Raw genomic sequence first — 54,553 nt, forward strand, 5'->3', positions numbered from 1 at the left:
CTCATGCGTGATCCTGAGGTGGTCGGCGTGGATGACGCCCTGGCGGACGCCGAGCGCGAGAAGCACTGAACCCGCCAAAGCCGACATCACCGTATCGAGCGGTCCGCCGGCGACGGTGTGGGCCGCGATGGCCAGCGCACAAAAGACCACGGGCACGAACGCCGCCACCACACCGATGACGGGCATCATCCGCCGGCCGAACCCCACGACGCTCACCCCGCCGGGCAGCCACGGCGCCACGGCGACGAGGAGCAGCCCGACCGCCGAACTTGCCGCGCCGAGGGGGATCCCCTCCCATGAGCCCGGCTCTGGCGGCAGGATCCGAAGCACGTCGCCCGCGCCCAGAGCAACGAGCGCCAGGACGGCCACGGTGGTCGCCGTGCGCTGGGCGTGCGGCAGGCAAAACCGCAAGGCGACCAGCAGCCCGAACACGAGGATGTCCGCCCCCACACGGGCGAGACCGAGGAATGAAGCCGATGCGTCATCGCCCCGGTCGGCGCGATGCAGCAGCAGGACCCAGCCCACCGTGAACAGGGACCCCGCAATCAGCCAGCCGTCCAGCAGCCGCCGTAACCGGATCAGGGTCGTACCGTCCTCCGTCGCCGCCATCACCAGCGCGGCAACAGCGCCCCCCAGGCATGCGGCGATCCCGACGCATGCCAGCACCCGGACGACGGGGCGAAAGACGCCCACAGCGGGGCTCGACGCACCCATCTGATCTACGAGGACATAATGCAGGCCGCCTGCGGCCACCGAGATAGCGGACAGCGTGAGACGAAGCCGGACTCGTCCCCCCACGGTCCGGGCACGAACCAGGAGAGAGGCCGCGGCTGTCCCATGCGCCACCGGCACTGCGATGCCTGTCGACACGACGACAGCCACCACCGCGCCCGCTACGACGGCGACGGCCACCACCGCGCCCTCAGACACTGCCTTGCCGGCTTTCGTGACACGCAGCCGGCCGAGGCGAGCAGTGCGGCCAGTCCGGTCACGACCAGCCGACGCCTGGACCATGCAAACCCCTGATGATGATCGAACCCGGAAGAGCAGAGCCCCCCGACGTCCGGAACTTCCCGGGCAGTTACGAGAGTAGGACGATCTTTTCGTGTGCCGCATAGGCAGCTTGAGGAGTTTCACCTGAAGTAGCGAGCACTCCGCCCGTTGAGCTGACGATGCCCGCACGGGTAACTGGTGTCCTGCGCCAAGTTGATCGTTAGTGCCTGTTCCTGAACCGGTTTGCTGGGTAGCCTCGGGATCTACGCTGGCGTGGTGTCCGAGGACGCCGGGCGGGCCGGAGAGCGGGTGTGCGGGAGCTGTGGTGAACGGCTGAGGCCGGGAGTGAGACCCGACGCGGTGTTCTGTTCGGCCGCGTGTCGTGCCAGGCAGTGGCGGCGGGCCCGCCGACTGCGCAAGCGGGTGGTCGCGGAGCTGGACGGCGACGGCCGGGTGAAGTGTCCCGTGTGTGGGGCGAGTTGGGTGGCAGGGGTGGACCGCCGCTCGAACGCCGTCTACTGCTCGCGGCGGTGCGTGACGAGGGCTTGGAGGGCCCGGACCGAAACGTACGGCGAACGGTCACGGTGACCGTAGCGCGAACGCATCCCAACTGCGCATCCGATCAGATACCGGTCACTTCCGGTCGTTCGTTGTGATCATAGGATTTTCGGTCTGACTCTCGAGTCTGAGAGGCGGGCCGTGTCTCGTCACGGCCAACTGCCGTGCCCGGCCCGCGGGTTGGTGGTGGATCCGTGCCCGAGGAGATCGAGGAGACCGGCGGCAAGGTCGGCAGTGTCAGTGCGAGCCGGTACGCGGAGATCGTTGCCGAGCTGCGGAAGCTGGTGGAGACGGCCAGCCGCATCCAGTTCACGATCGGCGACTACGCGCTGGAAGTCGAGCCGATGCGCGAGTACGGCGGCCAGGAGCGGAGCGATGACCTGTTCACGGTCAAGAACTCGCTGTTCGGCCTGGCCGAGGACATCGGGGTGTCGTACTCGATGGTGAAGCAGGCGAGGTGGACCGCGTCACGATGGCCGAAGGAACACCGGGTTGAGGGGGTGTCGTTCACCGTCCACCGGATTCTGGCGGGCATCGCCGACGACGAGGAACGGTTCGAGGTGCTGCGCACGCCTCCCAAGGGCAAGACCCGGTGGACCCCGGACGAGGCGAACCGGCGGGCCGGCCGTCAGGTCGTCAAGCCGGTCACCCCGCAGGAGAAGGTCAGTGCGATCCACTCGCTCGCCCAGGATGAGGAGGTCGCGGCGACGGTGACCGGCGACCTGCTGCGCCGCCCGGCAGTGGTCGCCCAGGTCAAGCCCGAGGACAAGGTCCGGGTGGTGGAGGAACTCTCTCGTGAAGACGAGGTCGCGGCCGCGATCGCCCCGGACATCCTGCGCCGTCCCGCGGTGGTCGCCCAGGTCAAGCCCGCCGACCGGGTCAAGGTCGTGGAGGAGCTGACGCGGGACGAGACCGTCGCCACCGAAGTGACCACCGGCCTGCTGCGCAGGCCAGACGTCGCCTTCAAGGCGATGAGCGACGACACAGCCCGCCACCAGGTCAACCACGCCCAGGTCGAACGCGGCCGACAGGCCCGTGAGGACTTCGACCGCACCAGCCCCATCGCCCCGGCGATCCGCGCGATCGACCGGTCGGTGGAGTTCCTGGACCTGGTCACCGCCTGCCACGCGTTCGTCGCCGCGGCTGGCCGGGTCGTCCCGGGCCTGCGTGAGGCGCCGCTCGGCGACGACGAACGCGTCTTCGTACACGAGAACGTCGCCCGGGTGCGGGCGACGCTGGACTGGATCGAGACGGCTGTCGACACCGGGAAGGTCGATGTCGACGGCGAGCTGGCCCGGCTCCTGCAAGGTGAGTAGGCGGTGCCCCGCGCCTCCGAGCGCAGATCGGCGGCGTCCCAGCGGCACGCCGACACCGTCCGGTTCGTGCTCTTCGAAGCCCGGCCGGCCGGGCTGACCTTCCCCCAGCTGATCAGGTCCAGTGAGCTGACACCGAGCCAGGCCCGCGCGGGCCTGGCCTGCCTGCGGGACATCATCGCCGAACGCGGCTGGCCGCCCCTGATCTGGACGAGGAAGGACGGCTACCGGTTCTGCTCCGACCCCGCCGAACTCCAGGCATACGAACTCGTGATCATCCGGGAAAAGCTCACCGAGATCCGCCGCTTCATCACCGGGGTCGTCGCCCCGCACGCGGCTCTCCAGCCGAAGGGACGGTGGATTAAGCACCTGAACACCCAGCTCAGCTCGGTCGAGTCCACTCTCGACGTGATCGCCGACTACATCGACGCCTGACCGGGTTGGGACGGCCGCCAAGAGGCCGTCCCAAGCCCGTCTGGGGAGGGGAGGTTTAATTGCCGAGGCACCGCTGCTACCCCTCCGACACCTGGGACGACGAATGGGCCCTGATCGAACCCCTGCTCCCGGCCCCGGCCTGCGAATCCCCCAAGGGAGGACGCCCGGAGAAGCACCCGCGCCGCGAGATCGTCGACGCGATCCGCTACGTCGTCGACACCGGCTGCAAATGGCGGGCCCTGCCCAGCGACTTCCCGCCCTGGCGGACCTGCTACAACTTCATGGCCCGCTGGGCAGCGGCCGGCGTCATCGGACAGATCCGCGACCAGCTGCGCAAACGCATCCGCCGCGAGATGGGCCGGGCGCCCGGCGCGGTCGCCACCGTTCTCGACTCCCAGTCGGTCAAGGCCGCAGAAACCGTCGGGAAGGACTCCCGCGGCTACGACGGCGCGAAGAAAATCAACGGACGCAAGCGGCACCTGGTCGTCGACACCAAGGGGCTACCGCTGTTCGTCATGGTCACTCCGGCCGACATGACCGACCGCGATGCGGCGAAGGAAGTTCTGTTCCGGCTGCGGCTGATGCACCCCGAGATCACCATCGTCTGGGCCGACTCCGGCTATGCCGGACAGCTCGTGATCTGGGCGAAGAAGCACCTCGGACTGACTCTGAAGACCGTCAGCCGCCCGAAGGAAGCCGTCGGGTTCGTGATCCTGCCCCGCCGTTGGGTCGTCGAACGCTCGCTCGCCTGGATCATGCACGCCCGCCGTCACGCCCGGGACTACGAACGGCTCATCCAGCATTCGGAATCACTGATCACCTGGGCGGCGATCACGCTTATGACCAGGCGCATCACTCGCCGCACATCCCGCAGAAGCGGACAGCCGGCCTCCCGCGAAGCCCAGCGGGACTGATCATTCTCAAGGGTACGGTCAGCCCCTCGCCCCGGACCGGCACGGAGTTCTATCGCCTCGCCCAGGCCGAACGCGCCGCGGCCAGATGACATCCAGGCAGGCTCCGGGAATGTCGGTGCGTGATGCCCGAAGCCGCCCAGACCGGCCAGCTCACCGGAGGGGAGGCAGCCCATGTCCGCGCGGGAGAGCAGGACACGGGGCCGCCGCCACAAGTGCACACCGTGGTGTCGCACTGGGCCAAGGACCCGGACACCGGCAAGGACACGCCTTCCGCACCCGTGGACCATCAACCACAGCCCCTGCCACCATGGTCAAGGAGGCTCTGCAGTGCGTTCTGTGGCCACCGTGCGCGGCGGCTCTCCCGCCTGTCAGCGCAATCTGCGACGACCGACCTGACGAAACCCACGATCCGTGGGAGCCGACGGGCCAGGTCATTCCGCAGGAGTTGTTGTTGCGGGATGCCCTTGGCCGACCATCGCTCAGGCCTCCACCGGGGCCAGCCGATCGAGTTCCGCCTTGGTCGAGTCCAGAAGTTCGTTCCAGGCCTCCGCGAACTTCTCGACGCCCTCGTCCTCCAGTACCTGGACGACATCGTCGTACGAGATGCCCAGCGCTGCGATAGCGTCCAGCTCCGCCCGCGCCTGCTCGTAGGTGCCGCGGATCGCGTCACCGCAGATCTGGCCGTGGTCCGCGACGGCGTTCAGGGTGGCCTCGGGCATGGTGTTCACCGTGTTCGGCGCGACCAGTTCGGTGACGTACATGGTGTCCGGGTAGGCGGGATCCTTGACACCGGTGGAGGCCCACAGCGGGCGCTGCTTGTTGGCGCCGGACTTCTCCAGGGCCAGCCAGCGGTCGGAGGAGAACACCTCCTCGTACGCCTGGTAGGCCAACCGGGCGTTGGCGATCGCGGCCTTGCCCTTGAGGGCCTTGGCCTCGTCGGTGCCCAGCTTCTCCAGCCGCTTGTCGATCTCGGCGTCCACGCGGGAGACGAAGAACGACGCGACGGAGTGGATCAGGGACAGGTCGAGACCGGCGGCCTTGGCCTTCTCCAGTCCGGAGAGGTAGGCGTCCATCACGCCGCGGTACCGGTCCAGGGAGAAGATCAGCGTGACGTTGACGCTGATGCCCTTGCCGGTGACCTCGGTGATCGCGGGCAGCCCCGCGGGCGTCGCCGGGATCTTGATCAGCGCGTTCGGCCGGTCGACCAGCCAGGCTAGCTGCTTGGCCTCGGCGACCGCGGCGGCCGTGTCGTGCGCAAGTCGCGGGTCGACCTCGATGGAGACCCGGCCGTCCTGGTGGGCTGAGGTCTCGTACACCGGGCGCAAGATGTCGGCGCCGTCACGGACGTCGGCGGTGGTGATCATCCGCAGAGCTTCCTCGGCTGTCAGCCGACGCGCGGCGAGGTCGGCGAGCTGGCCGTTGTAGCCGTCGCCCCGGGAGATGGCCTTCTGGAAGATCGACGGGTTGGTGGTCACGCCGACCACGTGCTGCTGGTCGATCAGTTCGGCCAGGTTGCCGGACGTGATCCGCTTACGCGAAAGGTCGTCCAGCCAGATCGCGACGCCTTCGTCGCAGAGGCGCTTGAGTGCGTCAGCCATGAAATTCCAACTCCTTGGGTCGTTGCACTGCTTCAGTAATCGGCGGCGGGAGAACTGGCGCGGCGGCCTTTGCCCGCACGGTGAAACCGAGCCCATGCCAAGGGCAAGTCGTGGTCAGCGTTGGTGCGGAAGTTCCTATGAGTGACGAAGCATCAGGTGCCACCGCAAAGCGAGGCCAGGCCAGTTGGTGCCTCGACCGCGACCCGCGCCCTGACGTCCTTGGCAGCATGCTGTCGCGGTAGACCTGGTCCGGCTCCGCTGAGCCCGACCGGTCCGTCGGCGTCGCGTCGCGAGCGCCGCCGTCACCATAGCCCCCGTATCTGGTTCATGTCCCCCGGCGGAGGCACCGTGTGTGCCCATAGGCGCGGCCGAGTTCGCCGCTGTCCGTGTCGGTCCGTGGGCTGCGCGTCGGTAACCAGGTAACGGACCGTGTCAGGCGTCCGATGTGCCGTCGGCGCGAGTGTCCGCCGGGCAGCCGCAGGAGCGGCGGTGCATCAGGCGTGGGCCGAGTCGCTCGGTGCGGGGCGCGGCGTCCGGGTCGGTCAGGCGTTGCAGCAGCATGGCTATGGCTCTCTCCCCGAGCTGGGCGCAGGGCTGGGCGAAGGCGGTGAGCGGAGGGGCGAGCAGGTCCGCCCCCGGCAGGTCGTCGTAGGACACCAGGGCGATGTCGTTGGGTACCAACAGTCCGGCTCCGCGCAGGGCGCGCATGCTGCCGACGATCATGGCGTTGTTGCCGACGATGAGAGCTGTGGGGGGCTCGGGGGTGGCAAGCAGCCGATGGGTCGCGGCGTGGGCGCCGACCGTGTTGGAGTGGCCTTCGGCGACCAGTGAGGCGTCATAGGGCAGCCGGGACCGTTTCAGTCCTTTGCGGTAACCGGCCAGACGCTCGGTAGTGGTGCCCAGACCGGACAGACCGCTGATCATGCCGATGCGGCGGTGACCGCGCGCGGCAAGGTGCTGGACCAGATGAGCGGTGCTCTCTTCATTCTCGGGGCCGACCTGGTCGAACCGGTCATCCACTAGCCGGTCTACCAGCACGGTGGGGACCTTGGAGGCCACCAGGTAGTCCAGGGTGCGGGCGGGATCGGTGGAGGGCGCCAGTACGATGCCGTCGACACGGCGTTGGCACAGGTCGCGCACCACCTCGAACTCGTACTTGGGCTCGTCGTGCGAGTCAGCGAGCAGCAGGATGCGCCCGGCGCGCACCGCTGCCCGGTCCACGCCTGCGAGCACCTCGGCGAAGTAGGGGTTGGTGATGGCGGAGATCACCACGCCGATCGATTCCGTACTGGAGGTTGCCAGGGACCGGGCGAGGGTGTTGGGGGTGTATCCCGTTTGCTCGATCGCCCGTTCGACCCTTCGCCGTGTCTCTTCGCGCACCTGACGAGTGCCGTTGACCACGTAGGAGACGGTGGCGATCGACACGCCCGCCAGACGCGCAACCTCCGCCATGGTGGGCAACGGTATCCCCTCTCCTGCCTTACGGTCGGCGCGACCCCTAGAGGTTAACCGCTTAGGCAGATGTTCGCCAGACTCTTGCTAAGCGCTTAAACGCAGGCTTAACGTGTCGGCCACGCCGCAGCGGTCCGCACGCGTCTGGCGTATACCCCTTCCCCTGTCATCCCCTAGAGAGGGGCCTTTTATGGCATCGCCCAGACAGATCCTCATCGCAGGCTCGGTTGCCGTAACACTTCTGACCACCGGCTGCGCGGGCGCCGGCGGCGGCGGTTCCTCGGCGGGAAGCGAGAGCATCAACGTGCTGATGGTCGGCAACCCGCAGATGGAGGACATCGCGAAGCTGACCAAGAGCACGTTCACGAAGGACACCAGCATCAAGGTGAACTTCACGGTCCTGCCCGAGAACGAGCTGCGCGACAAGGTCACCCAGGACATCGCCACCCAGGCCGGCCAGTACGACGTCGCCACCATCGGCGCCTATGAGGTACCGATCTGGACCAAGAACGGCTGGCTGCACGAACTGGGCTCCTACGCCGACAAGGACACGGCCTTCGACAAGGCCGACCTGCTCAAGCCCATGGTGCAGTCACTGTCCGGCGCCGACGGCAAGCTGTACGCCCTGCCGTTCTACGGCGAGTCGTCCATGCTCATGTACAACAAGGACGTCATGAAGGCGAAGGGCGTCACGGTGCCCGAGCATCCGACCTGGCAGCAGGTCGCCGACATCGCGGCCAAGGTCGACGGTGCCGAGCCCGGCATGCGGGGCATCTGCCTGCGCGGTCTGGCCGGTTGGGGCGAACTCGGCGCGCCGCTGACGTCCGTGGTCAACACCTTCGGCGGTACCTGGTTCACGAAGGACTGGAAGGCGCAGGTCGACAGCCCCGCGTTCAGGAAGGCCACCAACTTCTACGTGGACCTGGTCAAGAAGCACGGCGAGGCCGGTGCGGCGCAGTCCGGCTTCACCGAGTGCCTCAACGCCATGAGCCAGAAGAAGGTCGCCATGTGGTACGACGCGACCAGCGCCGCCGGTTCGCTGGAAGACCCCGCCTCCAGCAAGATCGCCGGTCACGTGGGTTACGCCTATGCTCCGACCGTTCAGACCAAGAGCAGTGGCTGGCTGTGGGCCTGGGCGTGGGCGATGCCCAAGACCACCAAGAACGCGGATGCCGCGGCGAAGTTCATGCTGTGGGCATCCAGCAAGAAGTACGAGAACCTGGTCGGCGACAAGCTCGGCTGGGCCCGGGTTCCGTCCGGCAAGCGGGCCAGCACGTACGCCATTCCGCAGTACCAGAAGGCCGCCGGGTCGTTCGGTGACATCACGCTGAAGTCGATCGAGGGTGCCGACCCGGCCAACCCGGGCACCCAGCCGCGCCCGACGGTCGGCGTCCAGTACGTGGCCATCCCGGAGTTCCAGGACCTGGGCACGAAGGTCACCCAGGAGATCTCCGCCGCCATCGCCGGCAAGACCAGCGTGGACAAGGCCCTGAACGACGGCCAGAAGCTCGCCGCGGACGTCGCCAAGAACTACCAGAAGTGACCTTCATCGCCCGGCCGGCCCTCGCGTCGGCCGGGCACCGCTTCCCCCACCCCGGCCGTCATCGGCGGAGGAACCATCCATGACCACGCTCACCGCCCCACCCAAGACAGCATCGCCACCCGTCCGCCCACGCACATCCCCGCGTGCCGGCGCGTGGAAGCGCCGCATCCCGCTGCTGCCGGCGCTGATCTTCACGATCATCGTGACCCAACTGCCCTTCGTGGCCACGCTGGTGATCTCCACCCTTCAGTGGAACATCCTCAAGCCGGGCGAGAGGCACTTCGTCGGCCTGTCCAACTTCAAGTTCGTCTTCACCGACGAGCGGCTGCGCACCGCGGTCCTCAACACCGTCGTCCTCACCGCGTCGGTGGTGCTCATCAGCGTCGTCCTGGGCCTCGGTCTGGCCATGCTGCTGGACCGGCGGTTCCTCGGCCGGGGCCTGGCACGGACGATGCTCATCGCTCCGTTCCTGGTCATGCCGGTCGCGGCGGCACTGCTGTGGAAGCACGCGATCTACAACCCCGACTACGGCCTGCTCAACGGCACCCTGAACGCCGTATGGCGACTGTTCGGAGCCGCCAACGGCCCCACGGTCGACTGGGTTTCGTCGTATCCCATGCCCGCCGTCGTCATCTCCCTGGTCTGGCAGTGGACACCGTTCATGATGCTGATCCTGCTGGCGGGTCTGCAGGCCCAACCCGGTGACGTGCTCGAAGCGGCCCGCATGGACGGGGCGTCGGCGCTGCAGACCTTCCGCCACATCACGCTGCCGCACCTGCGCCAGTACATCGAACTGGGCGTCCTGCTCGGCACCATCTACGTCGTGCAGACCTTCGACGCGGTCTACACGATCACCCAGGGCGGCCCCGGTTCCCAGACCACCAACCTGCCCTACGAGATCTACCTGACCATGTTCCGCAAGTACGAGTACGGCCAGGCGGCCGCCGCCGGCGTGGTCGTCGTCCTCGGCTCGATCGTGATCGCGACCTTCGCGCTGCGCACCATCGCGTCGCTGTTCCGCGAGGAGGTGTCCCGATGACCGCTCACACGGCAGTCGCCGCCCCCGGGGCGAGGTTCAAGAAGATCCTGCGCCGCAAGGACGACCATGGCGGCGCCCCCCGGCTCTCCCCGCTGTGGACGTTCGTCGCCTGGCTGGCCACGCTGGCGTTCTTCGCACCGGTGGCCTGGATGGTGCTCACCTCCTTCCACCGGGAGGCGGACGCGGCGACCAACCCGCCGACTCCGTTCGCGCCGCTCACCTTGGACCAGTACAAGCTGCTGTTCAGCCGGGACATCACGCCGTTCCTGCTCAACTCGGCCATGGCCAGCATCATCTCCACGATCCTGGTGCTCGCCCTGGCGGTGCCGACGGCCTACGCGCTGTCCATCAAGCCGGTGCGCAAGTGGACGGACGTGATGTTCTTCTTTCTGTCCACCAAGTTCCTGCCGGCCATCGCGGCCCTGCTGCCGGTGTACCTGATCGTCAAGGACGCCGGGATGCTCGACAACGTCTGGACACTGATCGTCCTCTACACCGCCATGAACCTCCCCATCGCGGTGTGGATGATGCGCTCCTTCCTCGCCGAGGTCCCCAAGGAGATCCTGGAGGCCGCCGAAGTCGACGGCGCCAACCTGCTCACCGTGCTGTGGCGGATCGTCGCCCCCGTCGCCATGCCCGGACTCGCCGCCACCGCGCTGATCTGCTTCATCTTCAGCTGGAACGAGTTCATGTTCGCGGTCAACCTCACCGCGACCAACGCCTCCACCGCACCGGTCTTCCTGGTCGGCTTCATCACCAACGAAGGCCTGTTCCTGGCCCGCCTGTGCGCGGCCGCCACACTGGTCTCCCTGCCGGTCCTGATCGCCGGCTTCGCCGCCCAGGACAAACTCGTCCGCGGCCTCTCCCTGGGAGCCGTCAAGTGAGCCGGACTACCCAATTCCCGGCCCGGGACACCCATTCGTTCTCCGCTCGCCATTCCACCGCACAGGTCCAGCCTGTGCCCGACATCCTGCGAGTCGCCCCGTGAAAGCCGCCATCATCACCGAACCCGGGAAGATCGAGATCGGCTCGCTGCCCGATCCGGCACCCGGTCCGCGTGAGGTCGTCGTCGCCGTCGCCGGTACCGGCATCTGCGGCACGGACCTGCATATCCTGGACGGCGAGATCGCCCGCTCCTTCCCAGTCGTCCCCGGCCACGAGTTCGCCGGAGAGGTCGTCGCCGTGGGCCGCGAGGTCACCGAGGTGCGCACGGGCGACCACGTGGCGGTCAACCCGTCCATCCACTGCGGCGAGTGCTACTACTGCGGCCGAGCTCGTGCCAATCTATGCGAGCGATGGGAGTCCATCGGCATCACCAAGCCGGGCGGTGCCGCGGAGTACGCACTCGCGCCAGTCAAGAACTGCTTCGTCCTTCCCGAAGGCGTCTCCACGGCCGACGCGGCCCTGATCGAGCCGCTCGGCTGCGCCGTACGTGGATTCGACGTACTGTCCCACCGGCTGGGCGACCACTACCTCATCTACGGGGCCGGCACCATGGGTCTGATGATGATGGAGCTGGCCAAGCGGGCCGGCGCCGCGAGCGTGACAGTCGTGGACCCCAACCCCAGCCGACTTGAGACAACTCGCCTGCTGGGCTGCACGGCAGCCGTCACCGCTGCCGGGGAAGCGAACCGTCCACGAGGCTGGGACATCGTCATCGACTGCACCGGGGTCGTCGCCGCGATCGAGGACGGCCTGTCCCGGGTGGAGCGCGGCGGCACCTTCCTCCAGTTTGGTGTCGCCTCCCCCGAGGCCAAGGCCGCCATCGAACCGTTCCGGATCTACAACCACGAGATCACCATCACCGGGTCCATGGCCCTGCTCAACAGCTTCGACCGCGCCGGTGCCCTGTTCGCCGCCGGACTCCTGCGTCCGGACGTCCTCATCAGCCACCGGTTCTCCCTGGACGAGTACAAGCAGGCGGTCGACCTCTTCAAGCAGGGCATGGGCCGCAAGATCCAGATCCAGCCGAACGGGCCGGCCCGGTGACGTCTTCTCCCGTCCCCCACGCTGGCACACCCACCCAAGGCCACTGGACGTTCACCACTCTGGTGGAACGCGCCCGCTCTCTCGCGCGCTCCGGGCGCCGGGTTGTCCTGGGCATCGCCGGGCCGCCCGGAGCCGGCAAATCCACCCTCGCCCACCGGCTGGCCGCCGAACTCGGCGCCGACACGGCCGTCGTCGTCCCCATGGACGGGTTCCATCTGGCCGACGCCGAACTGCGCCGACTCGGTCGCCGGCAGCGCAAGGGGGCACCCGACACCTTCGACACCACGGGATACCTCGCGCTGCTGCGCCGGCTCCGCGAGAGGCCCGGGCACTGTGTGTACGCTCCCCGGTTCTGCCGCAGCATCGAGGACCCCGTAGCCGGAGCGATCCCCGTCCAGCCCGAGGTGCCCCTGGTGATCACCGAAGGCAATTATCTCCTCCTGGAGGAAGGCCCCTGGCGCGCGGTCAGGCCCCTACTCGACGAGGCCTGGTACCTCACACCGGACCCCGAAACCCGGCTCGGCCGACTGATCGAGCGACACATCGCCCACGGCAAGCCTCCCGAGGAGGCCCGTCGCTGGTCACTCGGTAGCGATCAGCGCAACGCCGACCGCATCGACGCCACCCGGTCACGGGCCGACCTCGTCTTCGCACCACCGCTCCTGCCCGACTCGGTCACGGAAGGGGAGACGCTGACATAGCCGCAGCCCTGTGAAGCTTCGGCACAGCGGGCAGCCGATACGGGACGGCCGCGATTGAGAAGCCGTATCTCAACCGATCATGAAACGTGCAAGTCGAACTGGTTTCTCGCCGGGGTGATCTTCTGGCGGTCGGCGCATGAAGGCAGGGCCCCTTGGTAGCTCGGAGGTGCGAACCGAACCGAGCAGTACCAGGAGGCCCTGTTGTCGCAGTTGTACGCGCTCACGCCGGCTGTTCTCAACTCGGGCACCTGATCGTGTGATTGCCTCGCGCACGTGTACGGGAATGCGGCCGATCATCCGGACCGGGTGCGCCGGTATCCGTCGGACATGACGGACGCGGAGTGGGCGGCCACCCGGCCGTTCCTGTCAGTGCTGGCCTGGCTTCAGGGGCGGGGCGGACAGCTGGAATTTACCGACCTGCTTTCTGACTGTTCGTGATGTTCGTGGTCTTCGGTATGCGCTGTGGGAACAGGTGGGCACTGCCGGGCAACCCTGTCGTCGATGTCCTCCGCGGTTACCTCGGCGATCTTGACCACCGAAGAGACATCGCCGATCCGATACACGGGGTTCCACAAGGGTTTGTAGATCGTGGGACCGTGCTGCTTGATGGACGCCTTGGCAGCGTCAGGCTTCGACGTGGTGAGCGTGCGCGGTACCCGCACCGCACTTGCCCGCACCGGCCGCACTCGCGTCGATCAGGAGGTGCTGCGCTGGGTCTTCAGCTGCTTGGGCGCTTCACTGTAGGAGCGACTACCGGTGAGGCGCCCAGCGAGAAAGAGGCGCGCCAGTCAGCCAGTGGCTGGGGGTCGGTCGTCGAGGACGATGGTGGTCACGTCGCCGTTGGGGGAGTGCTGGGTGCTGGCGGTGGTGACGGCTTGATGGGTGCGGGTGTGGATGGCGTGGGCGAGGGCCCAGGCGGCGAGGTCGTCGTCGGGGGGCTGGTCGAGGATGTGCTGGGTGGTGACCAGCACGGCGAGCAGGGAGCGGCCGGAGAGGTGGGTGTCGATCTGGCCGTCGTCGGTGTCGCTGATCTTGTCTGGTAGCCGGAAGTGGGCGTGGGGGAGGGACTTTTCCACCAGGAACGCCCAGGTGTCCTTGTGGCATATCAGCCGGGCGGAGGAGACGGCGGCGGCCGCCAGCAGCCCGCGCCGGTATTCCGCTTGTTGCTTATCGGTGCCCGGGGTGTCGCTGCTCGGAGTACCGCCAGATCCGGCAGTTGAGGGCGACACCGCGGCCGGGTCGGGGCCAAGCGCGGCAGGCTCCGGATCATTTTCTCGGTCAGCAGGCACGGGTGCCAAGTCCCCTGCTTCGCCTGTCGCTTCGGCGGTAGCGGCGGGCGCGTGCGACATGCCGTCGAGGCTGCTCGGTGCGCGCTGCGCAGCATGCCCGTCCACTCGCTCGGCCTGGTTGGTGGGTTCGTGCGGATCGCGGAAGATGCGCTCGTCGGTGTCGGTGGGCGGGGTGTCGGCGGCATCCGGTGCGTGTTCATCGGGCACGGGTGTGTCGTCCTTCCGCTCGTCGTCGAGGCCGTCCCCGGCTTCCAGGGCTGCCGGCGCCTGCCGGACGGGAAGAACGTCCTCGTCCGGCCCCGCAGTACTGGGGATGTGGGGCAGGCCCAGGGTGTGGGCCCAGGCCTGGGCGATCTCGCGGCGCAGGTCGTCGACCGCCGTGCGGACCTGGCCGAGGTCACTGAGCATCCGTTCCTGCCGGCGGCGCAGTTCGCGGTTCTCCTCCCGCACCCCGGTCGTGCTGTAGGTGACGTGCTCCAGGACCTTGCTGTGCCGGCTCTCCTGAACCTGCTGCAGCGCCGTGATCCCGGTATGGGGGTCGGCGAGCATCCGGCGGATCTCGCCGAGCTCACCGACGATCTTCTCGATGTCCCGTCGTGCCACGCGCCCTCCCTTCGAGATGACCGGGACATCCTTTTCCGTCCATCCGTGAACTAACGCTGCACTTTTCAGCCGTTTCGCGCACGCCGCACGGATCTGCCCCAACGAGGGGACACCCCCTGCTGACGCGCCCGGTACGGCAAACAGCCGCAGCAGAACCGATTTCATCCCCTTGTGACAGGCTGCCAGATAGCAGTCACGGGCCTGTCAGGTCTGCAGCCGGCCCGGCAGGAGAGCTACGACGTCGCCGCCCAGGCCGCCTGAGGAGCACACGCACAGCACGGTCGTGCATGCCGTCGCCGACCGCCGCCCAGCCCCCGCTGCACGAACATGCAGCTGAGGGCGAAAGGCGGTCCGCCAGCAACGCCGGGATAGCTCCGTGTCTGCCTTTGGTTATCCAATCGCCCTTGGGGGCGATCGGCAGGGACCGTGCCTCATGAGCATCTCAGAGGCCTGTGCCGGGCAAGCTGCCGCCCGATCCGCGCCTAGGAGCGGAGAGGCCCGTACGGCCGGTAAAGCGCTTGCCGCCACCTTCCGTCAGAGGCTGAAACGACGCTTGATCAACGCGGTCACCCGATATCGTCAGCCTCTGCTCGGCTCCCTGGCCATCTGTCCACGTCACCGTCAGAGTTCGCGTCTCGTCCCGAGCCAGCCAGGCCCGGAAGCAGGCGACTGCAGCGGTCAGCGCCCCAGGCGAGCCCAAAATGAGCGTAACGGCTTCTGCAGGAACCGTTCCGGGTGACGGAAGGGCCCTACGCAGGACAGCCGCTCCCGCCTCCCGTCGCAGCTCGGCTTCCAGGCCCGCCACTTGATCCACCCAGCGCTGGTCCTCAGGGTCGAACCTCGTCGTGCCCGCCTGGACGGTCACCTCAATATCGGAGGCGTTTGTACTGGCGGCCTGGACGCTCACCGCAGCATCGGACGCACTCACAATGGCCTCGCGCCTCTGCACCCTTCTCGTGGGCTGATCAGTTCTGGGGTTTGGCTGGGTTGGTGGGGTGTGGGTGCGGGGCCGGCCGGTGGTGGCTGGGTTGTTGGGTGTGGTGTGGGCCTGAGCTGCGGTTGTCAGGTGTCTGGTTGGTTGATCAGTTGTGGCCGTCTTCTTGTGTGTGTGGGTCACTTCTTCTGATCGTTGGTATGCGTCGGGCCGCGTAGTCGGGTGTCGGTGAAATGTCCGGCAGGGCGGGGCGAGGGTCTCGCGCAGTCGGCGCTGTCAGTCGTTGCTCGGGGTGGTGCTGCGGTGTTCGCGCAGTGCTTGGAAGATGCGTGCGCGGTGTTCGTCCTGCGGGCTGTCGGGGTCTGCTGCAGGGGCGTCGAGGAGTGAGCCGAGGCGGCTGTACAGCGCGTCAAGGCCGATGAGTGCGTCGAGGCTTTGCAGGGTGGCGTCGTCGATGACCGGGAGCGGGGCCCGGTCGGGCGGTAGGAGCGTGGCGAGGAGGCCCAGCGGGTTCCATCCCTGGTCGAAGCGTTGGTTGATCCAAGTCCGGCAGACTTCGGACTTGGTGTGGCGCCACGCCCAGATGAGGGTGATCTCTTGCTCGGTGAGTGCGTGTACGGGTCGGCTTGCGGTCGGGGCGAGGTGGCGTGCGATCTCGTGGCTGATCAGTGAGCGGGCCTCACCAATCCAGTGGGGAACGGCCGCTGCTGCCTGTGTGTGGTCCGGGGTGTCGGAGTCGTTGTGGCTGGTGACGCGTTGGAGGGTGCGAGCAGCCAGGATGGCTCCGTCTGGCGTTTCGGCCATGGCTTTGAGGATTGAGGGCCGGTCGGTCTGCAAGGTCGGTCAGGAGGTCTTTCGCGAGGATGTCCATGGCTCGGTCCGCAGTGAACAGGCGCAGGGGCCCTTCAGGAGCGGCTGTGAGGCGGCCGTAGTACGGGGCTGCGGCTTTGAGGAGTGCGGCCGCAGGCAGGGGAGCGCCGCTTGCGCGTTTGTAACCGATGCGGCGGGTGATGCGCTGGGTGTCGTCGCGCAGACGCAGGAGGAATTCGTCTGCCTCGACACCCCAGGTACCGTTGGCGAGTTGCTCCAGGGCGAGGTCGAAGGCGTGCTCAGGGAGGTCGTCGTCGGGGACGCCGAAGACCATGTAGCGGTCGAAGTAGTCGATGCTGCCGATGCCGCGCCGGTGCGCGATGGCCTGGAAGTTGCTGCCGTGGCCGAGAGCCTGCCGGACTGGTGCGAAGAGCATGCCCATGAGGCCGATCACGCCGTCCAGGTGTTGTTCGGCGATGCCGGCGCTCTGCAGCCTGGTGCGCCAGCGGTCGATGCCCTGTTCGGGCCGTTCGTCGCGGTGCGAAAACAGGTCCGTGCTGGTGCCGGTGAGTTCGGCTCGGTGCTGCCATAGCAACTTGTAGGCGCGGGGCTCGCTGGTGCGTAGGAAGGTGACGAGAAGGAAGTCGACGATGTCGACGTTGCCGGTGAGTTGGCCGAGGGTGGCGTCCACCTGGCCGAAGAACCGTTTGATGGCGCGCGGGGTGCGCAGCCGGGCCTGCAGGTGCCGGTAGTAGGCCTCGGAGAGCCTTTGCTGCTCATCGGGAGTCAGGGTCAGGCTGTGCGCGGTGAGGACTGCGGCGAGGGAGCGGTCGACCAGGGTGTCGGCGTCGCGCTCGCGGAAGGCGGGAAGGTCTAGGCGGACCTGGATGATCTTTTCCAGGAAGTCGCGTGCGCGGGGTTCGCTGTTGCCGACCAACTCACTGCGTTGCAGGACGTCCAGCAGGGTCCGTTCGTCGAAGCTGATCAGGTAGTACACGTTGGGCAGATGCCCGACCAGGCGCACTAGCTTGAAGACGACGAGGAGTTCTTCGGGGGTGAGGCGGTCCAGGTCGTCCATGACGACGAGCACGGGGTGGCCCGCTTTGCGCAGGGCTTCTTCGGCTTTGTGTTTGGCTGCGGATGCGCTCGTGTCGCCGCTGATGCGGTTGCTGACCTCTTGGATCAGCCCCTCGGAGTCCAGGCCGAAGAGAGCGGTGACCTTTCCCAGTGGGCTGATGGCCTTGCCGAATCCGCCGATCTTCTCTCGGCCTCGGACCACCGTCCGTCCTTCGGGAGGGCTTCGCGGATCTCGCTGAACAGCGCGAGCGTGAGCGACTCCAGGTCGGAGTACAGCCATGGGTTGAGTTCCGCGACCCACCAGCCGTCACCGTTGGCGGTCTCCCGTAGACGGCGTGCCACCTTGCCCAGGACGCTGGATTTGCCCGAGCCCCAGGGGCCGATCAGCGCGAGGACTCCGGTTTCGGTCTGGGCTCGTACCCGGTCCAGCAGGCTGAGCACATGCTGGGCGTACTGCCCGTGTCCGAGTAGGTCAGGCCCTTCGTCGTGGTCGAGGAAGGGCTCGTCGTTGAAGAAGTGCGCGTCGGCCATTTGTTCATTGTCGGGACGGGGAGGGGGCCGGGTGCGGGTGTTGGTGTGTTCAGTCTGCGATGAGCCCGATGTCGGTGAGGAGCTGTTGCTGGTCGGGGTGGAGTTCGTTGTAGGTGGCGTGCTGGTGGCGTAGCCAGTCGGTGTCGGCGGGGTTGAGTTCGGTGAGGCTGTGGGCGCTGCGGATGCGGTGGTACACGCGCTGCCAGCGCAGGTTCCATGGCGGGTTCCACCAGGGGTCGATTGCGGTGAGGGCTTGGGCACGATTGGCGGGTGTGATTGAGAGGTTCGTAGTTGGTGTGGTGGGTGGGGTGTGAGCTGTGGTGTTGGTGATTTTTTGAGAAGGGGAAAGAGCGCCTCTGGGGTCCCTCCGGCGGTGGTGACGAGGCTTCTGATCTGCGTTTGTTGGGGGTCTGTTGATAAGGGGGGTGTGGTGTTGGGGATAGTTTCTAGAACCTAATCTCGATCTTTCATGACGGTCTGCCGACGGAGTCGGCAGACTGTTTTGCGTTCCGTGGCTGCTGGCGGGCAGGCCAGTAGCCCGGCTGACGTGTCGGGTGGGCGCCGGGTTCCACTGCTCCGGTGACGATGGGGCTGCTCGCAGGGACGGGAAAGTTACTGGTCAGACTGGGTTGGGCAGTTGGTGGAGCCGTTCGAGGGCGCTGGTGACGACTTGGGTCCAGGGCCAGTGGCGGGCGAGACGGAGGATCTGGCGGCGGCCGGTGGTGACGAGCTGGCCGGCCGGGCTGAACAGGCGGAGCCGCAGGCGGCGGGGCTCCCAGAGCCGGGCCTTGCCGTTCAGCGCAAGCATCGGCATCCAGGCCGGCAGGTCGAGTGCGATCTGGACGATCTCCAGCCAGACCATGTTTTGCGCGGTGTCGTGCAGGGGGAGGTTGCGCAGGCCGGTCGCGCGGGCAGCCCGGATGCGGTCCTCGGCGCGTGCCCGCAGGCGGTGGCGGAGTTCGAGTTCGGCGATGGGCCGGCCGGTGGTGTTGGTGGCGAAGCACGTGATCCGCATGCCGTCGGCGTCCGTGATCCTCAACTGGGCACCGGGGTGCGGTCGTTCCTTGCGAACGATCAGCCGCATGCCTTTCTGCCAGCCCTCGAGCATGCCGCCGGTGATTTCGGCGACCCAGGCCCCGTCCCGGATCTCTCCGTCGGGCTCGACGGCCGGCGTCCATGCCGCGGGCGGCACCTTGAGTACGGCCTGGTGGATTGCGTCGGTGATGGTCATACCGACCGAATACGACAGCCACCTTCCGCGTTTCGCGAGCCAGGCCACGAACTCATGGGTGCCGCCCGCGGAGTCAGTGCGGATCAGCGTCCGGCGCCCGCGCCGATAGGACTTGGGCAGCTGGGCCAAGGCCAGTTGGGTGGTGGTGATGTGATCGGCGGCGGTGTTGCTGCCCGCGTTCCCGGGCCTGAGTAGAGCGGCCACCGGCTCGCCGGACCCGCCTGTCCCGTGGTCGACGAAGGCCATCAGCGGGTGGTGGCCGAAGGTCTTCTTCCAGGTCGCAGCCGTGTCTTCCTTGTCGGAGTGCGCGATGACCAGGACGCCGTCCAGGTCCACGGTCACCGAGCCGGTTGCATCCGGCGCCGTCTGCCCGGCCAGCTTCCATACGTGCTGGCGCACTTGGGACCGGGCGCTGCGGATCGCGTTCAAGGCGCGCTGGCCGCCCGCTGCGAGCGTGTCGATCAGCCGGGAGACTGTCGGGTCCGAGGCCACCGGCCCGAACACGGCAGGCTCGGCCCGCAGCATGCCGACGTCGGCCAGGCAGTCGCCGCCGAGGGCGACCGCCAGCGCCGCCTCGTCATCAGCCGTGAGCTCGCCCGCTGACCAGGGGACCGGTTCAACCCCCGGTGGGTCCTGATGGCCGCGATGGGCGCGAACATGGTTCTGGGATGGATGCTGTTCAACCTGGACACAGCGCCCGCCGGGCAGGCGTTGCTCTCCATCGGCTACGGCACCCTGGCAAGCGGCGTGCTCCTGGTCAACCTGTACGCCCTTGTCCAGCGTAGCGTCCCGCCAGGGGCGGTGGGCCGCGCGAGCGGGGTCTTCCTCGCCGCGACCTACCTCCCGGCCGCAGCATCCGGCTATGCCTTCGCCGCACTGCAGGGCGCCTACGGCTGGGGCATGGCGGCCACTATCCAGATGAGCTGCCTGCCTGTCATCGGCATCGGCGCACTCCTCGCGCTTGACCTGCGGAAGCTGGGCAAGCCGGCAGCAGTGCCAGCTGGCGCGTAGCCCGACACGCGGGGCCGAGCCGGGTGACCGGCCGGCCCCGTCATGTCGAAGGCCGCCACTCGCCGGGCCCTTCCTGGACCAGCCGACAACACCTCGACGGAGCGCTGAAGTACCCGTGCCAACCGACCACGCCTGTCAGTTCGCGTCCGAAATCGCCGTGAAAAACCTGAACAACCTTCGCACCTACCTGCGATGGGATCCGGTGATGTATCGGAAGAGGAGGCAGGCGGCCTGGCTGTCCGGCTACCGCCGACTCAGCCACCGCTACGAACGCCAATCCAACTCCTTGGCCTTTCTCGGCCTCGCCGCCGCCCGGTGCTGCTACAAGCACTTGGTCCGAGGGTGCTGTCAATCTGGATCTCATCACCGATGACACCCAGCGAGCCAGCACTGCCTTGGCCGTGTCCGGCGTGTGACGCGGCTATGACGCTGGTGTCGTGAACACCGAGTCCCGCGGCGGCCGTCGAGAGTTCAGGCCGCCGCGGAGCCTCTTCCCTCACCCGTCGGCCGGCGCGTCCCGTCGGCCCGTCCTAAGGATCAGAGCCGTCGTAACGCATGCCACGACGGTAAGCGCGCTCGCAGTGAGGAACGCCGCGCGGACGCCCGGTACGAACGCGCCGGGCACAGCTCCGGCGGCAGACACCGACACGATCGCGGCAAGTCCGATCGCTCCGCCGAGTTGATGGGTGGTTTGCAGCAGTCCGGAAGCCGATCCCGCGTGCTCGGGCACGACGTCACCCACGACAAGTGAGGCGGTGGGCATGAACGTCAGCCCCGCAAAGACTCCGTTGACGAGCATTGGGCCGAGTACGGCGGCGGTGTAGGAGTCGCCAGCACCGATCCGTTGGCGTGGGCCGGTCGGCGGGAGTGCAGGATGAGGGCTGCCAGGGTGGAGGCCAGGAGCGTGAATGCGGCGGTGGTCAGGAAGGCGGCGCGGGCGCCGGGGACGAACTGGCCGGGGACGGCCCCGGCGGCGTAGACCGAGACGACGACGGCGAGGCCGATGGTTCCGCCCAGCTGCTGGACTGTCTGGAGCAGGCCGGAGGCCGATCCGGCGTGCTGCGGCTCGACCCCGCCCATCACCAGGGAGGCGGTCGGCATGAAGGTCAGTCCGGCCGAGACGCCGTTGATCAGCAGGGGGCCGAGGACTGCGGTGGCGTAGCTGCTGGTCGTGTCGATGTTGCTGAGCCAGACGTAGCTGGCGGTCAGGCCGAGGGTGCCGGTGATCAGCAGCGGCCTCTGTCCGAAGCGGGCCACCAGCTTTGGAGCGGTGCGTGCCATGGCGAAGATGCCCAGCGTCATCGGCAGGAACGCGGCTCCGGCAGCGATGGGGCCGAAGTGCAGCACCCGCTGGACGTACTGCACGACCAGGAAGAACGTTGCGATCTGGGAGCCGAAGACCAGGGTCGTCACGGCGAGAGCGCCCAGGCGGCGTCGGTCGCGCAGCAGGGCGGGCACCAGCATCGGGTGGGCGACCCGGCGTTCGGTCATGGCCAGGGCGGCCAGGAGCACGACGCCGACTGTGAGAGAGCCGATGGTCTGCGGAGAGGACCAGCCGTGCTCGGGTGCGCCGATCAGTGCCCAGACGATTGCCACGGCCGCGCCGGTGGCGCTAAGTGCGCCGATGAGGTCGAAGCGGCCGGGGTTGCGCGGGGTTTCGGCAACGAACCGCGGGGCGAGGGCGAGCACGGCGATGCCGATGGGAACATTGATGAACAAGGTCCAGCGCCAGGAGCCGACTTCGGTGACCACACCGCCCAGGAGGAGGCCGAGGGTGCTGCCGCCGATACCGACGGCGGCGAACAGGGCCAGGGCCCGGTTGCGTGCCGCGTCGTCGCGGGCGCTGGTGGTGAGCAGGGTGAGGACGCTGGGTGCGGCCAGTGCCGCGCCGATGCCCTGCGCCGCGCGGGCGGCGATCAGCAGGCCGGCGCTCTGGGCGAAGCCGCCCAGCAGTGAGGACGCGGTAAAGACAGCCAGGCCGATGAGGAAGACACGCAGCTGGCCGTAGGTGTCTCCGAGCCGGCCGCCCATCAGCATCAGGCCGCCGAAGGCGAGAGTGTAGGCGTTGACCACCCAGGACAACGAGGATGGGCCGAGGTCGAGGCCGGTGCCGATGCTGGGCAGGGCCACGTTGACGATGGTGCCGTCGAGGGTGAGCATCAGCTGCCCGACAAGCACGATCATGATGCCGAACGCCGCGCGGTGGCTGTTGGACTGTGGCGTCGCAGGAGATTCGGCGGACGAAGTCAACGGGGTGGCGCCAGGGATGCGAGGAGTTGTGGACATGACGGGGATCCTGTTCTGGCCTTCAGGGGCCGACAGAGTGTGAGCGGTGTGCGGGGCGGCGGTCGGGCCTGGCCCCCGAAGGGAGGGCGGTGCTCGCGGGTGTTTGCGTGCTGACGGGAACGGCCCGGTCGAAGCCGGGCCCGGGAAAGGGATGTCGGCGGGGATGATGCGCGCCCAGCGGGCCTGGTCGCCGGGCGCGCGCGTCACGGCCTGGCTGCTCAGACCTGCGCCATGCCACCGTCGGCGAAGAGCTCGACACCGGTGATGAAGCTGGAGGCGTCGCTGGAGAGGAACGCCGCGGCCTTGCCCATCTCGCGGGGGTCGGCGATCCGCCCGGTCGGGTTACCCTCGCCCATCTTCTGGACCATGGCGGCAACGGCGTCGGCGCCCTGCGCCATGGCGGCGGCCCGCCGCAGGGACTCCGTGTCCACGGCGCCGGGGCTGAGGACGTTCATGCGGATGCCGGAGCCCTTGATGTCCTGGATCCAGGACCGGATGAAGGCGCGCACCGCGGCCTTGGAACCGCCGTACAGGCCCATGGCGGCCGGGGGCTGGATGGAGGCGGTCGAGCCGATGATGACGACCGTGCCGCCGGGCGGCAGCAGCGGGATCGCCGGCTGGACGGTGAACAGGACGCCCTTGGCGTTGACGTTGAAGGTCCGCTCGAACTGCTCCTCGGTGATCGCGCCGAGCGGGGCGTGGGCGCCGATGCCGGCGTTGGCCACGACCGCGTCGAGGCGTCCGTGGCGCGCGATGACCTCCTGGTACATCGCCTCCATGTCGGCGAGCTTGGTGACGTCGGCGACGATGCCCGAACAGTTCGGCCCGATTACGGCGACCGTCTCGTCCAGCTGCTTCTGCTGCAGGTCGGTGATGACCACGCGGGCGCCCTGGTCCAAGAATTCCTGGGCGATCCCCAGGCCGACGCCGGACGCGCCGCCGGTGACCACGCCGACCTTGCCTTCGAGCGGGAGGCTCATTGTTTTCTCCTCTGAGTGATTCGCCCGCACCCTGCGGACGACGGCGGTACGTGCTCTACACTCGTAAGTGGAGGCGCCGCCGGTTCTTCGACCATAAGCGGGGGTGTCTCCACTTAGCAAGAGTGGAGGCGTCTCCACTTACTTCTGATGAGGAGGGGCCCCGTGACTACAGACACCGGGCGACCGCTTCGGGCCGACGCGCGGCGCAACCGGGAGAAGATCCTCTCCGCGGCCGTGCGCGTCTTTGCCGAAGAAGGGCTGGAGGCGCACCTTGAGCGCATCGCCAAGGAAGCGGGCGTGGGCTCGGGCACTCTCTACCGGAACTTCCCGACCCGGGAGGCGCTGATCGAGGCCGCCTACCGCAATGAACTGAGCCGACTGTGCGACGCCGCCCCCGAACTCCTGGCGGCCATGCCTCCACGCGAGGCGCTTCGCGCCTGGATGGGGCGCTTCATCGACTACGCCACCGCGAAACTGGGGATGGCCGAGGCCCTCCGCGCCGTCGTCGACTCCGGCGTCAACCCCTACGTCCACAGCCGCGAGCTGATCATGACCGCCCTCACCTCGCTCATGGACGCCGCGAGGGCCGCTGGGGCCATCCGGTCGGACGTCAGCGCAGCCGTCATGTTTGCCGCTCTGACCGGCGTCGCCCTCGCCTCGGGAAAGCCCGAGGAGCGCGAGCAGGCCGAACGCCTCCTCGACCTCACCCTCGACGGACTCACGTACGGCACGGCGGACTGATGCCACCCCGGAAGTGCCGACGGGCTCGCCTCCGTGCGAGCCCGCGGCCGGGCCGGTGCGCGCTGGCCGAAGCTCACCGAGGACGAGGCCGCGCTCGCCCAACGGCCTCGGCGGCGGCGTGTTCGGGGTGCCCCCGGTCGACGGTCTACGACACCTCGACAAGACCAAGATCGTGCTCAGCCGGCTGAAGAAGACGGCGGTCACGAACCCTGACCGCCGGTCGTTTGCGGCTGGCGGTCAGAGTTCTCACCGGCAGCAGCCCGATCTGGGGCAGCGACCGGTGGAAACACCCTCAAGATCACGGGAGTTCATGGCAGAGCGGGCTTCCCGGCGGGAGTCCGGACCGGTCCGGGTGGGGTTGCCGACCGTGAACTTGAGAACGATCAGTCCCGGGTGGCCTCGCGGGAGGCGGGCTGTCGGCTCCTGCGGGAGGACCGACGGGTGATGTGCCTGGTCATCAGCGTGATCGCGGCCCAGGTGATCAGCGATTCCGAATCCACGTCCAAGAGGACGGGAAAGACGACCATCTCCCCGACCACCATGAACCCGGACTTGGCGGCGAAGAAGACGACCGTGCCACCGCGCCCCACGATGGCCCGGCAACAGCATCATCGGGCCGCGCTCCCGGCCCCACGGCTGCCGACCACAGCGGGGCCGGATCACCCAGGAGGGGAAGGCGCCCGCCGGGATGCGGGCGCTGATCTCGGCAAGGAGACACATGGCCACGGAGCGACGGGCTGCGCAGCCCGCTCGTTCGTGTTCGCCTCGATGAAGGCGCCTGTGGTCAGCGAATCTGCAGCCGCGGCAGGAAGTATCCGACGAGGGGTCCGATGGCGGTAGCGAAGGCCACCGTCGCTGCTCCCACACTTCCGCCGAGCAGCCAGCCGGCGACCAGTACCGACAGTTCGATGCCGGCCCGCGCGACGCCCACGGGTGCCCCGAGTGCGGCAAGCCCGGTCATCACGCCGTCCCTCGGCCCGGCTCCGAGGCCGGCGCCCATGTACAGGCCCGTGGCGACAGCAACACCCGGTATCGCGATCAGGAGGAGGGCGATACGGATGGTCATCCGGTGGGGATCAGGGATCCACGCGATTCCCAGGTCGAGGAATGGCCCCACGAGCAGCGCGTTGGCGATGGTCCCCGGGCCCGGCCGCTGACGCAGTGGCAACCACAGGACCAGCAGCACGAGTGAGATCCCGATGACGACCTGTCCGAGCGAGAGTCCGGTGACGCGCGCGACCCCTTGGGTCAGCACCGTCCAGGGGTCGGCTCCGAGATCGGCCTTCACCAGCATCGCCAGACAGATTCCGAACATGGCGAGACCGAGCAGCATCCGGGCCACGCGCTCGACAGGCTTGTCGTGGAGGCTACGCATGACGGTTGGCCGCCGCGGCCACAAGGGTTTGCGCCGCCCGTGCCGCGTCGGCGACGGCAGCGGACGCGACCTGGTGTCCGTGGACGATCACGCGCGCAGCCACGCCGTCGATAAGCAGGAGCAGCTGAGAGGCCACCTGTTCCGCGGCAACAATGCCCGCCTGATCGCACATTTCGCGCAGCACCTCGGCCAGCCACACCTTCTCCTCCTGGACGGCGCGGGTGATCAGAGCGTCGGCCGGTGTGGTCTCGGCTGCAGCGTTGACGAACGCGCACCCCCTGAATCCCGCCTGCTCGTACCAGGCGGCGAGCCATGCGAACACGCCCAACAGGCGCTGTTCGCCGGGCTCGTACGCGGACAGCCATGTGCCGAGTTCCGCTTTGCGGCGCTCGTGCCGACTCCGGAGCGCTTCGGCAGCCAGGGCCGACTTGGAGGGGAAGTGGGCGTAGAGGGTCGGTTTCGTCACCCCGGCGCGAAGCACGACGGCATCGACGCTCGTGGTCGCGATGCCGCATTCGTAGAAGACCTCCTCCGCCGCTGTGAGGAGACGGGCGCGGGACGTCGTGTTGCGAAGCATTATTTAAACTTACCAGTTAGTTTAATTAAGCGCTGCGTCGGGCCCCGCATATCCGCGGTTACGCCTCATCGTCGGGGTGGTGGTGACGCGGCACCTGGCCCGGTTCACTGAACCGCTTTCCGAGTCGCTGGGCGTCGACGCCGTAGGGCCGGCCCTACACGATGCGGACGCGGAGAGCGTTCTGATCGGTTCGTGCGCGCACGCCTGCGGTGCGAGCGAGGACCGCGGGGTTCGCGGGATTCTCGGCGTCGGGCACCCGGCTGGTCCATCGTCGTCATCTGGGCCGGAGGGTGTCTTCCCGTTGACGACTGCTCTTGCCCGACCGGCTCGGGCCGCGCTTCGGCCGGCGCAGCCCAAGCCGGTCAGCAGATTCGTTCACTCATCGGCCCGAACCAGCAGTCCGCCTCCGTCTGGGGTCTCGGTGACCGTGTGGCCCAGCTGCAGCAGCAAGCCGGCAACGGCGGCCTGGACGATGGCCTGCATGCTGTCGCCTGTGGCGCGGGGATGGCCCTGCGCCAGGGCGGTGAAGGTGTCCGAGGCCGTCCATTTCACCAGCACTGCGTTCGGCGCTTCCCGCACGGCCAGCCCCGGGTCCGCAGCACCGACCAGGGGGAAACCCGCCTGGGCCAGGGCATGCCGCACTTGCGTGAGCAGGTCGCACGGCGCAGGACACACAGGCCTCGTCTGCCCCAATCCATCGTGATCAAGCCATCAGACTGACAAGCAGCAGCGTAAGGGCACGCGCGTGGCGGTGAGCGCCGGGGTGAGAGCGATGCTGGACGGAAGGCGTCTCAAGCGCCTCTTCGTCGGGGTGAGCGCGCTTGGTTACAGGCTGGGCGTCTCCTCCTGCGCGGTGTTCGCGTCTTCGGCGGCATCGGGGGCGTCCTCGGCGCTCTCCGCGGTGCGGCGGTAGTAGGGGTGGGTGGAGTCCATCCTGCGGGCGAGGTGGAGGGGGGTGGGGGTGCTTTGGCGGACGTCGGAGGTGACGCCCTGGTTGGTCAGGACGGCGGCGACGGCTCCGATGAGGTCGCAGTCGGCGTCGGGGCTTTGGGCGATGACGGTGAACCGGATGGCGGTGTGGGCGTAGCCGTTCTTGCTCTGGCTGCCGCTGTCGAAGCGTGTTTCGTCCTTGCCGAAGCGGCCGGCGGGGCCGACGGCCCAGGTGCGGGGGACGTTGACGAGCAGGAGGTCGGGGTAGGTGACGGCGCCGTCGTCGGTGGCGAGTTGGAAGAGGCTGTTGGTGGTGTCGGACAGGGCGTCGTCGGCGAGGTGCTCGGGGAAGGGTGGCACGTTCGCGCTCAGGCGGGGCAGGGCGGCCAGGTGGCGGCTGGCGGCGACCGCAGGGACGTTCAGGCGGCGTTTCCATGGCGGGCCGTCGGTGGCTGCGGCGACGACGAGCGGCTGGTCGGGGTTGGCCAGCAGGACGGTGGCGACACCCTTCCAGGAGGTGGCGAGGAGGGTGGTGGTGGCGTTCACGGTCAGCGCGTGACGCCGGGAGTGCCCGCTGGCAGCGCTGCCGATGGTGATACGGGTCAGCAGGTGGCGCACGATGCCCTTGCGGTCGGGTTCGGCGGGCAGTTCGTGGCCGATCGCGGCCAGGCGGCCGTCGGTGCACAAGGCGAAACGGACGGGGACGCCGTTGTTGCGGGGCCACTCGAGGGCGGCAAGTTCCTCGGCCAGGCGCCAGCGGGCCAGTTCGCCCGGCCACCAGCCGCGCGAGCGCTTGCCGGCGCTCGGCGGCGGGGGCAGGACGGCGGAGCGGGGCTCGGCCCGGGCGAGGAGGTCGGCCAGCTGTTCGCCGATGCGCCAGCCGTCGGGGCCGGGGACCACGGCTTCGGCCCAGTAGCGGAACACGTCGCGCCGGTCCTCGGCGCTGATCGGCGCCGCGCACAGGAGTTCGTAGCAGCCGTCGTTCCACTGCCAGCGCGCCCAGGTGCCCGCCGCCGCGCGCAGGACACACTCCAGCGCCCGGTAGGGCGGCTGCACGTCCAGACCGGTGCTGACGTTGCGCTTGTACTCGCGAGAGAGCTCCATGGCCAGGTCCATGGCGGGGGCGTCGGGCCGGTAGGCGATTACCTCGCCTAGGTCGGCGGGAGCGGTGCGGAACTGCAGCAGGCGGGCCTGCTTACGGGCGACGCTGTCGAGCGGGCGACTCATGCGTACTCTCCCAGGTAGGCGTCAAAGCCCGCGCGCAGCGCGGGGAGCAGGCCCAGCACCTGCTCCCCGCGCAGCGCGGGGAGCAGGTGCTGGGCGTGGGCGTACTCGGCGATTTCCTCGATGGTGTGGCCGTAAGAAGCGCCGAGCTGGGCGAGGTCGTCCTGCGGAGACTGATCGAGCAGCCCGCGGATCAGGGTGGGCAGGTCGGATCCCCAGGTGGGGTCGTGGAAGGCGCCGTCGATGAAGTGGAGCTCGACGTGGGTCTGCCCGCGGCGTCCGCGGCCTGCCAACTGGACGCTCTGCCCGAGGAGGGTGGCGACGAGTTCGTACTTCAGCTTGTGGGGCAGGGCGGAGAAGCGCTTGGGCGCGTTGAGGTTCAGGCGCAGGTGCGCGTCGGCCGCCGCGCGGGCCAGGGCCAGGACGGCGGCGGGGTCGTCGCCGGGCATGGTGTCGCGCCAAGCCCGGGCGGCGACGCTGGCCGCCAGCACTGCCGGGTCGTCGGCCGGCATGACCGGCCGCACACCCATGGCGATCAGGGTGATGGCCGACACGGCGACGCCCTCGAGCACGGTCAGCACGTTCAAGCCCCGCTCGGTGCGCGGCAGCGGCGAGATGAGCAACCTCGCCGTCGAGGTCCGCCAGCTGTGCGAAACGGTCGCGGGTGAGCTGGCCGATCGCGTCGCAGACCGGCGGCAGAGAGGGATCGGGGGTGTCCGCGACGGCGACGTAGATCCGTAGCCGCCGCCCGAGGGCGAGCGCGGTGTCGTACAGGGTCTGGGCGAACAGGCGGGCCTGCCGGTAGGAGTTGACGGTGATCAGGGCCCGCGCACGATGCCGGGTGCGCGCCTCTGCGGCAAGCCGGTCCAGGTCGCGCACCAGGCCCGGTGCGTAACCGGCGGCCAGTGAGATGACCCGCTGGTCGCGTTCGCGGTTAGGGGGGTGCTGCCGACGGCCAAGAGCTTTCCGTCGGCGGCGGGGCTGCTGTTGAAGATGGTCAGGCCGCCCGGGAGGGTGTCGGGCATGGCCCAGTCGGGGCGGGCAAGCAGGTGGGTGCGCGCCGCGCCCGGCATGAAGCCGGTGGTGGACATGCCCAGGACGGTGCGCTGGCGGCGCACGCCTGGATGACCAGGCGGCTGGGGCTATGGGCTTGACCACCATCCAGCTGCGGACCGACCGGATCCTCCACGAGGCCGTCGCCACCGCCGGGGACCCCTTGCGCCTGGCCACCGTCTTCGGCATGAGCACCCCCGCGGCCGTTCGATACGCCGACGCGGTCCGAGAGAGATCAACAACCTGATCCAAGGAAGGCACCGGTCCCGAGGGCCCAATGGCCACCGGGAAGATGTCGATCCACCCATACTCGGCGCAGAGCCGGAAATGCTTTCACCATGCCCACCTCGCCCGTGGTGACCGTCCACCCCCCCCGACCGTGAGGGCGGCCGACTGGTCTGCATCAGGGGAACGGAGGTTGGCCGCGCCTACGGCCTTTGGGACATGACCGTGTTTCTCCAGCGGGCCGGCCTGGAGGAGGGGCTCGCAGACGAAGACGAAATCGCAGCCTCCGACCAGATCAAGTGGATCGGCGGAGGCCCGAATATCTGGGAGCCCTGAACATCCGGACCAGGTCAGTCCTGAGGGCCAGCCTCGTCCCCCACCGCATCCTCGGCCAACAGCACGGCTGCCATGATCCGGGCCACAGTTGCAGACCGCGCCGCTCGGTCCGACGCTGGGACAGAGGTCTTCTCACACCCGCTCAGAGGCACGGCGAGGGGCCGCCGGTTGCAACTGCGTGCAGCTTCTCATCGGTGCCGTCTAGAGCCCCGGATCTACTCTCCTGTGTCACAGCATCACAGACTGACCCAGCGGGACGGCCCCGAGCCGGTCGGCGCCGAAACAGCCGCTGGCCAGGCCCCGAACACGTAGCTCTGAGTTCAGCCGCTACTGGTGGCCACCCCGGCCCAGGGTGTCGATCGCTCGTACACCACACGCTTCAGCATCGCCGCTGGAACTACAGTCACCGGGGCGTCTCCTGACGGATGGATATGGAGGAAGGATCCGTCAAAGGCGACCTTGGCCCCGGTGACTTCGTTGACGAGGTCCGTAGGTCGAGCCTCGACAGTCATAGAGATCAGGTCTCCACTCAGGCGCACTGACCGGGCATCCTGCCACTTGAGATCGCTCATGCAATCAGCATTGCCCCAACCAACTCATGCCGCGCGGTCTGCGCCGGACAGATCACGCTCACCGCCGCGCAGCACGCAGATGCTTCAGCGCCGCTTCGGTGATACTGGTCTTGGCATCCGTGGCCAAGTCACCTCGCTGAACCGCAGCACCCCCAAGGCCCGCTCCGACACCGGCACTTGGACCTCACCCTCGTCGTCCCGGCCCTCCTCCTCGCCGGCCTCCAGGGCGTCAGCGTCGTCGATGTCGGCGCCGGGGCGGCTGTTGCGCAGACGAGGGTCCGCGAGGGCCTCGACGACCTCTGAATCATGAGATCGCAGAGCAGACAAGATCTTCGTGAGAATGGAGTACGCGTCCGAGGTGAGCATTTCGTTCGGATCCTCGTCCGGCCCGAGAAACACGGGAACGATCAACGTCGCGAGTTTCCCACGCTCCGGATGCAACCGCAGCGCCCGCCCGACCATCTGCACAATATCGACCATCGATCCGCGCGCATCGGAGAAAAGGACGGCATCGCATTCGGCGGTATCGACGCCCTCTCCGAGAACTCGAACGGAACTCAATACGCGCAATTCCGCGCGCACATCCCGGCCAACGTATTCCGGTCCGCCGAGGAAATCGGAGGCGAATTCATCGAGCACCATCCGGCGGTGTCCGGGGGCGTGCTCGCCGTACAGCCACTCCGCCCACACCTGCTCCACCGGCGGGTACCGGTCCGGCTCCGCCTCAGCCAGCCGACGGGCCGTCAACGGCACCGAGGCCGCCATGGCTTCGGCCTCCTGGACCCGACTATGGAAGGACAGCACCCGCCTAAAACGCTCCCTCACCGCGGCGTGCATCAGACCCGTCTGCACCGCCGCCAACCGAGCACCACGCACCGCGTCAGAGCCGGGCTGTTCGCTGGTCAACGCGGCGTACAGGTCGGGGTCGCGGATGTCGAGGCACGCGATAGTGCATGTCTGCCTGCCGCTCAGAGCGCGGCCTTGCCGTTCGCACGGGGAAAGAAGGCGAGCGCCCCGCTTGGCGGCAGATGCGTGGCGGCAGCCCCCGAGGTGAAATAGAGGCCATCCCACTGTCGTGGATGGTTGGCCAAGAAGGCGCAGGCTCGGTGCACACGAAGCCGGGTCCGGCAGTCACTGCATGTGGCAGAGGCGCAGCAGTCACCGCGACCAGGAAATAGCTCATAAGGGGAAATCATTACCTGTGTTGTGTGCTGCGAAACATGCTCACGAGCAGGACGCAGAGAACGGTGTTTTCCGGCCATGCGGGGCGTCGGTCCGAGTCGGGCAGGAAGGGCAGTGCCGAGGTGGAACGCGAGGCATGTGCGGGTTTACAGCGAAGAGTTTCAAAACTCTTCGGCGGAGTCAACGAGTGCTGAATTGCCCCGTAAGGAGGTGAAATGTGAACGGCAAGTTCGGCTCCAAATATCCAGGTTGCGGCCCGCTAGCGATGCTTTCGGTTCAGCGGAGGTGTTGCCGGGGTTGAGTGGTATCACCTGAAGTGCGGGCTTTGAGTGAATATGAAGGTTGGTTGGTTCAAGCCATGATCTGTTCGTGTGAAGTTTGGTGATTCGAAAGTGTTGACTGGTTATTAGGTGGCGACTTAGATCTTGAGCTTGTAAAGATCTTTTAAAGGCGGGGTGGGGGATATGGGGTGGGGTGTGTCGCGTCGTCATGACGCCGCACAGTGGGGGCACGACGGACGAGCAAGACACGGCAGGCGTGGCGCGAGAAGGCTTCTCTCGGGTGCGGTGGTGACCGGATTGCTGGCAGGTCTGCCGGTGTTGGGCACGCCAGCTCCTGCGGCTCACGCGGACACGCTGTCGGAGGCACAAGCGGCTTCGGCGCAGGCGGCCTCGTCCGGCGAGCGCGTTGAAGTGGTGGGGCAGCGCACCGCGTACTCAACCACCTATGCGAACCCTGACGGCCTGACGTTCAAGCTGGTGCAGTCTGCGGTCCCCGTGCGGGCGAAGCTCGCGGACGGCTCGTGGGTAGCACCGGATGCGACGCTGGAGCGGCGCTCGGACGGCTCGATCAGGCCCAAGGCGGCGGTGCTGGGCATCTCGCTTTCCGGCGGTGGTGATGGCGCGGATCTGGTCACGCTGACCGAGCCCGGGAAATCACTCTCTCTGGGCTGGCCGGGGAAACTCCCCGCACCCACGCTGGACGGTGCGTCAGCACTGTATGCGAACGTGCTGCCAGGTGTGGACTTGCGGATGACGGCCACGGTCGAGGGCGTCCGGCAGGTGCTCGTGGTCAAGAGTGCAGAGGCGGCCGCCAACCCGGAACTGAAAAAGCTCGACTTCGCGATGCGGGCCGACGGCCTCACCGTGCGGGACGGGGGAGGGGGCCTGTCGGCGGTGGATGCCGACGGCAACACGGTCTTCCGCGCCCCGCCCGCACAAATGTGGGACTCCGCAGGTGACGCGTCGCCTGCGACGACGGCCTCGTCGACGACCGCCTCCAAGGCTTCGTTCAGCCTGGCCTCAGCAGCCACCACGTCCCCGTCCGCTCAGGGCGCGCCGACCGAGAAAGGCTCCGGCGAGGCAGAAGCGGATCCCGCCGCGGGTCCGAGTGACGGTGACGCCTCCGTGATGCTGCCGGTGTCGACGGACACCGATTCGGTGACGGTGGAACCGGACGTGAAGCTGCTGACCGGCCCGGACACGGTGTACCCCCTGTACATCGATCCCGATGTGTCGCTCGGCGAGTCGGAGCGCACCCTGCTGTCGTCAGACGGGGACGCGTTCTACAACTTCTCTGGGGGTGATGACGGCAAGGGCGTCGGCTATTGCGGCACCTACGTGACTGGCGGCTACGGCTACTACTGCGGCTCGGGCTACAGGAACCGGATGTACTTCGAGTTCTCGCCGAGCAAGCTGGCGGGCAAGCACGTCCTGGATGCCACCTTCCGGATCACCGAGCGATTCTCGATGTCCTGCGAGCCGTCCTGGGTCGACCTGGTACGGACGGGAAATATTTCGTCGTCCACCACCTGGCCAGGGCCGACAAAAGACTGGGACCTGATGGTCGACCGGAACGTCTCGGCCGGCCGTGGCTCGGCTTGTGACCCGAGTCAGCCGGACGCGGCAATCGAGTTCAACGACAGTCCCACCGAGACCAACGAAAATCTCACCTCAACCGTCAAAAAGTTTGCGGCCGGTGACATTTCCCGTCTCACCCTCATGCTGAAGGCACACGACGAGTCCGACCCGAATGGCTGGAAGCGGTTCGATGATGACGCGACCCTGGACGTGGACTTCGTCGGCATCCCAGCCAAGCCGACCGGGATCGGCTTGGTCACCGGCGATGGCACGCAATGCGAGACCAACCAGAGTGACCCCCTGATCGTCTCGGACCCCACCCCGCAGCTCACCGCGACCGTGCAAACCGCCAAAGGCGGTGAGGCGGACGCCCTGCTGCGTGCGGCCTTCGACATCGACAAGTACACCACTAGCAGCGACTCTTGGGCGCAAGCCGTCAATGAGATGGAACGACCCACCAGCGGCCACGCCGCCGACAACACCAAGCTGTACGCGACCACACCGACGTTGACCGACGGGACGCTGTACCGCTACCGCTCCTGGACCCGTTCCTACTACAACAGTTACGCCAGCCATCTCTCCTCGGCGTCCAACGCCTCCACCACCGGCTGGTGCTACTTCAAGGTCGACTCGAGCCGCCCGAAGGCCCCTGGCATCGTGGTGGCCAGCCCGTACTCGCGGTGCACCGCCAACGCCTGCGAACCGGGCGGCGGCCCTGGCGTCAAAGCGTCCTTCACCTTCACCCCGCACACAGGCGACACCAACACCGCCTACCAGTACAAGCTGTCCACGGACACCTCATGGTCTTCCGCGATTTCTGGCCCCACGGTCAGCAAGGACATCATCCCGACCGCACCAGGCACCTACACCATCTATGTGCGAGCCAAGGACACCATCGGCTGGGGCGCCCAGAACGCGATCGACTTCGTGGTCGCCGAAGGCCCGGGACCAGTCGGACAATGGCACTTCGACGAGACCAGCGGTGCCGCTATCGACACCTCCACGACAGTCAGTGCCAACCAGGACAACGCCAGCCTCTCCTCAACCGGTGCCTCCCGTGACGGGCGAGGCCGGCGCGGCGTCCTCACCAAAGACGCCGACGGCAACGAACTCAACACCCCGCTCACCGACACCGGGCTGACCCTCGACGGCTCCAGCGGCTATGCAGCAACCACCGGCGCAGTGCTGGAAACCCGGGCCTCCTACACGGTATCGGCCTGGGCCCGCATCGCCTCGACCCCGGCCAAAAACTACGCCGTAATCTCACAGGTGAGCACCGACGCCTCCGCCTCGGGTTTCTCGCTCTACTACTCCACCTCTTACAAGGGATGGATCTTCAACTGGCACTGGCGCGACTCCGCCGGCACCTCGCACATCATCCGCTCCTACGCCAACCAGTCCTCCCCGCCGTTCGGGGTGTGGACCCACCTGGCCGGCGTCTATGACTCGGACGCCAAAACCATCCAGCTCTACGTCAACGGCAAGCCCCAGGGTTCACCCGTCGCCCTGGACAGCGGACAGCCCGCATCGGCCAACGGCAGTCTCCTGATCGGCCGGTCCCTCTACACAGCCGGATCTCCCACCGACTACTTCGCAGGCCAGATCGACGAGGTCCGAGCCTGGCAAACCAAGCTCACCGACGATCTGATCTCCGAAGACGCACAGCTGAAGAACTCCAACGGCTATGCAGGAGCCGAGCTGGTGGCCTCGTGGAATCCGGCCAATGCCAGCGGCACCACCCTCGCAGACACTGACTCCGGCTACGGCCGCGAACTCACCCTCTCCAGTGGCGCCTCACTCGACGGCGCAGGAATCGTCTTCGACGGAACCGACGACAACGCCACGGCCTCCGGTCCACTGGTAGACGAGTCCGGCTCGTTCACCGCAACCACCGCCGTACAACTGGACAGCAAAGCACTGGCAGCCAAGAGCGTGGGCTACACCGCCCAGGTGATCGGCCAGCGCAGCGCCGACGGCTCTGCCTGGGGACTCTGGTACGAACTGAAGAGCGTCGAAGACGATCCCGAGACAGAAACGACCGTCCCCGTCGGCGTGTGGCACTTCGGACGCCTCAACGCCAACGGCACCTTCACCGGTGTCACCTCTGACGATGCGGCCACCCTGGGCAGCCCTGTCCGCCTGACCGGCGTGTATGACGCCCAGTCAGGGACGATCCGCCTATACCTCGGACTCAACCAGAACGGCGACGACACTGCCTACACGGCCGTCATCGGATCCGGCGACTTCGCCGCCGGCACGGGCTTCGTGAACTCCGCATGGGGGCACTACCTGCCCGGATCCATCACCGACATCCGGGTCTGGGCTGGCGCCATGGCCAGCCAGGACCAGATCGCCAACACCGTCGGGGACTGATCCCGTCACGACACCGAACGGGCCGGGCGGTGGGAGCCACCGCCCGCCCCGTTCCTCCTCCGCTGTCCTCTTCCACCACACGGGCTGTCAGCTGGCTGCGGTATAAGCCAAACCTGCTGCGCCTACGTGTAGCCGTCTGTCGCGACCTGCCCGGCCCGCTCTCGGCTTTCCCGATCCTTCTTCACCTGGGGGTTGTTCGTGCGTACCCGAATACCAGCCCGGTGGGCGCCACTCGTGGTGTCCCTCTCTTTGGCTTTGGCGGTACCGGTGGCCCTGACGCCGGTCGCCTCAGCCGCGACGGGCGGGCTGGGCAAGCCGGCGGTGGCCAAGCAGCGGGCCAGCAAGGTCCGGGCAGTGACCGGTCTGGGCGCCAAGCAGGCCCGTGCCACTGCCTCCAAGACCAAGACTGCCAACGCCCAGCAGGCCAAGCGGGCAGCGGCGGAGCAGAAGGCGTCCTGGCCCAAGGCCGCCGAGCGCACCACACAGATCCCTGCACGAGGCAAAGCGAAGCTCACCGCCGGCGGGCTGCCGGTGACGATCACCGGGGCGGGCGGCAAGAACGCTGTCTCGGGCCAGGCACGGCTACGCGTCCTGAGCCATAGGGCCGCTCAAGCAGCCGGAATCAAGGGCGTCCTGCTCACCGCTGCTACCGTCGATCCGGGGAAGGCGGAGCTGAGTGTGGACTACTCGGCCTTCGCGTCCGCATACGGCGGCGGCTGGGCCGGGCGTCTGCGGTTGGTCCAGCTACCCGCGTGCGCCCTGACCACCCCGCACAAGAGCGCATGCCGGGTACAGACTCCGCTCCGCTCGCACAATGACATCTCCGGCCAGACCGTCTCGGCCACCGCGCACCTCACCACGCCCTCGACCACAACCTCCAGCCCGGCGCGCACCTCCCAGATGGCCGCGGTCACCACCCCCTCGGCCACCGTCCTCGCACTGACCGCAGCGGCCGGTGAATCCGCGTCGGGCTCGGGCAACTACTCCGCCTCGCCCTTGTCGCCCTCCTCCACCTGGGAAGCGGGCGGTTCCTCCGGCGCGTTCACCTGGTCCTACCCGCTGAGCACGCCCCCGGCCGCGGCAGGCCCCTCGCCGACACTGTCGCTGTCGTACGACTCCGGCAGCTCGGACGGCAAAACGGCGTCCACGAACAACCAGTCCACGCAGGTCGGCGAGGGCTTCGACATCACATCCTCCTACGTCGAGCGCTCCTACGGCGCCTGTGACGACGACGGCCAGGACAGCAAATACGACGAGTGCTGGAAGTACGACAACGCCTCGCTCGTCCTCAACGGCAAGTCCAGCGAACTCGTCAAGGACGACACCACCGGCGTGTGGCGGCTCAGCAACGACGACGCCTCCACCGTCACCCACTCCACCGGCGCCGACAACAACGACGACAACGGCGAGTACTGGACCGTAATCACGGGCAACGGCACGAAGTACGTCTTCGGCCTCAACAAGCTCAGCGGCGCCGACACCGAGCGGACCAATTCCGTTTGGACAGTGCCGGTCTACGGCGACGACTCCGGCGAGCCCGGCTACGACAAAGGCGACTCCTTCTCCGGCCGGTCCCTCACCCAAGCCTGGCGCTGGAACCTGGACTACGTACAGGACCCCCTCGGTAACGCGATGACCTACTGGTACACCGCCGAGACCAACTACTACGCCAAGAACGACGCCACCACCGCCACCACCGAATACACCCGGGGCGGCTACCTCACCAAGATCCTCTACGGACAGAACAAGGACACCCTCTTCAGCGGCGTCACCTCCGACAAGGTCACCTTCTCCTACGACGAGCGCTGCACCGCCTCCGACTGCTCCTCACTGACGGACTCAACCGCCGACAACTGGCCGGACGTCCCCTACGACTCCATCTGCAAGAAGGACGCAGACTGCGACGCCAAGAGTCCCGCCTTCTTCACCCGCAAACGGCTCACCGGCATCGACACCTATGCCTGGTCGGCCGCCTCCGGCGCCTTCACCACGGTCGACTCCTGGACGCTCACCCAGGCCTTCCTCGACGGGGGCGACATCGGTGACACCTCTGACCAGACGCTGGTACTCAAGAGCATCAAGCACACCGGCAAGAACGGCACCGACATCGCCCTGGACCCGGTGACGTTCGGCTACCAGATGCGGGTCAACCGCGTCGACTCCAATTCCGACGACATCCTCCCGCTGACCCGCCCGCGCATCGAGACGGTCACCTCCGAGACCGGCGCGATCACCACCGTCACCCTCTCCGACCCCGAATGCATCCGCGGCTCCAACATGCCGGCCGCCGAAGACAACGACACCAAGAACTGCTACCCGACCTATTGGCACATCAACGGAGCCGCCGAATCGACAATCGACTGGTTCCACAAATACCGCGTGACGGCCGTCCTCTCCTCCGACCCCACCGGCCACAACGTCGCGGTCGAGCACGCCTACAGCTACTCCGCCCCGGCCTGGCACTACAACGACGACCCGATCACCCCCTCCGATGAACGCACGTGGTCCATCTGGCGCGGCTACGGCAAGGTCACCGAAACCACCGGCGCCTCCGACGGCACCCAGTCCAAGACGGTCTCGCTCTATCTGCAAGGCATGAACGGCGACAAGCAGAAGGACGGCACCACACGGTCCGTGTCCGTCACCGGCATCGACTTCACCGGCCTAGACGTGGCCGACCAGACCGACAGCAACCCATACGCCGGCCAACTGCGCGAAAAGATCACCTACAGCGGCTCGACACCCGTGACGATCACGGTCAACGACCCCTGGCTTAAGAAGACGGCCACCCAGCACAAGTCGTACGCCGACACCGAGGCGTACTACGTCCGCACCGCAAAGACCTCCACCCACACCTATCTCACCGCCACATCGAAGTGGCGCACCAGCGCCACCTCAACCACCGACTTCGATGACTACGGCATGCCCACCAAGATCTACGACGAGGGGGACACCGCCGTCACCGGCGACGAGACCTGCACCCGCACCTGGTACGCCCGCAACGACACACTAGGCATCAACTCGCTGGTCTCCCGCACCCGCAAGGTCGGCAAGGCGTGCTCGGTCGCCGAGACAACACTGTCCCTCCCCACATCCAGCGCCACACGCGGTGACGTACTCTCCGACACCGCCACCGTCTACGACAACGCCACCGCCACCTCCTGGACGGCCTCCCAGACCCCGACCAAGGGCGAGGTGACCTGGACCGGCCGCGCCTCCGCCTACCCGGCCACGACCACCAACGGCGAGCGCACCCCCAGCTCCTGGCAGACGCTCTCCAAGCTGACCTACGACACGCTCGGCCGCGTCGCGAGCTCCACCGACGCCGGCAGCAACACCACATACACCGTCTACACCCCCACCACAGCTGGCCCGCTGACCAAGACGAAGGTCACCAACCCCAAGTCCCAGAACGTCTACACCTACACCGACTACGCCCGGGGCACACCCACCAAGATCTACGACGCAAACAACAAGATCACCGAAAGCACCTACGACGCGCTCGGCCGCAAGACCGCCACCTGGCTTCCCAACCGCTCCCGCTCACTGTCGCAGAGCGCCAACTACACCTACACCTATTCCGTCTCCCACGACGCCCCGTCATGGACGTCCACCTCCACGCTCAAGGCCGACGGCAGCACGTACAACACCAGCTACACCCTCTACGACTCGATGCTGCGCACCCTCCAGACGCAGTCGCCGACGGCGGTCGGCGGCAGGCTGCTGACGGACACCCGGTACGACAGCCGGGGCCTGGCCTACGAGACCTTCGCCGACATCTTCGACTCGACCGCCACCCCCTCCGGCACCTACACCCGGGCGGAGTACGGCGAGGCGCCCAAGCAGACCGAGATCGTCTTCGACGGGGCCGAGCGCCCCACGTCGAACACCTTGCTCGTCTACGGCGTGCAGAAATGGTCCACGTCCAGCAGCTACACCGGTGACTCCACCGCCACCACCGCCCTCTCCGGCGGCTCGGCAGTCCGCACCATCACCGATGCGCGGGGCCGGACGGTAGAGCGTCGCGAGTACTCCGGCACGTCCCCGGCCGACACCGGCTACGGGGCCACCGCCGGCGCCGCGTTCACCTCGACCGCGTACACCTACACCCTCGACGACAAGCAGTCCACGATCACCGGACCCGACAGCAAGTGGTCCTACTCGTACGACCTCTTCGGCCGCCAGACCTCTACCACCGACCCCGACAAGGGGACCTCCACCACTGGCTACACCAACCTCGACCAGACCTCCTGGACCAAGGACGGCGCGGGCCGCGTCACCGTCTTCGCCTACGACTCCCTCAGTCGTAAGACCGACACCTGGAGCGCCCCCGCGACCGCCGACCTGACTTCCACACTTGAGGAGCAGGTCGACGCAAACAAGCTCACCCACTTCGCCTACGACAGCGTGGCCAAGGGCCAGTTGGACTCCTCCACCCGCTATGTCGGCGGAGTCTCCGGCAGCGCCTACACCAAGCAGGTCACGGCGTACGACAGCCTCTACCACCCGACTACCACGCAACTGGCCCTGCCCGCGGGTGACTCCCTGGTGACGTCCGGCGCGCTCTCGTCGTCGACCCTGACCTTCTCGACGTACTACAACATCGACGGCACCCAGCAGTACGCCTCCGAGCCCGCAGCCGGCGGCCTCAGCGCCGAAACGATCAACAACGAATACAACGGGCTGGGTCTGCCCACCGCCATCACCGGCACCACCGGATACCTCCTGGGCGCTAGCTACTCCGCTCTCGGCCAGACTGAACAGCTCACCCTGGGCACGTCGTCCGCGTCCGGGACCAAGAAGGCGTACATCACCAACAAGTACGCCGAAGGCACCGACCGACTCGAGGAGTCCTCGGTCACCGACCAGACCCACAGCTACCAACTGCAGAATCTCACCTACACCTACGACGACGCCGGCAACGTCACCGCGACCAGTGATCCCACCACCCTGGGCGGCACAGGAGCAGCCGACAACCAGTGCTTCACCTATGACGGCTACCGCCGCCTGACCAACGTCTGGACCCCCTCGACGGCCGACTGCTCAACCACCAAGCGCACCGCCGCCGACCTCGGAGGCGCCAGCCCGTACTGGACGTCGTACACCTACACCGACTCCGGCCTTCGATCGACCGAGACCACCCACACCACCAGCACCGACACCAAGAAGACCTACTGCTACAGCACTGCCAAGCCCCACCAGTTGGCCGCTACCACCACCGGCAGCACCTGCACGGGAGTCACCGCCACCTACGCCTACGACGACACCGGCAACACCACAACCCGCCTCGACGGCACCGCCTCCCAGTCCCTGAGCTGGGACAACGAAAGCCGCCTGAGCAAGCTGGTAGAAGGCAGCAGCACCACCGGATACGTTTACGACGCCGACGGAAACCTGCTCATCCGCCGCAATACCACAGGCGAGACCGTCCTCTATGCCGGCGCCACCGAGGTCCACCTGGACACCAGCGCCCCCACCGCCAAGTACTGGGCCCAGCGCTACTACTCGGCCGGGTCCGCCGTCATCGCGGTCCGCAACAACAAGTCCGGCGCCTCCACCCTCTCCTACCTCGCCGCGGACCAACACGGCACATCCAGCCTGGCACTGAACGCCTCCACGCAGGTCGCAACCAAGCGCTACAGCACCCCATTCGGAGCGTTGCGCACCGGCGGCACCGGAACCTGGCCGGACGACAGAACCTTCCTCGGCAAGACCGCCGACTCCTCCTCCGGACTCATCCACATCGGCGCCCGCGACTACGACCCCATGACAGGCCGGTTCATCAGCGTCGACCCGCTCCTGAGCCTTGACCAGCACCAGTCCCTCAACGGCTACACCTACGGCAACAACAACCCCGCCACCTTCTCTGACCCCACCGGCACAGAGATCGGCTCCCGCCCCAACTCCTGCGAATACGACCTCAAGTACTGCGACAAGAAGACCCAGAAAGCCGTCGGCTACGACCCCTCCACCGGTCGCGTCAACGGTGGCGGCACCGCCACCACCAGCAGCGTTGGCACCGGATCCACCCTGCTGTCCATTCAGAAACCCCTGGCGGGCCCCTTTCCCCCAGGCTCTGTAAAGCTCGTAGATACCGGTATATTTGATGAAAAGAAATTCATGGCGGGAGTTTCCTGGGCGCTCGGTGGCATTCTGAAGGAGCTCACAAAGGGGCCGGAACCCATCACGCTATGCACTCCCGACGGTCACTGCGAAGAGCAGGTTCCACAGGGTGGGACCTTTGCGGGCGGGGGTGGACTCCTGGGCAATGGATCTCAGGCTGGCAGACCTGTTCCGCAGGATGCGGGTGCGGCAAGCGAGAGCGACCTGGTTCGTGTCGGCCGCTGGATGTCGCGAGAGGAGCACAGCGCCATGAAGGATACGGGTGTCGTCCAGGAAGGTGCTGGCGGTACGACCTATGTGGCGCATCCTGCAACTCCTGAGGCATACGGTCGGCAAGCTGCGCCGGGCACGGGATACGTGGAATTTGACGTGCCGCGTGGTTCCTTGTATCCCGCGGGTGAGCCCGGCTGGGCCCAGATACCCGGCCCGAGTTCGCTGCAGGGCAGACTCGCACTGCGGCGTGGACAGCCGATACCGCAGTTCCCGCCTGCCTTGAACATCCAGTGGCTGATGGGGAAATGATGACAAGCAAAGAAGTATTTCTCGCTGGTTTGAGGGCTTGGGCCGCAGACCACGCCCCGACGTTGGCGAGCGAAGGAATCACACTGCAACTGGACGACTCCCGCTCACAATGGAGCAAAGCGAGCACGTCACTATCCCTCGACGGGGAGGAACGAATCAGCCAGTTGACTGTATGGTCCACCGGAGAGGCTGAGCTGGAGCGCGCCGAGATCGCGACAGGCTTGGTCCGCAACGAGCACTGCGACTTGGCCTCGCTCGAAGATTTGGGTCGAGCACTCGACGACCTTCTGCGATGGCAACGAGGCGACAGCGCGGCGAGTTCGTGAGAAGCCATCCGCGTACCGCTCTGCAGGCTCGACCAGTCGAATGCGGGTCGTGGTCGGATGCCCTCTCGGCGGTCGAAGCATAACGGTGGGGCCTCCTGGTAGCTCGGGGTTATGATTCTGAACGAGCGTCACCAGGAGGCCCGCGATATCACCGCAGGTGTCCCCGACTAGTGCCGTGACTGGGAGGGTTCACCGGGTCTGGTCCTACACTCTGGTCTGTGTCAGTTGACCAGGGGCAAAGCCCGCGGCCTATCGACCAGTGCCGGGACGTCCAAGACGTCCTGGACCAGATCCGGCTGCGTCCCTCCATGTGGGTTCGCCAGGGGTGCCTGCGGGACTTGCAGAACATCTTGATCGGCTATGCCGCGGCTTTGTCCGTTCACGGGGTCGACGAGCCTTTCACCCTGTCGCCCGGTGGTCCCTTCGCCGAGTGGCTCGTCGAGGCTGGTCGATGTCTTGTGGCTGGGCTGATGCCATCGAGCGGCATGCCGGTGGAGAAGACCCGCTGATGGCGTTCTTCCATCTCCTGGATGAGTACCGGTCTGCCTGTGGGGCTAACTGGCTCTAACAAAAGCGGTTGATCATGTGACTGTCGGCTTGATCGCTCGTTGGTGAGAGTATGGGGAAGCGTCAGTCGCGGCCGTGGATCGTGTCGGACGAACTGTGGTCGCTGATCGAGCCGTTGCTGCCCGCACCTCCGCCCAAGCAGGTCGAGGGGCGGCCGCGGGTGCCCGACCGCCAGGCCTTGTGCGGCATCCTGTTCGTCCCGCACACGGGCATCCAGTAGGAGTACCTGCCGCGGGAACTGGGCTTCGGCTCGGGGATGACGTGCTGGCGCCGCCTGGCGGCCTGGAACGAGGCGGGTGTCTGGGACCAGCTGCACCAGTTGCTGTTGAACAAGCTCCGCTCGAAGAATCAGGTGGACTGGTCCCGGGCGGTGATCGATTCCTCTCACGTCCGGGCGGCACGCAGGGGCCCAAAAGCGGGCCCAGCCCGGTCGACCGCGCACGTCCGGGCAGCAAGCACCACGTCATCACCGACGGTCAGGGCATCCCGCTCGCGGTGTCGCTGACCGGCGGCAACCGCGGGCGACGTCACCCAGCTGCTGCCGCTACTTGACAAGATCCCGGCTGTTGCGGGAGTTGTCGGCAGGCCTCGCAGGCGGCCCGACATGCTCTTCGCCGACCGCGAACCACGACAAGTACCGCCGGCTCCTGCGCCAGCGCGGCATCTGGCCCGCTATCGCCGAACGCGGCCAGCCACACGGTACCGGCCTGGGCACCATCGAGCGGACGATCTCCTGGCTGCACGGCTTCCGCCGCCTGCGCATTCGCTGGGAACGACGCGACGACATCCACGAAGCGTTCCTCGGACTCGCCGCCTGCCTGATCACCCACTGGCACGTCCAGAGGCTTTGTTAGGGCCAGTAAGCCTTAATTGTTCGCTATCGGTGTCGGCCAGCCGGTCGCCGACTGCGCTGGTGCCTTGGCGGTATGTTGCCTACGAATCCGCACCCGCGGCGGTTGTCCCATGCGACGGAGTTCGCCGTCTACGGACCGGACGAGCAGGCTAAGGCCCTGACCGAGGTCGGCATGTCCCTCACCGGCCTTGAGGTCGACCGCGCCTTCTGGCCGGGCAACGAACTCCTGCCGCGGCTGTGCAAGAGCGCCTGACAGCAAGATGGGAACAGAACGCTGATCAAGCGACCACGACGGTTCAGACAAGCGCCTTCCGCCCCAGGACCGATGTCCCGGGGCGGAAGGCACCGGTGAGCACGAAGAGCAGACGGGGATACACCGGATACCAGCGCAGCCACGCAGGACCTGCGGACGCCTGCCTGCGTCGGCCGACGGGCTGGGCCTCGTAGTGGAACAGGCGCGCGTACTCGATCAGCTTCACCGCCAGCCGCTCACTGCTCATGGTGCTGCGGTCGACTTCCACGAACGCGCGCAGCTTGCGCCGGTGTTCGCTCTCGACAACCGTGTAGTACATCACCGCATCGGCCACGACCCGCTCGCCCTCGCCAATGGAGTGGGACACCTCCGGTGTCCAGTCCCAGGGGCCGTGCTCGTGCCCGAGCCGACGGGCGTCTGCGGCGAAAGCCAGGTGAGCGCGCACGACGGCGAGGGTGTGCGGGGTCTTCAGCGACGCCGCCGTGGCCGAGGTGATGGGATAGGGTGGCCGCCCCCGCAGAACGGGCAGGTCCCGGGTCAGCCGCGCGCCTTCCTGCGTGAGGTACCAGGCGCGGGTACGGGTCCGGTTCGCATCCGACAGCACCGTGCAGTCGACGAAACCGTCGGAGCGCAGCCTGTTCAGCACACGCGAGATCAACTGACGCGTGCCGTCCGGGCGCAGCATCCGCCGCAACTGGCTGGTGGTGGCGATACGGTGCTGGGCCAGCCCCGCCAGCACCTGGTGGGCCAAAGGCTCAGCGGGAGTGGCGGCCATTGCCGTCGCCGGAATACTCCGTGCAGCGCTGCTCATGAGACGTTTCCTTCCACGGCGTGGCGGTCTCTGGCGGAGACCCCCGGTTGCTACTCGAGGAAACCCGCGCGCCCTGACCAAGCCCCCGACCACCAAGCCCCGACCATGGTCACGAAGTCGCAACACCTGCATGGTCGGCGGCGGCCGACCGGCACTGGTGGCTCGCACCACCGGCCCGCCCGCCACTAAGAGAGCACCTGATCTAGGTAGTTGGTAGTTCAGGATGATTTTGTGACGGCTGGTGTGAGCGGTCGTTAGGACGGGCGTGAGTGCGCGTCGTCCTTACCGCAGTGATGTGTCTGATGCCCGGTGGGCTCTGATCGAGCCGGTCTTCACCGCTTGGCGGGCGAGACGGACCGGGCCGGGCACGGCAGCCCGGGTGCACGACCTGCGGGAAATCGTCAACGCGATCCTCTACGTCAATCGCACCGGCATCCCGTGGGAGTACCTTCCCCACGACTTCCCGCCCTACAAGACCGTCTATGACTACTACGCGAAGTGGGAAGCCGACGGCACGACCCTGCAGGTCCACGACCTGCTACGCGACAAGACCCGTCGCGCGCACGGCCGCAGTGCGCAGCCCACCGCGGCCGTGATCGCCGCGCAGAGCGTGAAGACCTCGGCAATCGAAACGGACATCCCACTCGCATTGGCGTGAACGGTGATCAGATGCTCTCTAAGAGCGGCGCTGCTGGGGGACGCTGACCGCCACCGCCTCCTGGTCGACCAGCTCCGCCGGCACATAGGACACGTCCAACCAGGGCGCCGTGCTCGTCGTAGACCAGCAGATCCACGCCACCGTCTGCGGCGGGGGACTCCACCAGGCGCAGCGGCCGCCCCTCCAGGGCCTCCAGACGGCCCGTCAGGACGTCTGGACTATCTCACCGTTACCGGACATACACCCACGGTAGAAGCGCGCACACGGGGGCGGGAGGGGTTTCCGGGGGCGTCCATCGGCGCGGGAGGGGCGTCGGCGGGCAGGGAGTGTCCTCCTGCGCCTCTCTAAGGGATAGTCGGCGGCTGCTGCGGTTGCTGCTGCGGCTCCTGGGCCTGGACGGCGGCCCTGGTGGCGAGTTGCCCAGCCAGCAACACGGCTTGCATATCCGCCGGGTCGCTGCGCTTCAAGACGAAGACCTTGGCCAGGGCCAGCAGGCTGGGACCGCACAGGAGCGCAGACAACCACCCGTGTTCTGGAGCCAGGTACACACCGCCGCCGAGCATGGCCAGCGCGATTACCGCTCCTGTAACCAGCTCAACCGTGCTCCGGCGGTCTGCCCGCTCCCGCTGACGGTCCTCGTGCTGTCGCTGCTCTGCCTCGCGCTGCAACTCAAGGCTGAGCATCCGCTCCCGGTGCTCCCGGCGCAGCTGCGGCTCCATCGCACGCAGCGCGACCCCGAGCTGTTCGGCTCCAAGGTCCCGCCACTGCGCGGCGATACGGGCTCCTTCCGACAGGACGGCGTCATCGTCCGAAGGTTGACCGGTAGGCAACTGGGTCCCACTGCTCACCGTGGTGATCCTCCGTCACCGCTGGACACAGGCGCGAGGCCCTCCCCGTTCGCGTTCAAAGGTGGTGGGCCAAGACGTACGAACAACCGCGCCAGAGTCAGGTTGACCGTGTCGGCTGAGCGCTTCGCGACCAAGCGCTCCTCTTCGGTGGACAGGTGGCCCGTCTCGTCCGGCAGGAAGTCCGCGTCATCGTCTGCCGATCGCTGCGCCGCCTCCTCAGCAGCCCACACCAGCTCCTCCACCTCTGGGGGCAGGAACACCGGCCCGTACACCGTGCCTCCCTGGATGTTGCGGGAAGAGATGGCTTGGTTCTCCACGATGGAGGGGCGGTGGACGACGACGGTGGTGCCCCTGCGTGCGTCGTGCCGGTCGGCGATGTACTGCCACACGGCCACCAGGAGCGCCGGCCCTGAGCTGAGTAGCGGCAGCAGTCGCTCTAGAAAGTCCCCCACGGTGTCCCCCCGGGCCTGAGACGAGCGGCACCGGCCACGATAGCCGCGACAGGGGCCACGGGGCAGGGGTTCACGAAGGATGGGCGCCGGTGGGCAGGGCGGGTACCCTCTGCGCCGCCCGGGCACTGCATCGGCACTTCCGCCGGCGCCCCGCCTGTCCCCGCTCGGAACCCGAAGCGGCAGACCTGCGCAGGGCCCGAGAGTACGAGATGGCCGCAAGGGTTCGTCACGACGATGACCACAACAACGAGTGGTCGAGGAAGAGCCCGGCGCCAGGAAAGATGGCGATGGCCGGTCCGCAGCAGCCGTGGGCTGCTGCGGGGCGTGATGGCGAGCCACGCCATGCCGGCCATCGTGCGACACCCGGCCCGCAAGGGACCAACACCCAAAGCCGGCTGTCGCGTTCATGGGGCGGTGAGCGGAACTCCGCGCACCGCCGGGTACTACTTCTTGGACCGCTGGGCCGCCTGCTCGAGGATGCGCCGGCGAGTCCACCGTCGGCGCCCGTTCTGGCGCCCGGCATTCTCGGCGACTCCGTCCGTGGTCTTCAGCAGCGGAAGGTTGCCCTGGGACAGGCTGCTGGAGAAGGAACCGACGGTCTTGTACCCCAGCAGGGCGGCCGCCTGGCTCGCCCCCAGAAGCTCCTCGGGATCGCCGTCGACCGGAACGTCGGGCAGGGGCGGCGCTTCCTTGGCTCCGGCTCGTCTTCCGCGGCCGGGCCGGGTGGCCATCCACGCCTGCAGGGTCTCCACCTTCCACAGCTGCCGGCGGTAGGGGTTCGCCGCCGTGCCCTTCTCTTCGACGGCATCCGGCTCGGGGAAGTAACCGGGGTGATCGCGCACGAAGGTCGTGACCTGGCTGGAGTTCTTGTAGCCGAGATACCTCGAGGCCTCTGCCGCGTTCAGCAACGTCCCCGGAGGGAGGGAGGGAGGCGCGTGTTCAGCGAGCCGTGACGGCGCGCGGTGGGCGAACCACTCGGTGACCTCCGCGTGGTCCCACAGGCGGGCGCGGCCGCGCTTGTCGACAGGTTCAGGGAATGCCTTGCCGGCCGCGTTCTCCGCGCGCTCGGTGTAGAACTGGCTGATCCGTGCGGGCGTCAGGCCCTGTTCAGCCGCGATCTCGGCAGCGTCGGCCAGGCGAGGCTCACGGCGCGAGGTCATGGCAGAACCGTCCGTCCTGTCAGCAGTAAGCCGGCCAGCCCGACTCACAACGCAAATAATGGCAGGAGTTTCGGTTGGAGGTCCAGCCCGCGGCTCAAGGTTTTCTCTGACGGCCGGGCTCACGGCTCACGGACTACTCCTCGGGGATCAAGCAGACACCTCGGCGCGCGGCATCCTCGGCCAGCTCCGCGTAGGCAATGGCGGCCAGCGTCATCTCCCACTCGACCAGGGCCAGCAGCAGGATCACCTCGTCGCGGTCCTGCGAGGCATCGCAGGGCATACCGGCCGTCTTGGCGGCGAACATCAGATCTGCGGTGGCGAGCCCGCCCAGACGCGCTGCCACCTCCCGGTGCAGGGCCTTAAGACCCTGCTGGTACAGCTCGTTCGCCTCCTGCAGGAGCAGCACCAGTTCCTCGCCGTGGCGGGCCGGTGCCGCCGCAGCGAGGTCGAGGATGCGCTGGGTCGTCGTCATCGTCATTGAGTATCCCTCCCTAATGGGTGTGAATGGGGGGTGGTGGTCAGCTGCAGCCGTCGCACACCGGGCGGCGGCCGCTGTCGCGGGCCAGCTCGGGCTTCTTGCGAGGCTCTTCCTTGAGTGCGGCCCACACCTGGTTCTCCAGGGCGGCGAACTCCGGACCGTCGTCCGGGCAGACGACGCCCGGGTCGATCCCGCACGACTTGGCATGGCGAATCAGATCGGCGATGCGCCTGTCAGCGCGGAAGCTGTCGCCCCGGACCTGCTCGACCTCGGCATACAGATCGGCGAGCCGCGGCCGGCGTCCGCTGGAGAGCAGCAAGTCGGGGAGGGACGCATAGCTGCACAGAGCACAGGAGCAGCGCGTGTTGCCCCGCCAGTCACCGGCCCCGGGCACGGAGTCGTACGACCAGCAGTACGGCACCGGCGCGCTGGCGTGCCACTCCTTGACCGCCTCGGTCGGCCAGTCCTTGACGGGCAGCCACTCATCCACGACCCGCGCGGAGTTGGCCAGCACTGTACGGAAGGGCGGACGCTTCTTTCGGTCGGCTCCCTCGTCGCTGCGCAGACCCATGACCTTCAGGATCCGCACCGGGCGGCCGAGCTCACGCTTGAGGCGGTTGACCATCGGCGTCCAGGCGCTGGAGACCACGCCCTCCTTGGCGTACTTGCGGCAGTAGGGGCTGCCCATGCGCGGGAACCGCCCGTACGCCGCGATCTCCGTCAACAGGCTGCGCGGCATCGGGGTGCCGTCCGGGCCGGGCATCGTGCGGGTGACTTCGATGTGCCGGTCTGGAGGTAGCCCGAAGGCGGCACTCTGCATGGCGGCGAGCTCGGAGACGCCCGGGTAGCGGGTGCCCTCGAAGACGATCGGAGGCCACTCCAGCACTCCGAGGCTCGAGTGGTAAGAGATCACCCGGTCTTCGACGCCGGCGCTTCGGGCCGCGTCCATGAAAACGGCCATCATCACCGCGCTGTCCTTGCCACCGGACAGCTGGGGTGCGAGCAGATCGTAGGTGGTCAGGTCGGGCACGCCGGACGAAGCGAAGGCAAGACTCGCAGCCATGGTTCCTCCAGGAACAGCGGGACAAGGACGGTGGGACTGCGACCACGACGGGTCGCAGGTGATGATCTGGCGATGGCACGGATCGCGCAGGTGAGCAGCCCTCAGACCCCGATCGGCTCGGGGTCGGCCTGCTTGGGATAAGGCCGTTGAGCGGGGAGGCCTAGCTTGATCTGCTCCCGCTCGCGCTGGTTTCTGCCGAGCCGCCATACGTAGCGGTGTGCTCCGCGATGCCGTACGTTGCGGGCGCCGACCGCGGCCAGGGCGTCCCGGAGCCAGACGGCCGGGTCGCATCCGGCCCGCGGCACCGGTGCTCCGAGCGCGATGAGCTGTGCTTCGGCGTACTGGTGGCCCTGCTCCTGGCGGCGGATCTTCTGCGCCGCGCGCTCGTGGAAGACGGTGCCGTCCGGCAGGACCTTCACCGTCCGGGCGGTTGCCCGGCTGGCGTAGACCGCGTTCGTGGCTGCGTAGATCGTGCCGACGTGCCCAGGCATGACCAGAACTCCCGAGGCTGTCCGGCGCGGGACGGGGTCGGCGAACGAGACGATCCCGTGTACGCCGCGGGCGAGCAGGCGGTTTAGGCAGTTCGCGAGGAACCACGACTCGGAATTTCCGGGGCACTCATCCAGCAGGACGAACCGCGAGCACACCAGCGACTCGGTGTACGGGCGCTTCTACGCACCGTGAGCAGTCATTGGCGCAGCTCATGCTGCGTGTGACCTGTGAGTCGACGTGTTGATGGACTGGATGGGTTCGGCGACTCGGCCGCGGATGAACCGGGGCATCGGTTAGTGGCGGGACCGAGGACTGGGGCAAGCACTACGGCCGCCGCGGTTATCTAGGGTGTAGCCACAGTTATGCAGGTCAGTGGGCATCTTGTCTCGTCAGGCAAGTAAGGCGGTTGGAGGAGATGGCGGGCCGCCGTACCAGTCTGGCTCACTCGCCGGCACCTCTCCCCGTCGTCCCACCTCAGCCCGATCGTTCGCCCCGGTTGACTGTCAGAGGTGTGACTTATCGTTCCCGGCTATGAAGCGGTCACTGACGGATGTTCAAGCCCTATGGGCCATAGAGCAGGTCAAGAACGGGAGGATGACTCAAACCCAGGTCGCAGCCCACCTCGGCGCGTCACTCGCGCGGATCAACGCACTGGTCAACGGGCGCTCGTACAGGCATCTGCATGGCATCCCGAGAGGGACCAGGACAACCAACGGCGGCCAACGGTACGGGTTCACCGAGACACCCGAGCGCCGTCACTGGAACGAGGCGAAGTTCTGGACGCGCGTGGACCGCTCCGGCGGCCCTAACGCCTGCTGGCCGTGGGCCGGGGGCAAACCCGACGCCTACGGCCACACTGCCGCCGGGAAAGGAATGACCGGCTCGGCCAACGCCCATGTCGTCGCGTTCACCCTGGCCATGGGACTGCCCAAGGCCCCGGATTGGGCGCTGGTCCTGCGCCACCTATGCGACAACAAGCCCTGCTGCAACCCCGCTCACCTCAAGCCCGGCACCATCGGTGAGAACCTCGCCGACCGCTGGCAGGCCCAACGCGAAGGCCGTACCGGGCCGCGATCTGTCACAGACCCCGTACCTCCACCGCCCGGGGGGTGGTGCATCGTCACCGGCGACTTGGATGAACTCGACCGGCTGGCGCGGATCTCCGAGTTTCACGCCCGCGTGGACAGCAGCGGCGGCCCAGCGGCCTGTTGGCCGTGGAGAGGGGAGAAGTCCCGCAACAACTTCGGCTATGGACAGATGGCCTTCGACGGGCAAAGGGTCGTCCCCGCGCACCGCATCGCCTACGTGATCGCCGATGGGAAGACGCTGGCGGACATCAAAGGTCAGAACATCCTGCACAAGTGCCCCGAGGCCAAGCACCGCAACGACTGCAACAACCCTGCCCACCTGGCCCTCGGAACGCAGGCTGAGAACATCGCCGACAAGCTTATTCACGGCACCATGCCCATGGGAGAGCGGCATCACATGGGCCAGCGCTTCCCTGACGCCCTGGTCGCCCGGATGCGCGAGAAATTCTGGCGCCCTACCGGCAAGCGGCCCACCATGACCGAACTGGCCCTCGAAGCCGGAACGTCGGTCACCGTCATCAGTCGATGGCTGAAGGGGACAAGCCGACCCGAAGCGGGCGGGCCACTCGCTCCCACCGGCTGACGCGCGCTTAGGACGGTTGGAGGAGATGTGCGCGACGGCCCGTGGGCCACTCTGGGGCCAGCAGCAACAGGGAGGCCCGGATGGAGTGCCGCCGCGTCTCTGGCTGCGGCGGGGCCGGTTCTTCCAACCTTCTTTCGCCCGAAATGAAGTTGGGCGATCGACCTGCGTCACGAACCTGCCGTACGTGCCTGACGACCCCTTGGATACTCGTAAGGCATGTACGAAATCGGCTCCCTGACTTGCCTGTCGCTTCCCAGACGCCCTAGATAACGCGGCCCGGCGATCGTTCTCAAGGTGGTCGCGACCACCTTGCCCCAGACGTGGGTCAGGTGGGCTGCCGTCCGGCCGGGTCTCCGCCCGGGTCGTCGGCCAGCTCGATCGCCGCGGTGATGCGCTTGCCCACCGGTTCCCGGTGGACACAGAAGGTCCGGCAGACGGCCATCACGATCTCCAGACCGTGCTGCCCCACGCGCTCGGGGTCCATCGCGCCGATCGCGGGCAGGGTGGTGCTGCTGTCCCACACGCTCACCTCGACAGCGCCTCCGTCGACCTCCAGGGACAGCAGACAGGGACCGGGCGCGTACTTGCGGGCGTTGGTCACCATCTCGCTGACGACCAACTGCACCATGCCCATGGCCCGGGCCGACACCGGCAGCCCGTGCACAGCCTGTACCTCGGTGAGGAAGGACCGGGCAAGGTAGCGGGCAAGGGCGATCTCCTCGCTCCCCTCGAACGCGGCGGCCACCGATATGCGTCGCTCCACAAGCGGCTGCTGGCCCTCGTCCTGCCCAGCCGGTTCCATACCGCCCGCCTCACGTCCGAAGCGCCATCCAATGCCCAGCCCGCTTACCCCCGAAACTTCACCGCACGCACCCGATGCCCGAAACTGGTTTCCGGCAATTTCCACTGAGGTCCGTCCGGCGAAAGGGCAGCAGCGTGGATGAGCAGGCGTCAGGGTGGAGCTTTCTCACCAACCACTCTCGCGTGCTTCTGGCCATCGCACGCGACCTTGCCGCCCGCCTGCGCGACCTTGCCGCGGCCTGCCACATCACCGAACGCACGGTGCAGGGCATCGTGGTGGACCTCCAAGAAGGCGGTTACCTAAGCCGCGAGCGGCACGGCCGGCGCACCCGGTACGCCCTTCACCTGGGCGGCGCGCCATCCCGCAGAGGCTCACCTGCCCGTCAGCGGCCTGCTCGAACTGATCGCCTTCCCAGGCGGCGAGCGCGAATGCGCCGTTCATCCCGGCTCGCCGTCGACTTATCGTTGGGTGGCGGCCGTCACCGTGCCGATGGCTGGCCGGCACGGTGACGGTCCGCCCGCAGGATGCTCGTAGGCTCACATGCCATGACGACGCGGACGGTGGTGGATCAGGTGCTCAATCCGTGGACCCGAACGACCAGGAGCGCACCGTACGCGGTCCCCGAAGACCTGCCGCACTTGCAAGCCCTCGCCGACACCCAAGTCCGCGCCTCGGACGCGCCGTACCGGCTCAACCTGAGACTCCCGCCGGAACCGTTCACCGGCCTCCACGACGCGCCCCTGGTCATACTGCTGGCCAACCCAGGCGTGAGCGACGCAGACCCGGCTGCCTACGCCCGGCCCGGCGTGACCGAGCGAACCCTGCAACACATCGCGAACGCCGGCGGGACCCCCAACCACTTCCTGACGCACGCCGACAAGGACCATCCAGGACTGCGGTGGTGGTCCCGGACCCTGAACGGCCTGACAAGGCAGGGGTACAGTCACGACGAACTCGCCCGGCAGATCCTTGCCGTGCAGTTCCACGGCTACCATTCGCGGTCGTGGCGGCCGATCCCGTACACGCTGCCCTCCCAGTCCTTCGCCTTTCACCTGGTGCGCCGCGCCATGTCCCGTGACGCGCTGATCGTCCTCGGGCGCATCGCGGCCACCTGGAAGATCGCCGTGCCGGAGCTGGCGTCGTATCCGAATATGGTGACGCCGAACCAAAAGCGGAGCGTGACGATCAGCCGGGGCAACTTCAGCCCTGAGGACTTCGAGCGGATCGAGCACGCCCTCAAGAGCTGAGCACGCACGGCGGTGCGGTGCGCGCCCAGCGGGAGGGGCAGTCAGAGGCCGGCACGCGCTTCGGCCAGCTTCACGTCGGCCGCCCGCATCTCCCCGCATGCCTGCGGGTGCTTCTGCTCCATCTCCTCAAGAAGTACCGGCGACTTGCACAGAGCAGTGGTCGCCTCCCGGTCCAGAGCGGCGTCGACCTCGTACGGCTTCTTCGAACCGGCCGGCGCCGGTCGCGGCGACGACTTCACATGCGCCATCGCCGCGATCTTTCCTTCGACCCCGCCGAAGTAGATCCACAGCCGGTCGCCGTCCCTCATCCGCTTCAGCGGCTTCCCGAGCCACCACTCGGTCGGACCGGAGTCTTGGCGTGCCAGCCTCGCGACCCGCGCTGGGGTGGAGGCGCCGTTCTCGATCGTGTCGAGCTCCGGGTCCAGGCAGTACAGCCAGTCCCGAGGGCCGACGACCTGGTAGACGGCGCGTCCGCCTCGGTTCGGAATCTTTT

At 67.6% G+C, this 54,553-nt stretch carries 45 protein-coding genes and 4 pseudogenes (1 of these 49 only partly in view); 19 read left to right on the forward strand and 30 right to left on the reverse strand.

Annotation, left to right across the window (positions count from 1 at the left end; all coding sequences use genetic code 11):
• Positions 1 to 1,014 carry the 5' portion of a sensor domain-containing diguanylate cyclase gene (locus FBY22_RS19520; protein ID WP_142147173.1) on the reverse strand. It extends 924 nt beyond the left edge of the window, so 1,014 of the gene's 1,938 nt are visible here — the first part of the coding sequence; it begins with the start codon at positions 1,012 to 1,014; the stop codon falls past the left edge of the window.
• 731 nt (positions 1,015 to 1,745) lie between these two features.
• Here FBY22_RS19520 and FBY22_RS19530 point away from each other — a divergent pair.
• From FBY22_RS19530 to FBY22_RS19540, 3 genes are read left to right on the forward strand one after another with little or no spacing between them, the layout of a single operon-like run.
• On the forward strand, positions 1,746 to 2,867 hold the full coding sequence (locus FBY22_RS19530) for a DUF6192 family protein (RefSeq protein ID WP_142147180.1): 1,122 nt from the start codon (positions 1,746 to 1,748) through the stop codon (positions 2,865 to 2,867).
• A gap of 3 nt (positions 2,868 to 2,870) precedes the next feature.
• Positions 2,871 to 3,299: a RacP protein gene (locus tag FBY22_RS19535; protein WP_142147182.1), complete on the forward strand. Its 429-nt coding sequence runs from the start codon at positions 2,871 to 2,873 to the stop codon at positions 3,297 to 3,299.
• 59 nt (positions 3,300 to 3,358) lie between these two features.
• The gene (locus FBY22_RS19540; protein WP_142147184.1) at positions 3,359 to 4,213 is read left to right on the forward strand and encodes an IS5 family transposase; all 855 of its coding nucleotides are present in this window, start codon (positions 3,359 to 3,361) and stop codon (positions 4,211 to 4,213) included.
• Positions 4,214 to 4,692: 479 nt separating this feature from the next.
• Here the strand turns inward: FBY22_RS19540 and tal are convergent, their stop codons facing one another.
• Positions 4,693 to 5,811: a transaldolase gene (gene tal, locus FBY22_RS19545; protein ID WP_142147186.1), complete on the reverse strand. Its 1,119-nt coding sequence runs from the start codon at positions 5,809 to 5,811 to the stop codon at positions 4,693 to 4,695.
• 432 nt (positions 5,812 to 6,243) lie between these two features.
• Positions 6,244 to 7,263 (reverse strand): LacI family DNA-binding transcriptional regulator, encoded by a 1,020-nt coding sequence (locus FBY22_RS19550; protein ID WP_313905426.1) that lies wholly within the window; start codon positions 7,261 to 7,263, stop codon positions 6,244 to 6,246.
• Positions 7,264 to 7,453: 190 nt separating this feature from the next.
• On the opposite strand from FBY22_RS19550, the gene FBY22_RS19555 reads away from it, so the two are divergent.
• From FBY22_RS19555 to FBY22_RS19575, 5 genes are all read left to right on the forward strand, one after another.
• Positions 7,454 to 8,806 (forward strand): sugar ABC transporter substrate-binding protein, encoded by a 1,353-nt coding sequence (locus FBY22_RS19555; RefSeq protein ID WP_142147190.1) that lies wholly within the window; start codon positions 7,454 to 7,456, stop codon positions 8,804 to 8,806.
• Between the two features lie 79 nt (positions 8,807 to 8,885).
• Positions 8,886 to 9,845: a carbohydrate ABC transporter permease gene (locus FBY22_RS19560; RefSeq protein WP_142143657.1), complete on the forward strand. Its 960-nt coding sequence runs from the start codon at positions 8,886 to 8,888 to the stop codon at positions 9,843 to 9,845.
• Positions 9,842 to 10,729, forward strand: a complete 888-nt coding sequence (locus tag FBY22_RS19565) for a carbohydrate ABC transporter permease (RefSeq protein WP_142147192.1) — start codon at positions 9,842 to 9,844, stop codon at positions 10,727 to 10,729. The genes FBY22_RS19560 and FBY22_RS19565 overlap by 4 nt, the downstream gene beginning before the upstream one ends.
• Before the next feature lie 100 nt (positions 10,730 to 10,829).
• Positions 10,830 to 11,834 carry a zinc-dependent alcohol dehydrogenase family protein gene (locus FBY22_RS19570; RefSeq protein WP_142147194.1) on the forward strand — a complete coding sequence of 335 codons (1,005 nt, stop codon included), beginning with the start codon at positions 10,830 to 10,832 and terminating at the stop codon, positions 11,832 to 11,834.
• Complete coding sequence (locus FBY22_RS19575; protein WP_142147196.1) at positions 11,831 to 12,535, forward strand: nucleoside/nucleotide kinase family protein; 705 nt, start codon at positions 11,831 to 11,833, stop codon at positions 12,533 to 12,535. Before FBY22_RS19570 ends, FBY22_RS19575 begins: the two co-directional genes overlap by 4 nt.
• Positions 12,536 to 13,323: 788 nt before the next feature.
• Here the strand turns inward: FBY22_RS19575 and FBY22_RS19585 are convergent.
• The 7 genes and pseudogenes from FBY22_RS19585 to FBY22_RS19600 all read right to left on the reverse strand — a co-directional run.
• Positions 13,324 to 14,427 (reverse strand): hypothetical protein, encoded by a 1,104-nt coding sequence (locus FBY22_RS19585; RefSeq protein WP_142147198.1) that lies wholly within the window; start codon positions 14,425 to 14,427, stop codon positions 13,324 to 13,326.
• Positions 14,428 to 14,869: 442 nt separating this feature from the next.
• Positions 14,870 to 15,544 (reverse strand): effector-associated constant component EACC1, encoded by a 675-nt coding sequence (locus tag FBY22_RS45770; protein WP_313905427.1) that lies wholly within the window; start codon positions 15,542 to 15,544, stop codon positions 14,870 to 14,872.
• A gap of 93 nt (positions 15,545 to 15,637) precedes the next feature.
• On the reverse strand, positions 15,638 to 16,165 hold the full coding sequence (locus FBY22_RS45145; protein WP_260844943.1) for a hypothetical protein: 528 nt from the start codon (positions 16,163 to 16,165) through the stop codon (positions 15,638 to 15,640).
• Positions 16,166 to 16,910: 745 nt separating this feature from the next.
• Positions 16,911 to 17,450, reverse strand: a pseudogene (locus FBY22_RS45150) (P-loop NTPase fold protein); the annotation flags it as partial.
• A complete protein-coding gene (locus tag FBY22_RS45155; protein WP_260844944.1) occupies positions 17,354 to 17,779 on the reverse strand; it encodes a KAP family NTPase in 426 nt (141 codons plus the stop codon). The pseudogene FBY22_RS45150 and the gene FBY22_RS45155, both read right to left, overlap by 97 nt.
• A 49-nt stretch (positions 17,780 to 17,828) precedes the next feature.
• Complete coding sequence (locus FBY22_RS43935; protein WP_160159912.1) at positions 17,829 to 17,975, reverse strand: hypothetical protein; 147 nt, start codon at positions 17,973 to 17,975, stop codon at positions 17,829 to 17,831.
• 423 nt (positions 17,976 to 18,398) lie between these two features.
• Positions 18,399 to 19,586, reverse strand: a pseudogene (locus tag FBY22_RS19600) (IS1380 family transposase); the annotation flags it as partial.
• A 60-nt stretch (positions 19,587 to 19,646) separates the two neighbouring features.
• On the opposite strand from FBY22_RS19600, the gene FBY22_RS19605 reads away from it, so the two are divergent.
• Entirely contained in the window at positions 19,647 to 20,021 is a 375-nt protein-coding gene (locus FBY22_RS19605; protein ID WP_142147200.1) for a hypothetical protein, read from the forward strand.
• A 768-nt stretch (positions 20,022 to 20,789) separates the two neighbouring features.
• Here FBY22_RS19605 and FBY22_RS19615 read toward each other — a convergent pair.
• Both FBY22_RS19615 and FBY22_RS19620 read right to left on the reverse strand, forming a co-directional pair.
• Complete coding sequence (locus tag FBY22_RS19615) at positions 20,790 to 22,307, reverse strand: MFS transporter (protein WP_142147203.1); 1,518 nt, start codon at positions 22,305 to 22,307, stop codon at positions 20,790 to 20,792.
• Positions 22,308 to 22,525: 218 nt separating this feature from the next.
• Positions 22,526 to 23,287: an SDR family NAD(P)-dependent oxidoreductase gene (locus FBY22_RS19620; RefSeq protein ID WP_142147205.1), complete on the reverse strand. Its 762-nt coding sequence runs from the start codon at positions 23,285 to 23,287 to the stop codon at positions 22,526 to 22,528.
• A 147-nt stretch (positions 23,288 to 23,434) separates the two neighbouring features.
• Between FBY22_RS19620 and FBY22_RS19625 the strand changes: the two genes are divergently transcribed.
• On the forward strand, positions 23,435 to 24,028 hold the full coding sequence (locus FBY22_RS19625) for a TetR/AcrR family transcriptional regulator (protein ID WP_399211406.1): 594 nt from the start codon (positions 23,435 to 23,437) through the stop codon (positions 24,026 to 24,028).
• A gap of 383 nt (positions 24,029 to 24,411) precedes the next feature.
• On the opposite strand, the gene FBY22_RS19630 is transcribed toward FBY22_RS19625, so the two are convergent.
• The 7 genes from FBY22_RS19630 to FBY22_RS19660 all read right to left on the reverse strand — a co-directional run bounded on the left by FBY22_RS19630 (position 24,412) and on the right by FBY22_RS19660 (position 29,225).
• Positions 24,412 to 24,618, reverse strand: a complete 207-nt coding sequence (locus tag FBY22_RS19630; RefSeq protein WP_142147209.1) for a hypothetical protein — start codon at positions 24,616 to 24,618, stop codon at positions 24,412 to 24,414.
• 194 nt (positions 24,619 to 24,812) lie between these two features.
• Positions 24,813 to 25,361: a YitT family protein gene (locus tag FBY22_RS19635; protein WP_174267177.1), complete on the reverse strand. Its 549-nt coding sequence runs from the start codon at positions 25,359 to 25,361 to the stop codon at positions 24,813 to 24,815.
• Between the two features lie 34 nt (positions 25,362 to 25,395).
• Entirely contained in the window at positions 25,396 to 25,980 is a 585-nt protein-coding gene (locus tag FBY22_RS19640; RefSeq protein WP_142147213.1) for a TetR/AcrR family transcriptional regulator, read from the reverse strand.
• A 375-nt stretch (positions 25,981 to 26,355) separates the two neighbouring features.
• On the reverse strand, positions 26,356 to 26,622 hold the full coding sequence (locus FBY22_RS19645; RefSeq protein ID WP_142147215.1) for a hypothetical protein: 267 nt from the start codon (positions 26,620 to 26,622) through the stop codon (positions 26,356 to 26,358).
• A gap of 183 nt (positions 26,623 to 26,805) precedes the next feature.
• Positions 26,806 to 28,137, reverse strand: coding sequence for an RNaseH domain-containing protein (locus FBY22_RS19650; RefSeq protein ID WP_142147217.1), 1,332 nt, complete (start codon positions 28,135 to 28,137; stop codon positions 26,806 to 26,808).
• Positions 28,134 to 28,721 (reverse strand): hypothetical protein, encoded by a 588-nt coding sequence (locus FBY22_RS19655; protein ID WP_142147219.1) that lies wholly within the window; start codon positions 28,719 to 28,721, stop codon positions 28,134 to 28,136. The genes FBY22_RS19650 and FBY22_RS19655 overlap by 4 nt, the downstream gene beginning before the upstream one ends.
• Positions 28,722 to 28,952: 231 nt before the next feature.
• Positions 28,953 to 29,225, reverse strand: coding sequence for a hypothetical protein (locus FBY22_RS19660; RefSeq protein WP_142147221.1), 273 nt, complete (start codon positions 29,223 to 29,225; stop codon positions 28,953 to 28,955).
• A gap of 59 nt (positions 29,226 to 29,284) precedes the next feature.
• Here FBY22_RS19660 and FBY22_RS43940 point away from each other — a divergent pair, with 59 nt between their 5' ends.
• Entirely contained in the window at positions 29,285 to 29,434 is a 150-nt protein-coding gene (locus FBY22_RS43940) for a hypothetical protein (RefSeq protein WP_160159913.1), read from the forward strand.
• Between the two features lie 634 nt (positions 29,435 to 30,068).
• Here FBY22_RS43940 and FBY22_RS19665 read toward each other — a convergent pair.
• A complete protein-coding gene (locus tag FBY22_RS19665; RefSeq protein WP_142147222.1) occupies positions 30,069 to 30,320 on the reverse strand; it encodes a hypothetical protein in 252 nt (83 codons plus the stop codon).
• Between the two features lie 84 nt (positions 30,321 to 30,404).
• The gene (locus FBY22_RS19670; RefSeq protein ID WP_260844946.1) at positions 30,405 to 31,226 is read right to left on the reverse strand and encodes a helicase-related protein; all 822 of its coding nucleotides are present in this window, start codon (positions 31,224 to 31,226) and stop codon (positions 30,405 to 30,407) included.
• Between the two features lie 845 nt (positions 31,227 to 32,071).
• Here FBY22_RS19670 and FBY22_RS19675 point away from each other — a divergent pair.
• The 5 genes and pseudogenes from FBY22_RS19675 (at position 32,072) to FBY22_RS43945 (ending at position 44,378) form a co-directional block, all read left to right on the forward strand.
• Positions 32,072 to 35,734: a LamG-like jellyroll fold domain-containing protein gene (locus FBY22_RS19675; protein ID WP_260844947.1), complete on the forward strand. Its 3,663-nt coding sequence runs from the start codon at positions 32,072 to 32,074 to the stop codon at positions 35,732 to 35,734.
• Between the two features lie 249 nt (positions 35,735 to 35,983).
• On the forward strand, positions 35,984 to 42,379 hold the full coding sequence (locus FBY22_RS19680) for an RHS repeat-associated core domain-containing protein (protein ID WP_260844948.1): 6,396 nt from the start codon (positions 35,984 to 35,986) through the stop codon (positions 42,377 to 42,379).
• Positions 42,380 to 42,923: 544 nt separating this feature from the next.
• Entirely contained in the window at positions 42,924 to 43,214 is a 291-nt protein-coding gene (locus tag FBY22_RS19685; protein WP_222127787.1) for a hypothetical protein, read from the forward strand.
• A gap of 110 nt (positions 43,215 to 43,324) precedes the next feature.
• Positions 43,325 to 44,126, forward strand: a pseudogene (locus FBY22_RS19690) (IS5 family transposase).
• Between the two features lie 102 nt (positions 44,127 to 44,228).
• Positions 44,229 to 44,378 (forward strand): hypothetical protein, encoded by a 150-nt coding sequence (locus tag FBY22_RS43945; protein ID WP_160159914.1) that lies wholly within the window; start codon positions 44,229 to 44,231, stop codon positions 44,376 to 44,378.
• Between the two features lie 43 nt (positions 44,379 to 44,421).
• Here FBY22_RS43945 and FBY22_RS19695 read toward each other — a convergent pair whose 3' ends face one another.
• Complete coding sequence (locus FBY22_RS19695; RefSeq protein ID WP_260844949.1) at positions 44,422 to 45,189, reverse strand: replication-relaxation family protein; 768 nt, start codon at positions 45,187 to 45,189, stop codon at positions 44,422 to 44,424.
• A 295-nt stretch (positions 45,190 to 45,484) separates the two neighbouring features.
• Here FBY22_RS19695 and FBY22_RS19700 point away from each other — a divergent pair, with 295 nt between their 5' ends.
• Positions 45,485 to 45,847, forward strand: a complete 363-nt coding sequence (locus tag FBY22_RS19700; RefSeq protein ID WP_222127788.1) for a transposase — start codon at positions 45,485 to 45,487, stop codon at positions 45,845 to 45,847.
• A 344-nt stretch (positions 45,848 to 46,191) separates the two neighbouring features.
• Here the strand turns inward: FBY22_RS19700 and FBY22_RS19705 are convergent, their stop codons facing one another.
• The 6 genes from FBY22_RS19705 to FBY22_RS19730 all read right to left on the reverse strand — a co-directional run bounded on the left by FBY22_RS19705 (position 46,192) and on the right by FBY22_RS19730 (position 50,339).
• Positions 46,192 to 46,695 (reverse strand): hypothetical protein, encoded by a 504-nt coding sequence (locus FBY22_RS19705; protein ID WP_260844950.1) that lies wholly within the window; start codon positions 46,693 to 46,695, stop codon positions 46,192 to 46,194.
• Positions 46,692 to 47,084, reverse strand: a complete 393-nt coding sequence (locus FBY22_RS19710) for a hypothetical protein (RefSeq protein WP_142147228.1) — start codon at positions 47,082 to 47,084, stop codon at positions 46,692 to 46,694. The genes FBY22_RS19705 and FBY22_RS19710 overlap by 4 nt, the downstream gene beginning before the upstream one ends.
• Positions 47,085 to 47,590: 506 nt before the next feature.
• Complete coding sequence (locus tag FBY22_RS19715) at positions 47,591 to 48,307, reverse strand: hypothetical protein (RefSeq protein ID WP_142147230.1); 717 nt, start codon at positions 48,305 to 48,307, stop codon at positions 47,591 to 47,593.
• 133 nt (positions 48,308 to 48,440) lie between these two features.
• Positions 48,441 to 48,779 carry a hypothetical protein gene (locus tag FBY22_RS19720; protein WP_260844951.1) on the reverse strand — a complete coding sequence of 113 codons (339 nt, stop codon included), beginning with the start codon at positions 48,777 to 48,779 and terminating at the stop codon, positions 48,441 to 48,443.
• 46 nt (positions 48,780 to 48,825) lie between these two features.
• Positions 48,826 to 49,848: a phosphoadenosine phosphosulfate reductase gene (locus FBY22_RS19725; RefSeq protein ID WP_260844952.1), complete on the reverse strand. Its 1,023-nt coding sequence runs from the start codon at positions 49,846 to 49,848 to the stop codon at positions 48,826 to 48,828.
• 101 nt (positions 49,849 to 49,949) lie between these two features.
• Positions 49,950 to 50,339 carry a hypothetical protein gene (locus tag FBY22_RS19730; protein ID WP_260844953.1) on the reverse strand — a complete coding sequence of 130 codons (390 nt, stop codon included), beginning with the start codon at positions 50,337 to 50,339 and terminating at the stop codon, positions 49,950 to 49,952.
• A 532-nt stretch (positions 50,340 to 50,871) separates the two neighbouring features.
• Between FBY22_RS19730 and FBY22_RS19735 the strand changes: the two genes are divergently transcribed.
• Entirely contained in the window at positions 50,872 to 52,011 is a 1,140-nt protein-coding gene (locus FBY22_RS19735; RefSeq protein ID WP_142147234.1) for an HNH endonuclease, read from the forward strand.
• 325 nt (positions 52,012 to 52,336) lie between these two features.
• On the opposite strand, the gene FBY22_RS19740 is transcribed toward FBY22_RS19735, so the two are convergent.
• The gene (locus tag FBY22_RS19740) at positions 52,337 to 52,813 is read right to left on the reverse strand and encodes an ATP-binding protein (protein ID WP_142147236.1); all 477 of its coding nucleotides are present in this window, start codon (positions 52,811 to 52,813) and stop codon (positions 52,337 to 52,339) included.
• 545 nt (positions 52,814 to 53,358) lie between these two features.
• Here FBY22_RS19740 and FBY22_RS19750 point away from each other — a divergent pair.
• Positions 53,359 to 54,060: a hypothetical protein gene (locus tag FBY22_RS19750; RefSeq protein ID WP_142147238.1), complete on the forward strand. Its 702-nt coding sequence runs from the start codon at positions 53,359 to 53,361 to the stop codon at positions 54,058 to 54,060.
• A gap of 41 nt (positions 54,061 to 54,101) precedes the next feature.
• Here the strand turns inward: FBY22_RS19750 and FBY22_RS19755 are convergent.
• Positions 54,102 to 54,553 (reverse strand): annotated as a pseudogene (locus FBY22_RS19755) (hypothetical protein); the annotation flags it as partial.

It is taken from the genome of Streptomyces sp. SLBN-31, from assembly GCF_006715395.1.
Lineage (GTDB): Bacteria > Actinomycetota > Actinomycetes > Streptomycetales > Streptomycetaceae > Streptomyces.

Coding starts and splice junctions, on each gene's coding strand:
- tal (WP_142147186.1), bottom strand. CDS start 5,811: ATGGCTGACGCACTCAAGCGCCTCTGCGACGAAGGCGTCGCGATCTGG.
- FBY22_RS19550 (WP_313905426.1), bottom strand. CDS start 7,263: ATGGCGGAGGTTGCGCGTCTGGCGGGCGTGTCGATCGCCACCGTCTCC.
- FBY22_RS19555 (WP_142147190.1), top strand. CDS start 7,454: ATGGCATCGCCCAGACAGATCCTCATCGCAGGCTCGGTTGCCGTAACA.
- FBY22_RS19560 (WP_142143657.1), top strand. CDS start 8,886: ATGACCACGCTCACCGCCCCACCCAAGACAGCATCGCCACCCGTCCGC.
- FBY22_RS19565 (WP_142147192.1), top strand. CDS start 9,842: ATGACCGCTCACACGGCAGTCGCCGCCCCCGGGGCGAGGTTCAAGAAG.
- FBY22_RS45145 (WP_260844943.1), bottom strand. CDS start 16,165: ATGGCCGAAACGCCAGACGGAGCCATCCTGGCTGCTCGCACCCTCCAA.
- FBY22_RS45155 (WP_260844944.1), bottom strand. CDS start 17,779: ATGGCCGACGCGCACTTCTTCAACGACGAGCCCTTCCTCGACCACGAC.
- FBY22_RS19605 (WP_142147200.1), top strand. CDS start 19,647: ATGGCCGCGATGGGCGCGAACATGGTTCTGGGATGGATGCTGTTCAAC.
- FBY22_RS19615 (WP_142147203.1), bottom strand. CDS start 22,307: ATGTCCACAACTCCTCGCATCCCTGGCGCCACCCCGTTGACTTCGTCC.
- FBY22_RS19620 (WP_142147205.1), bottom strand. CDS start 23,287: ATGAGCCTCCCGCTCGAAGGCAAGGTCGGCGTGGTCACCGGCGGCGCG.
- FBY22_RS19625 (WP_399211406.1), top strand. CDS start 23,435: ATGAGGAGGGGCCCCGTGACTACAGACACCGGGCGACCGCTTCGGGCC.
- FBY22_RS19635 (WP_174267177.1), bottom strand. CDS start 25,361: ATGCTGCTCGGTCTCGCCATGTTCGGAATCTGTCTGGCGATGCTGGTG.
- FBY22_RS19640 (WP_142147213.1), bottom strand. CDS start 25,980: ATGCTTCGCAACACGACGTCCCGCGCCCGTCTCCTCACAGCGGCGGAG.
- FBY22_RS19650 (WP_142147217.1), bottom strand. CDS start 28,137: ATGAGTCGCCCGCTCGACAGCGTCGCCCGTAAGCAGGCCCGCCTGCTG.
- FBY22_RS19660 (WP_142147221.1), bottom strand. CDS start 29,225: ATGTCCACCACCGGCTTCATGCCGGGCGCGGCGCGCACCCACCTGCTT.
- FBY22_RS19665 (WP_142147222.1), bottom strand. CDS start 30,320: ATGAGCGATCTCAAGTGGCAGGATGCCCGGTCAGTGCGCCTGAGTGGA.
- FBY22_RS19695 (WP_260844949.1), bottom strand. CDS start 45,189: ATGAGCAGCGCTGCACGGAGTATTCCGGCGACGGCAATGGCCGCCACT.
- FBY22_RS19715 (WP_142147230.1), bottom strand. CDS start 48,307: ATGACCTCGCGCCGTGAGCCTCGCCTGGCCGACGCTGCCGAGATCGCG.
- FBY22_RS19720 (WP_260844951.1), bottom strand. CDS start 48,779: ATGACGACGACCCAGCGCATCCTCGACCTCGCTGCGGCGGCACCGGCC.
- FBY22_RS19725 (WP_260844952.1), bottom strand. CDS start 49,848: ATGGCTGCGAGTCTTGCCTTCGCTTCGTCCGGCGTGCCCGACCTGACC.
- FBY22_RS19730 (WP_260844953.1), bottom strand. CDS start 50,339: ATGCCTGGGCACGTCGGCACGATCTACGCAGCCACGAACGCGGTCTAC.
- FBY22_RS19735 (WP_142147234.1), top strand. CDS start 50,872: ATGAAGCGGTCACTGACGGATGTTCAAGCCCTATGGGCCATAGAGCAG.
- FBY22_RS19740 (WP_142147236.1), bottom strand. CDS start 52,813: ATGGAACCGGCTGGGCAGGACGAGGGCCAGCAGCCGCTTGTGGAGCGA.
- FBY22_RS19750 (WP_142147238.1), top strand. CDS start 53,359: ATGACGACGCGGACGGTGGTGGATCAGGTGCTCAATCCGTGGACCCGA.